General features: G+C 69.5%; 55 protein-coding genes (1 of these 55 cut by a window edge). 34 read left to right on the forward strand and 21 right to left on the reverse strand.

The window, feature by feature from the left end:
* Positions 1–566 (reverse strand): transposase (locus ABGA98_RS44220; RefSeq protein WP_347624484.1); only part of this gene is annotated, 566 nt, incomplete at its 3' end.
* A gap of 480 nt (positions 567–1,046) precedes the next feature.
* On the opposite strand from ABGA98_RS44220, the gene ABGA98_RS44225 reads away from it, so the two are divergent.
* From ABGA98_RS44225 to ABGA98_RS44240, 4 genes are all read left to right on the forward strand, one after another.
* The gene (locus ABGA98_RS44225) at positions 1,047–1,481 is read left to right on the forward strand and encodes a transposase (RefSeq protein WP_347624485.1); all 435 of its coding nucleotides are present in this window, start codon (positions 1,047–1,049) and stop codon (positions 1,479–1,481) included.
* Between the two features lie 546 nt (positions 1,482–2,027).
* The gene (locus ABGA98_RS44230; RefSeq protein ID WP_347624486.1) at positions 2,028–3,587 is read left to right on the forward strand and encodes a hypothetical protein; all 1,560 of its coding nucleotides are present in this window, start codon (positions 2,028–2,030) and stop codon (positions 3,585–3,587) included.
* A 434-nt stretch (positions 3,588–4,021) separates the two neighbouring features.
* Complete coding sequence (locus tag ABGA98_RS44235; protein WP_347624487.1) at positions 4,022–5,584, forward strand: hypothetical protein; 1,563 nt, start codon at positions 4,022–4,024, stop codon at positions 5,582–5,584.
* A 174-nt stretch (positions 5,585–5,758) separates the two neighbouring features.
* The gene (locus ABGA98_RS44240) at positions 5,759–7,258 is read left to right on the forward strand and encodes a hypothetical protein (protein WP_347624488.1); all 1,500 of its coding nucleotides are present in this window, start codon (positions 5,759–5,761) and stop codon (positions 7,256–7,258) included.
* 85 nt (positions 7,259–7,343) lie between these two features.
* On the opposite strand, the gene ABGA98_RS44245 is transcribed toward ABGA98_RS44240, so the two are convergent.
* Both ABGA98_RS44245 and ABGA98_RS44250 read right to left on the reverse strand, forming a co-directional pair.
* Positions 7,344–8,696, reverse strand: coding sequence for a hypothetical protein (locus ABGA98_RS44245; protein ID WP_347624489.1), 1,353 nt, complete (start codon positions 8,694–8,696; stop codon positions 7,344–7,346).
* Between the two features lie 237 nt (positions 8,697–8,933).
* On the reverse strand, positions 8,934–10,127 hold the full coding sequence (locus ABGA98_RS44250; RefSeq protein WP_347624490.1) for an NADP-dependent malic enzyme: 1,194 nt from the start codon (positions 10,125–10,127) through the stop codon (positions 8,934–8,936).
* 274 nt (positions 10,128–10,401) lie between these two features.
* On the opposite strand from ABGA98_RS44250, the gene ABGA98_RS44255 reads away from it, so the two are divergent.
* The 4 genes from ABGA98_RS44255 (at position 10,402) to ABGA98_RS44270 (ending at position 13,320) form a co-directional block, all read left to right on the forward strand.
* On the forward strand, positions 10,402–11,256 hold the full coding sequence (locus ABGA98_RS44255; RefSeq protein WP_347624491.1) for an ABC transporter substrate-binding protein: 855 nt from the start codon (positions 10,402–10,404) through the stop codon (positions 11,254–11,256).
* Between the two features lie 3 nt (positions 11,257–11,259).
* The gene (locus tag ABGA98_RS44260) at positions 11,260–12,087 is read left to right on the forward strand and encodes an amino acid ABC transporter permease (RefSeq protein ID WP_347624492.1); all 828 of its coding nucleotides are present in this window, start codon (positions 11,260–11,262) and stop codon (positions 12,085–12,087) included.
* Positions 12,084–12,827: an amino acid ABC transporter ATP-binding protein gene (locus ABGA98_RS44265; protein WP_347624493.1), complete on the forward strand. Its 744-nt coding sequence runs from the start codon at positions 12,084–12,086 to the stop codon at positions 12,825–12,827. The genes ABGA98_RS44260 and ABGA98_RS44265 overlap by 4 nt, the downstream gene beginning before the upstream one ends.
* Positions 12,828–12,894: 67 nt before the next feature.
* Positions 12,895–13,320, forward strand: coding sequence for a CGNR zinc finger domain-containing protein (locus ABGA98_RS44270; RefSeq protein WP_347624494.1), 426 nt, complete (start codon positions 12,895–12,897; stop codon positions 13,318–13,320).
* Position 13,321: 1 nt separating this feature from the next.
* Here the strand turns inward: ABGA98_RS44270 and ABGA98_RS44275 are convergent, their stop codons facing one another.
* A complete protein-coding gene (locus ABGA98_RS44275; protein WP_347624495.1) occupies positions 13,322–13,756 on the reverse strand; it encodes a S24 family peptidase in 435 nt (144 codons plus the stop codon).
* Here ABGA98_RS44275 and sodN point away from each other — a divergent pair.
* The 3 genes from sodN to ABGA98_RS44290 all read left to right on the forward strand — a co-directional run bounded on the left by sodN (position 13,720) and on the right by ABGA98_RS44290 (position 15,538).
* Entirely contained in the window at positions 13,720–14,121 is a 402-nt protein-coding gene (gene sodN / locus ABGA98_RS44280; RefSeq protein ID WP_132331356.1) for a superoxide dismutase, Ni, read from the forward strand. The two genes, ABGA98_RS44275 and sodN, sit on opposite strands and share 37 nt — an antisense overlap.
* Before the next feature lie 173 nt (positions 14,122–14,294).
* Positions 14,295–14,741, forward strand: coding sequence for an anti-sigma factor (locus ABGA98_RS44285; RefSeq protein ID WP_347624496.1), 447 nt, complete (start codon positions 14,295–14,297; stop codon positions 14,739–14,741).
* 17 nt (positions 14,742–14,758) lie between these two features.
* Positions 14,759–15,538 (forward strand): RNA polymerase sigma factor SigF, encoded by a 780-nt coding sequence (locus tag ABGA98_RS44290; RefSeq protein ID WP_171055307.1) that lies wholly within the window; start codon positions 14,759–14,761, stop codon positions 15,536–15,538.
* Here ABGA98_RS44290 and ABGA98_RS44295 read toward each other — a convergent pair.
* A complete protein-coding gene (locus ABGA98_RS44295) occupies positions 15,535–15,918 on the reverse strand; it encodes a hypothetical protein (RefSeq protein WP_347624497.1) in 384 nt (127 codons plus the stop codon). The two genes, ABGA98_RS44290 and ABGA98_RS44295, sit on opposite strands and share 4 nt — an antisense overlap.
* 89 nt (positions 15,919–16,007) lie before the next feature.
* On the opposite strand from ABGA98_RS44295, the gene ABGA98_RS44300 reads away from it, so the two are divergent.
* Complete coding sequence (locus tag ABGA98_RS44300; RefSeq protein WP_347624498.1) at positions 16,008–16,967, forward strand: diacylglycerol kinase family protein; 960 nt, start codon at positions 16,008–16,010, stop codon at positions 16,965–16,967.
* Between the two features lie 275 nt (positions 16,968–17,242).
* Entirely contained in the window at positions 17,243–17,497 is a 255-nt protein-coding gene (locus tag ABGA98_RS44305) for a WhiB family transcriptional regulator (protein ID WP_347624499.1), read from the forward strand.
* Positions 17,498–17,572: 75 nt separating this feature from the next.
* Here ABGA98_RS44305 and ABGA98_RS44310 read toward each other — a convergent pair whose 3' ends face one another.
* Positions 17,573–19,042, reverse strand: coding sequence for a histidine kinase N-terminal domain-containing protein (locus tag ABGA98_RS44310; protein ID WP_347624500.1), 1,470 nt, complete (start codon positions 19,040–19,042; stop codon positions 17,573–17,575).
* Positions 19,043–19,549: 507 nt separating this feature from the next.
* Between ABGA98_RS44310 and ABGA98_RS44315 the strand changes: the two genes are divergently transcribed.
* The 6 genes from ABGA98_RS44315 to ABGA98_RS44340 all read left to right on the forward strand — a co-directional run bounded on the left by ABGA98_RS44315 (position 19,550) and on the right by ABGA98_RS44340 (position 25,515).
* Positions 19,550–20,269 carry a GntR family transcriptional regulator gene (locus ABGA98_RS44315; RefSeq protein WP_347624501.1) on the forward strand — a complete coding sequence of 240 codons (720 nt, stop codon included), beginning with the start codon at positions 19,550–19,552 and terminating at the stop codon, positions 20,267–20,269.
* Positions 20,270–20,419: 150 nt separating this feature from the next.
* Positions 20,420–21,133: a dethiobiotin synthase gene (gene bioD / locus ABGA98_RS44320; protein ID WP_347624502.1), complete on the forward strand. Its 714-nt coding sequence runs from the start codon at positions 20,420–20,422 to the stop codon at positions 21,131–21,133.
* 91 nt (positions 21,134–21,224) lie between these two features.
* Positions 21,225–22,385, forward strand: coding sequence for a sensor histidine kinase (locus ABGA98_RS44325; protein WP_347624503.1), 1,161 nt, complete (start codon positions 21,225–21,227; stop codon positions 22,383–22,385).
* Complete coding sequence (locus ABGA98_RS44330) at positions 22,376–23,032, forward strand: response regulator transcription factor (protein ID WP_347624504.1); 657 nt, start codon at positions 22,376–22,378, stop codon at positions 23,030–23,032. The genes ABGA98_RS44325 and ABGA98_RS44330 overlap by 10 nt, the downstream gene beginning before the upstream one ends.
* Positions 23,029–23,805, forward strand: a complete 777-nt coding sequence (locus ABGA98_RS44335; RefSeq protein WP_347624505.1) for a hypothetical protein — start codon at positions 23,029–23,031, stop codon at positions 23,803–23,805. The genes ABGA98_RS44330 and ABGA98_RS44335 overlap by 4 nt, the downstream gene beginning before the upstream one ends.
* A gap of 63 nt (positions 23,806–23,868) precedes the next feature.
* Positions 23,869–25,515 (forward strand): acetolactate synthase, encoded by a 1,647-nt coding sequence (locus ABGA98_RS44340; protein WP_347624506.1) that lies wholly within the window; start codon positions 23,869–23,871, stop codon positions 25,513–25,515.
* A 2-nt stretch (positions 25,516–25,517) separates the two neighbouring features.
* On the opposite strand, the gene ABGA98_RS44345 is transcribed toward ABGA98_RS44340, so the two are convergent.
* Positions 25,518–27,074 carry a serine/threonine protein kinase gene (locus tag ABGA98_RS44345; RefSeq protein ID WP_347624507.1) on the reverse strand — a complete coding sequence of 519 codons (1,557 nt, stop codon included), beginning with the start codon at positions 27,072–27,074 and terminating at the stop codon, positions 25,518–25,520.
* A 235-nt stretch (positions 27,075–27,309) separates the two neighbouring features.
* Between ABGA98_RS44345 and ABGA98_RS44350 the strand changes: the two genes are divergently transcribed.
* Positions 27,310–27,699, forward strand: a complete 390-nt coding sequence (locus tag ABGA98_RS44350; RefSeq protein WP_347624508.1) for a hotdog domain-containing protein — start codon at positions 27,310–27,312, stop codon at positions 27,697–27,699.
* 6 nt (positions 27,700–27,705) lie between these two features.
* Here the strand turns inward: ABGA98_RS44350 and ABGA98_RS44355 are convergent, their stop codons facing one another.
* The 7 genes from ABGA98_RS44355 to ABGA98_RS44385 form a co-directional block, all read right to left on the reverse strand.
* Entirely contained in the window at positions 27,706–27,921 is a 216-nt protein-coding gene (locus tag ABGA98_RS44355; RefSeq protein WP_347624509.1) for a biotin/lipoyl-binding carrier protein, read from the reverse strand.
* A 40-nt stretch (positions 27,922–27,961) separates the two neighbouring features.
* Positions 27,962–29,326 carry a biotin carboxylase N-terminal domain-containing protein gene (locus tag ABGA98_RS44360; RefSeq protein ID WP_347624510.1) on the reverse strand — a complete coding sequence of 455 codons (1,365 nt, stop codon included), beginning with the start codon at positions 29,324–29,326 and terminating at the stop codon, positions 27,962–27,964.
* A gap of 132 nt (positions 29,327–29,458) precedes the next feature.
* Positions 29,459–30,754, reverse strand: a complete 1,296-nt coding sequence (locus tag ABGA98_RS44365; protein ID WP_347624511.1) for an HD domain-containing phosphohydrolase — start codon at positions 30,752–30,754, stop codon at positions 29,459–29,461.
* Complete coding sequence (locus ABGA98_RS44370; RefSeq protein WP_347624512.1) at positions 30,751–32,106, reverse strand: HD-GYP domain-containing protein; 1,356 nt, start codon at positions 32,104–32,106, stop codon at positions 30,751–30,753. Before ABGA98_RS44370 ends, ABGA98_RS44365 begins: the two co-directional genes overlap by 4 nt.
* Positions 32,107–32,341: 235 nt before the next feature.
* The gene (locus ABGA98_RS44375; RefSeq protein WP_347624513.1) at positions 32,342–33,283 is read right to left on the reverse strand and encodes an NAD-dependent epimerase/dehydratase family protein; all 942 of its coding nucleotides are present in this window, start codon (positions 33,281–33,283) and stop codon (positions 32,342–32,344) included.
* 10 nt (positions 33,284–33,293) lie between these two features.
* Complete coding sequence (gene rsrA / locus ABGA98_RS44380; RefSeq protein WP_132594015.1) at positions 33,294–33,560, reverse strand: mycothiol system anti-sigma-R factor; 267 nt, start codon at positions 33,558–33,560, stop codon at positions 33,294–33,296.
* Positions 33,557–34,162: a sigma-70 family RNA polymerase sigma factor gene (locus ABGA98_RS44385; RefSeq protein ID WP_132510087.1), complete on the reverse strand. Its 606-nt coding sequence runs from the start codon at positions 34,160–34,162 to the stop codon at positions 33,557–33,559. The genes rsrA and ABGA98_RS44385 overlap by 4 nt, the downstream gene beginning before the upstream one ends.
* Before the next feature lie 234 nt (positions 34,163–34,396).
* Here ABGA98_RS44385 and ABGA98_RS44390 point away from each other — a divergent pair, with 234 nt between their 5' ends.
* A complete protein-coding gene (locus ABGA98_RS44390; protein ID WP_132336385.1) occupies positions 34,397–35,137 on the forward strand; it encodes a methyltransferase domain-containing protein in 741 nt (246 codons plus the stop codon).
* A gap of 67 nt (positions 35,138–35,204) precedes the next feature.
* Here ABGA98_RS44390 and ABGA98_RS44395 read toward each other — a convergent pair whose 3' ends face one another.
* Positions 35,205–35,537, reverse strand: coding sequence for a TraR/DksA C4-type zinc finger protein (locus tag ABGA98_RS44395; RefSeq protein ID WP_347624514.1), 333 nt, complete (start codon positions 35,535–35,537; stop codon positions 35,205–35,207).
* Positions 35,538–35,694: 157 nt separating this feature from the next.
* The gene (locus tag ABGA98_RS44400) at positions 35,695–36,438 is read right to left on the reverse strand and encodes an SOS response-associated peptidase (RefSeq protein ID WP_347624515.1); all 744 of its coding nucleotides are present in this window, start codon (positions 36,436–36,438) and stop codon (positions 35,695–35,697) included.
* A gap of 97 nt (positions 36,439–36,535) precedes the next feature.
* Here ABGA98_RS44400 and aroA point away from each other — a divergent pair, with 97 nt between their 5' ends.
* The 3 genes from aroA to hisN all read left to right on the forward strand — a co-directional run bounded on the left by aroA (position 36,536) and on the right by hisN (position 40,019).
* Positions 36,536–37,807 (forward strand): 3-phosphoshikimate 1-carboxyvinyltransferase, encoded by a 1,272-nt coding sequence (gene aroA / locus ABGA98_RS44405; protein ID WP_347624516.1) that lies wholly within the window; start codon positions 36,536–36,538, stop codon positions 37,805–37,807.
* Positions 37,808–37,981: 174 nt separating this feature from the next.
* Positions 37,982–39,019 carry a ribosome small subunit-dependent GTPase A gene (gene rsgA, locus ABGA98_RS44410; protein ID WP_347624535.1) on the forward strand — a complete coding sequence of 346 codons (1,038 nt, stop codon included), beginning with the start codon at positions 37,982–37,984 and terminating at the stop codon, positions 39,017–39,019.
* A gap of 217 nt (positions 39,020–39,236) precedes the next feature.
* Positions 39,237–40,019: a histidinol-phosphatase gene (gene hisN, locus ABGA98_RS44415; protein WP_347624517.1), complete on the forward strand. Its 783-nt coding sequence runs from the start codon at positions 39,237–39,239 to the stop codon at positions 40,017–40,019.
* Here hisN and ABGA98_RS44420 read toward each other — a convergent pair.
* Positions 40,009–41,715 carry a right-handed parallel beta-helix repeat-containing protein gene (locus ABGA98_RS44420; RefSeq protein WP_347624518.1) on the reverse strand — a complete coding sequence of 569 codons (1,707 nt, stop codon included), beginning with the start codon at positions 41,713–41,715 and terminating at the stop codon, positions 40,009–40,011. The genes hisN and ABGA98_RS44420 overlap by 11 nt on opposite strands.
* Before the next feature lie 64 nt (positions 41,716–41,779).
* Between ABGA98_RS44420 and ABGA98_RS44425 the strand changes: the two genes are divergently transcribed.
* Positions 41,780–42,622 (forward strand): TetR/AcrR family transcriptional regulator, encoded by an 843-nt coding sequence (locus ABGA98_RS44425; RefSeq protein ID WP_347624519.1) that lies wholly within the window; start codon positions 41,780–41,782, stop codon positions 42,620–42,622.
* Here ABGA98_RS44425 and ABGA98_RS44430 read toward each other — a convergent pair.
* On the reverse strand, positions 42,619–43,449 hold the full coding sequence (locus ABGA98_RS44430; protein WP_347624520.1) for a fructosamine kinase family protein: 831 nt from the start codon (positions 43,447–43,449) through the stop codon (positions 42,619–42,621). The genes ABGA98_RS44425 and ABGA98_RS44430 overlap by 4 nt on opposite strands.
* Complete coding sequence (locus tag ABGA98_RS44435; protein WP_347624521.1) at positions 43,436–43,921, reverse strand: low molecular weight protein-tyrosine-phosphatase; 486 nt, start codon at positions 43,919–43,921, stop codon at positions 43,436–43,438. Before ABGA98_RS44435 ends, ABGA98_RS44430 begins: the two co-directional genes overlap by 14 nt.
* A 119-nt stretch (positions 43,922–44,040) precedes the next feature.
* Here ABGA98_RS44435 and pstS point away from each other — a divergent pair, with 119 nt between their 5' ends.
* Genes pstS through ABGA98_RS44460 form a run of 5 tightly spaced genes read left to right on the forward strand, consistent with a single transcriptional unit; the run spans position 44,041 to position 48,514 of the window.
* Positions 44,041–45,138, forward strand: a complete 1,098-nt coding sequence (gene pstS / locus ABGA98_RS44440) for a phosphate ABC transporter substrate-binding protein PstS (protein WP_347624522.1) — start codon at positions 44,041–44,043, stop codon at positions 45,136–45,138.
* A gap of 6 nt (positions 45,139–45,144) precedes the next feature.
* Positions 45,145–46,125, forward strand: a complete 981-nt coding sequence (gene pstC, locus ABGA98_RS44445; protein WP_347624523.1) for a phosphate ABC transporter permease subunit PstC — start codon at positions 45,145–45,147, stop codon at positions 46,123–46,125.
* Entirely contained in the window at positions 46,122–46,997 is an 876-nt protein-coding gene (gene pstA / locus ABGA98_RS44450; RefSeq protein ID WP_347624524.1) for a phosphate ABC transporter permease PstA, read from the forward strand. Before pstC ends, pstA begins: the two co-directional genes overlap by 4 nt.
* Positions 46,998–47,012: 15 nt before the next feature.
* On the forward strand, positions 47,013–47,789 hold the full coding sequence (pstB, locus tag ABGA98_RS44455; protein ID WP_347624525.1) for a phosphate ABC transporter ATP-binding protein PstB: 777 nt from the start codon (positions 47,013–47,015) through the stop codon (positions 47,787–47,789).
* Positions 47,789–48,514 (forward strand): response regulator transcription factor, encoded by a 726-nt coding sequence (locus ABGA98_RS44460; RefSeq protein ID WP_347624526.1) that lies wholly within the window; start codon positions 47,789–47,791, stop codon positions 48,512–48,514. The genes pstB and ABGA98_RS44460 overlap by 1 nt, the downstream gene beginning before the upstream one ends.
* Here the strand turns inward: ABGA98_RS44460 and ABGA98_RS44465 are convergent.
* Positions 48,483–49,424, reverse strand: coding sequence for a serine hydrolase (locus tag ABGA98_RS44465; RefSeq protein WP_347624527.1), 942 nt, complete (start codon positions 49,422–49,424; stop codon positions 48,483–48,485). The two genes, ABGA98_RS44460 and ABGA98_RS44465, sit on opposite strands and share 32 nt — an antisense overlap.
* A 145-nt stretch (positions 49,425–49,569) precedes the next feature.
* Complete coding sequence (locus tag ABGA98_RS44470) at positions 49,570–50,724, reverse strand: ROK family transcriptional regulator (RefSeq protein WP_347624528.1); 1,155 nt, start codon at positions 50,722–50,724, stop codon at positions 49,570–49,572.
* A gap of 243 nt (positions 50,725–50,967) precedes the next feature.
* Between ABGA98_RS44470 and ABGA98_RS44475 the strand changes: the two genes are divergently transcribed.
* From ABGA98_RS44475 to ABGA98_RS44490, 4 genes are all read left to right on the forward strand, one after another.
* Positions 50,968–52,581, forward strand: coding sequence for a beta-N-acetylhexosaminidase (locus tag ABGA98_RS44475; RefSeq protein WP_347624529.1), 1,614 nt, complete (start codon positions 50,968–50,970; stop codon positions 52,579–52,581).
* Positions 52,578–54,500, forward strand: a complete 1,923-nt coding sequence (locus ABGA98_RS44480) for an ABC transporter permease subunit (RefSeq protein ID WP_347624530.1) — start codon at positions 52,578–52,580, stop codon at positions 54,498–54,500. The genes ABGA98_RS44475 and ABGA98_RS44480 overlap by 4 nt, the downstream gene beginning before the upstream one ends.
* A gap of 22 nt (positions 54,501–54,522) precedes the next feature.
* Complete coding sequence (locus tag ABGA98_RS44485) at positions 54,523–55,785, forward strand: extracellular solute-binding protein (RefSeq protein WP_347624531.1); 1,263 nt, start codon at positions 54,523–54,525, stop codon at positions 55,783–55,785.
* Between the two features lie 319 nt (positions 55,786–56,104).
* Positions 56,105–56,338, forward strand: partial view of a hypothetical protein gene (locus tag ABGA98_RS44490; RefSeq protein WP_347624532.1) — the start only. Its footprint extends 243 nt past the window's final position; 234 of the gene's 477 nt are visible here — the first part of the coding sequence; it begins with the start codon at positions 56,105–56,107; its stop codon lies beyond the right edge, outside the window.

Below are 56,338 nucleotides of genomic sequence, written 5' to 3' on the forward strand. Positions count from 1 at the left end.
CCGGTCCGCAGCAGCATCGCCAGGCATTCCTGGGTGTTGGCGCACCAAGCAGCCAGCGGATGGAAGCCGTACCCCTTCTTGAAGGTGGCCGAGGCGCCCTGTTTGTCGGAGTGGGCGGTGATGAGCGAGGCGTCCACGTCGATGACGATCCACCCGGTGAGCACCTTGCCGGCCACGACCAGCCAGGGGAAACCGGTCTCGGTGGCGGCGATCAGCTCCCACACGTGCCGCCGGACCCGTGCCCGTGCTCGGGCGAGCCTTTTGCGTAGCAGCCCATCAGCGCCGATGGGTTCCAGCGCCCGCCGGACGGTCGAGTCCGACGGCGGCGCGCCGAACAGCGGCTCGTGGTGGGCCAGCAGGGCGATCTGCCGCATGCTCGTCGCCCCGAGCGTGATCGCCATCGCGAGCTGCACCAGCACCACGCCCCGGTCCCACACCGGCGAGCCGCCCAGCCGGGCGAACACCCCGCCGAGTGCTCCGGTTAACCCCGTCCGGTCAGCGCATTTACGTAGGAGGACCGCTCCCGCGTGCCCGATGAGCCCCTTGCCGTCCCCCCATACAGACAAGCGGTGGTCCCATGCCGTACCGTTCACCCGGAAGGTGCGTCCGTTCTCGCGATGTGAGTGATCTAGACAGTCAGATCATCGCAGGTCGGAGGCACCTTCTTTACTTATGGATCATCAAGGCGAAATTCCGGCTGAATAGCCGAGGACAACCCAGAAGTGCTCCCCCAAAGGCGCGACAGACTCCTTCCCGATGACGCCAGGAGACAGCAGTCCGATAGAACAAGCCTCGCCTTCGTGGATAGCCGACGTGGTCACCGATCGTTGCTGCGAGGGCTCACGCGCCGTGGCGGGCGCTCACTACGCCCTCGGCCCGCCGGGCACGGCGGAACATCGGCATTCTCGACCCATGTGCGTCCTTCAGGCCAAGGATGTAGCCAAGCGCCTGCTCTGAACCCGGACGCCAGCGGTTGACCAGGGGGCATTAGGAAGATCTTCCTTGGTTCCACTGACAGAGCGTGTTTGCCTTGTCACGATGAGCGTATGCGTCGTGGTGATCTGACGAACGCCGAATGGGAACGACTGGCGCCGCTGCTGCCCCCGGAAGAGCTCCTACCCCTTGATGACAGACGCGGGCGCCCGCGGACCGGCCATCGGGCGGCGATCAACGGGATGCTCTATCAGGCCCGCACCGGGGAGCACTGGCGAGATCTGCCACAGCGGTTCGGATGCTGGGTCGCTATATATAAGCGTCACCGGCGGTGGGCGGCGGACGGGACCTGGCAACAGTTGTTGTCCGCGATCGAAGTCGTTCAGGGCACGAGCGCCCGAACGCCCAGCAATGCCTCGAGCCGTCGCCCCAAGCTGCGCGCCGTCCCGCCGCCGGCACCTCGGCGCAAGAAAGCGACCCCGAGCGACCCGGTGCTGGCGCGGCTCCGCGCCCACCTGGCGGAGGTCGTCGGCCAGAGGACCATGTAGGTCGCGTACGGCGGGTCAGGCCTCACCTCTCTATAGGGGAACGTTCTTCGGGGCCTGGGACGGCCGGCCTTCCACAGGAAGGGGGGCGGCGGCCGTGCAGCGGTCCCGCCGTCCCGAGTCGCCGCCCGAGGGGAACCCGCCTCGTTGCGCGGGCAACGAAATCCCGACAAACAGGGCCAATGAGGATGTATTGGGTCGGAACCTGAAAATCGCCTGAACGGAGGCGAGCATCTTAGACGGGGCAGGCTCCGATTCGGTTCCTGTGATCTAAGTCACGTTTTGCTGGCTACGTTATGTGTCAGGGCGCTAACGGAACTTTCGTTCCAGCAGCAACATGTCGCCCATACCCTGCAAAGACGTAACCTCTCGGTCACCATACGCGAAGATCTCTGATTGGTAACAGCCTGGTAACGGCGGTAGGGGTGCCTTCCGGATGTTCCAAACCGGGTTCCACCTGCGGAGATCACCACGCTATGTTCCTTGCTATCCCTTTACTGACGCATGGGACGCAGGTTGCGACCCACGACAGAGCAAGGAGCAGTTCCCTTGAAGCGCATTCTCATCCCCGCCGGTGGTGCCGTTCTCGCCACCGGTCTTCTGGCCGCCGGCCTCGCCGGTACGGCTCAGGCCGACAGCGACGTCGCCAAGGACAACATGGCGACCAGCGCGGCCAACGCGAAGGCCATCGCGAACTTCTGGGCGGAGAACAACGGCGCTGCCCTTAAGGCCGCCAAGCAGTCCGACGTCTGGACCAAGTCCGACGTCGCCAAGCTGCAGAGCAAGGGCGGCTACAGCTCGGACACCAAGCCGGGTTCGACCGCTCCGATCGGCCAGGAGAAGAAGTCCTCGTCGAAGACGCAGAACGTCAACTTCCCGAAGACCATCGGTAAGGTGTTCTTCGTCAACAGCAAGGGCGAGAAGAAGTGGTGCTCCGCCACTTCGATCCAGTCGAAGTACCGCAACCTGGTCGCCACGGCCGGTCACTGCGTGTACGACACCGCGACGAACTCCGCCACCATGGACAAGTGGGTCTTCGTCCCGGGTTACTACCAGGGCAAGTCCCCGTGGGGCATCTACGTCGGCAAGACCGCCTTCACCCACTACGACTTCGACGTGTACGAGGACTACGACCGCGACTACGCGTTCGTCACCGTGTACAACGGTGTCAAGCTGGACGCGAGCAAGTCCAAGAACGTGTCCAAGGAAGAGTGGGACAAGTACGAGGGCATCAAGGATGCCAAGGACGTCGAGGTCAGCAGGGAAGAGTTCCGCAAGGGCAAGCTCGACCCGAAGACCGCCGACTACTACTGGCGGAAGAAGGGCAGCCCGTCCGAGGCCACGGGTCCGGACTACCCCGGTGCCGAGGTGTCCAAGGTTGAGGTCACCCAGGCCCAGTACAAGGCCGCTCGCGTCGGCAAGGGCAACGGTCGCAAATTCGGCGAGCCCATCGTCGAGAACGTGACCTACCCCCAGGCCATCGCCTACCTCAAGAAGCAGGACCCGAACTGGGAGGTTGGCAAGCCGTTCCCGGCCCCGACCAAGGCGAACCCCGGTACCGTCAAGCTGGACCGGCGCGGCAACTCCACGATCACGCACTACTACGTGCAGGCGTGGTTCAAGCCCGGTTCCGACGCGAAGTACTACAAGACCGTCTTCTACATCATCGAGGACTTCGCCAAGGACGCGGGTCGTCTCGGTGACAACGTCGGCGGTCAGGGCTTCGCGTGGAACCAGCCCACCGGCAAGGCCGTCCGCGTGTTCGGCTACCCGGCCGCTCCTCACCCCGACGGCAACAAGAACTACACCGGCATTACGCCGAAGTGGTGCTACGGCAAGACCACGAAGAAGCTGGTCGGTTCGAAGGCCAAGAAGATCGAGGAGCACGTCGCCCTCAAGTGCGCCATGACCGAGGGCGCCGACGGTGGCCCGTGGCTGTACAAGTACAGCAACGCCAAGCGTCTCGGCTACGTGAACGGTGTCGTGAGCACCTTCAACGACCAGGACGGCAACGGCCGCGTTGACTACATCTCGTCGCCGTACTTCGACGGCGAGACCAACACCGTCTACAAGGCCGCTGCGGCCTCGTGGTCCGGCAAGGTCGTCTAAGTAACCCATAGCGACCGGCCCTAAACCGTTCGTCAGGCGTTACCAGCAAGGGGCTCGGCATCTGCCGGGCCCCTTCGCGTTTTCCGGCCCAGAAGTGAAGGCGTTTGGACGCATGGGGCCGCCAGATGGTGCCATGCATGCGTTGTGATCTGCATCACATAGGTTCGTCGGCCTCGATCCGCGTGGCCCTCGCGCCTCGCTGGTCACACTGACAACGCACTTATGTTGATCAGGGCAAACGACGACAAGGTGAGCTTCGCTCAGCTCCTGCGGTTCAGCCAGTTAAACATCACGAAACGATCACGCCCGACTTGTCGCAGCTTTTCCTACCAAAGCAGCTACCGGTCACCAAGATCGACACTGTATGTTCCTGGCTATCCCTTTACTGACGCATGGGACGCAAGAGGCGTTCCACGACAGCGCAAGGAGTCATTGTGAAGCGCATCCTCATCCCGGCTGGTGGCGTGGTTCTGGCCACCGGTCTTCTGGCTGCCGGCCTGGCCGGCACCGCTCAGGCCGCCGACCAGACCGTCGCCAGCGACGCTCTGGCGGCGAACGCCCAGAAGGCGGCCGAGACGCTCGAGTTCTGGACCAAGTCCAACAACGCTGCCCTCAAGGGTGCCGTGGCGTTCAGCCCCGACTCCCTCGAGGTCAAGAAGATCCAGAGCAGCGGCGGTTATTCCGCGGACACCAAGCCCGGTGAAACCAAGCCGATCGGCGAGGAGAGCAAGTCCTCCTCCAAGACCCAGAACGTCAACTTCCCGAAGTCCATCGGTAAGGTGTTCTTCGAGGGTCGCGACGGCAAGCTGTACTGGTGCTCGGGCACCTCGATCCAGTCGAAGTACCGCAACCTGGTCGCCACGGCCGGTCACTGCGTGTACGACATCAAGGCCAACCAGGAGACCGTGTCTCGCTGGGTCTTCGTCCCCGGTTACTACCAGGGCAAGGCTCCTTGGGGCGTCTACGTGGGTAAGCAGGCCTTCACCCACTACGACTTCGACGTGTACGAGGACTTCGACCGCGACTACGCGTTCGTCACCGTCTACGACGGCATCGGCGGCACGCTGAACAAGCCGAAGCAGGTCACCAAGGCCGAGTTCGACGCCTACAAGGGCGAGAAGGACGCCAAGGACGTCGAGGTCAGCAGGGAAGAGTTCCGCAAGGGCAAGCTCGACCCGAAGACCGCCGACTACTACTGGCGGCAGCCGGGCAGCCCGTCCGAGGCCACCGGTCCGGACTACCCCGGCGCCGAGGTGTCCAAGGTTGAGGTCACCGAGGCCGTGTACAAGGCCGCCCGCGTCGGCAAGGGCAACAATCGCAAGTTCGGCGAGCCCATCGTCGAGAACGTGACCTACCCCCAGGCCATCGCGTACCTCAAGAAGCAGGACCCGAACTGGGAGGTTGGCAAGCCGTTCCCGGCGCCGACCGAGGAGTACCCCGGTACCGTCAAGCTGGACCGTCGGGGCAACTCCACGATCACGCACTACTACGTGCAGGCGTGGTTCAAGCCCGGCTCTGACAAGAAGTTCTTCCGCACCGACTTCTTCATCATCGTTCACGAGGTGAAGAGCGTCGGCAAGCTGGGCGACAACGTTGGTGGCCAGGGCTTCGCGTGGAACCAGGCGCCCGGCCAGACGGTCCGGACGTTCGGTTACCCGCAGGGCGCGCACCCCGACGGCAACAAGGCCTACACGGGCGTTACGCCGAAGTGGTGCTACGGCAAGACCAGCAAGAACAGCTACAAGATCGCCCAGTACCGGGTCGAGGAGCAGGTGGCGCTGAAGTGCGCCGTCACCGGTGGCTACGCCGGTGGCCCGTGGCTGTCCAAGTACAGCAACGCGAAGCGCCTCGGCTACGTGAACGGTGTCACCAGCCTGATCGTCGACAGCGACGACAACAAGCGCTACGACACCATCACCTCGGCGTACTTCGACGGCGAGGCCAACACGGTCTACAAGGCCGCTGCGGCCGCGTGGTCCGGCAAGCTCATCCCGTAGTTCGCTGCGGACCCCGAACGAGGACTCGTCTTCGTTCACCAGCATGACCAGAGGGCTCGGCATCCAGCCGGGCCCTCTGCCCTTTTTCAGCGTAAAAACCGTGATTCCCCTTACAAGAGTGACTCAAGGGTCGATAGGGTTCTTACGCCCGTTTTGACAACTGTGGAGCCTCCCGTGAAGCGCCTGCTCATCCCCCTAGCCGCCGCCGGCCTGAGCGCCGTGACCCTTGCCGCGCCCGCCAGCGCCCAGCCGCACTGGGCGTCCGACGACCTCCAGCCCAAGCCCGCCGACGCGTACGGCGCCGCCTTCTTCTGGCTCGACTCCAACGGAGCCGCGCTGAAGAAGGCCACCCAGTACAACCTGGACACCAAGAGCCCGCCGAAGCTGGTGAGCTCGGGCGGCGGCAGCAGCTCGTCCGACGGCAAGCCCGGGAGCACCGCCCCGACCGGCACCACCAAGAGCTCGGCCAAGGTGTCGAACGTCAACCTGCCCAAGACCGTCGGCAAGGTCTTCTTCCTCGACAAGGCCGGCCGCTACCGCTGGTGCACGGCCACGTCCATCCAGTCCAGGAACCGCAACCTGGTCGCCACCGCCGGGCACTGCGTGTTCGAGAACGGCAAGGACGACGTCTACGACAAGTGGATCTTCGTCCCGGGTTACTACCAGGGCAAGGCCCCCTGGGGCGTCTACGTCGGCGCGTACGCCTTCACCGCGTACGACCTCGACACCTACGACGACTACGACGGCGACTACGCCTTCGTCGCCGTGCACAACGGCTTCGGCCTCGGCCCGGACAAGCGCGTCAGCGCCAAGGAGTTCAAGGCCTGGGCCGGCGACAAGTGGGTGAAGCCGCGCGAGATCAGCCGCGAGGAGTACGTCAAGTGCGTGCTGAACCTCGGCGACTGCTGGTCCGAGGGCAAGAATACGCCGGCTGACCTGGTCGGCCCCGACTACCCCGGTGCCGTCCTCGAGAAGGTCGAGGTCAGCGCGGCCAAGTACAAGGCCGCCAGGGTCGGCAAGGGCCAGGGCTTCAAGTTCGGTGAGCCCGTCGTCGAGCATGTCACGCAGCCCAAGTGGGACGCCTACAACGGCCCCGGCGACAAGGGCAAGGGCCCCGACGTCCTCGGCAACTACAAGATCACCCACTACTACGTGCAGAAGTGGGTCAAGCCCGGCACGTCCCGTAAGTACTACGAGGCGCAGTACATGATCGGCGTCGCCAGGGACATGGGCCGGCTCGGCGACACCGTCGGCGGTCAGGGCTTCGCCTGGAACCAGCCGCTGAACCAGACGGTCATGGCCTTCGGCTACCCCTCCGCCCCGCACCCCGACGGCGACAAGCCCTTCACGGGTGTGACGCCGAAGCACTGCTACGGCAAGACCGGCACCAAGAAGTATCAGGTCAACATGTTCAGGGTCGACACGCACCAGGTGCTCAAGTGCTCGATGACCCCCGGCGCCGACGGCGGCCCGTGGCTCATGAAGTACAGCAACGCCAAGCGCGTGGGCTACGTCAACGGCGTGACGAGCATGTTCCACGACACCGACAAGAACGGCCGGATCGACTACATCAGCTCGGCCGTCTTCGACAGTGAGACGGCCGACGTGTACAACAAGGCCAACTTCGCGACCACCAAGAAGATCGTCGGCCCGAACGGCGAGCTTCTCAAGTAAGAGACACAGCGCGACGGCCCGGATCGCCCGTGAGGGCGGTCCGGGCCGTTCCGTGTTCGGAGCGAGCGCCGTGACAACGGCGGGTTCAGACGGCGGTGGACAGCTCGCGCTCGCGCAGCGCCCGCACGGGCCGCTCGTTGCGGTAGGGCTTCAGGCGCCGCCGGAGGTCGTCGGCGTAGGAGCGGGACCTGGCCGACTGCAGCTCGCCCGACAACGCCAGCGCATCCGACGCGACCTGGCAGGCCTCCTCCAGCTCGCCCGACTGCAGCAGGCCGGCGGCCAGCAGCGACAGGTTGAACATCCGCCCCCGCACGTAGCGGGAGTCCATGTCGAGCGAGCGGTGCGCGTGGCGGACGACCTGCTCGCCCTCCCCCAGGTCGCGAAAGCAGTGGGCGAACTTGGCCGACAGGTAGGCCTCGTCGAAGTAGCTCAGCCACGGGGGCTCGTCGGCGGGCCTGCGGGCGTCGAAGGCGCGCTCCGCCTCGTTGAGCGAGGCGGAGCAGGAGCGGGTGTCGCCCATGCCGGCGTGAGCGTGGGCCTCCAGGACCTGCGAGGAGGCCAGCAGGGTCTTGACGCCGGCGTTGCGGGCCGCCATCTGGGCGGCCCGGGCCAGGTCGAGTGCGTGCGCCGGCTGGCCCATGTAGATGGCCTGGTGGGCCATGCCGGCCAGGATCTCGCCGCCCAGGGTCTGGTCGTCGGCGCCCCTGGCCAGGCGCAGGGCCTGGATGAGGTAGCGCTGGGCGAGGCCGTGCTGCTCCATGTCGTAGGCCATCCACCCGGCCAGCCGGGTCAGCTCGGCGGCCGCGGAGGCCAGCTGCCTGCCGGTGGCCTCGTCGTAGGAGCCGTCCTTGAGCAGCGGCGAGACGGCGTTGTCGAGGTATCTCACCACGGACGAGCGGACGCGGCCGCTGCCGAAGCGGTTGTCGAGCTCACCGAACGATCGGGTGACCTCGCGGATGGCGACGATGTCCGCGCGGCCCACCCGCCGCGCTCCCATGCCGCTCGGGCGTCCCTCGGTGGGGGACGTCAGCCAGCGTATGGCTCCTACGGAGCCGGCTCCGATCGCGAATGTCGAGTCGATCAGGAACCTTCGTCGCTCTACATCGGCACGCCATAGCGCCGTCACGGTCGCGACCCCCTCCTGCCAGGTGTGCGTGAACTCCTGTCCGAGATCGAGGGGGGAGATGGCCGGCATGCCCAGGTCGTCGGAGGTGACCCGTCTGCCCAGCCGTAGCGCGAAGATCTCGCTGAGCAGACTCGGCACGGGATCGCGCGGCTTCTGGCCGCTGATCCAGCGCAGCACGGAACTGTGGTCGTACTTGAGGCCTGGTGTCCCGCGTGCGGCTCCCAGATCGTTGAGACGTCTGGCCAGTCCCTTATGGGAGAACCCCGCCTCCGCGATGAGTTGCTGCAGCAGACGGTTAGGCTCGCGTTCCATCGCTCTCCTCGTTGCAGGAGCCGGCGCCCACAATCTTTACAGAGAGCTACAGTTATAGCACCTAGCGTAAAAAGAATATGGCAGTTCGCTGACCTCGACCAGACTCCGTCCCGCACCCGGCCCGGCGGTGACCCCCTCCTCCTGGAGAGGATCGCCACCACCCGCCGTCGCGGGAGATGGCCGCAGCAACAAGAGAGCGGGGGCCGTCGGGCCCCCGCTCTCAAGAGTTGCCGCAGGTCAGGCGCGGGCGACGCCGTCGGCGCGGGCCTGGGCGGCCACGGCGGCCGTCACGGCGGGCGCGACCCGGTCGTCGAACGGGCTCGGGATGACGTACGTCGCCGACAGGTCGTCACTGACGACGGTCGCGAGCGCGGTGGCCGCGGCCACCTTCATGTTCTCCGTGATGGTCGTGGCGCGCACGTCGAGGGCGCCGCGGAAGACGCCGGGGAAGGCCAGCACGTTGTTGATCTGGTTGGGGTGGTCGGAGCGCCCGGTGGCGACGACGGCGACGTGTTTGGCGGCCACGTCGGGCTCGACCTCGGGCGTCGGGTTGGACAGCGCGAACACGACGGCCTCGGGAGCCATGGACGCGATGGCCTGCTCCGGCACCGTCGACCCCGACAGCCCGATGAACACGTCGGCGCCCGCGAGGGCGTCCTCCGTCGACCCGGTGTGCCCGGCCCGGTTGGTCTGGCGGGCGAGCGCCTCCTTGACCGGGTTGAGGCCCTCCCGGCCCTCGTAGATCATGCCCTTGGAGTCGGCGACGGCGATGTCGCCGACACCCGCCTCCAGGAGGATCTTGGTGACCGCGACGCCGGAGGCGCCCGCGCCGGCCACCACGGCGCGCAGGTCGCCGAGCGCGCGGCCGGTCAGGCGGGCGGCGTTCTGGAGCGCGGCGAGCACCACGATGGCGGTGCCGTGCTGGTCGTCGTGGAAGACGGGGATGTCGAGCAGGTCGCGCAGCCGGTCTTCGACCTCGAAGCAGCGCGGGGCGCTGATGTCCTCCAGGTTGATGCCGCCGAACGAGGGCGCGAGCCGCACGACGGTCTCGACGAGCGCGTCGACGTCGGTGCAGTCGAGGCAGATCGGCACGGCGTCGACGCCGGCGAACTCCTTGAACAGCAGGGCCTTGCCCTCCATGACCGGCATGGCGGCCGAAGGGCCGATGTCGCCCAGGCCGAGCACGGCGGTGCCGTCGGAGACGACGGCGACCACGTTGGGGACCCAGGTGTAGTCGCCGGCCAGCGCGGGATTCTCGGCGATCGCGGTGCAGACCCGGGCGACGCCGGGCGTGTAGGCCAGCGACAGGTCATCGGCGTCACGGACGGGAACGGTGGAACGGACCTCGAGCTTGCCCCCGCGATGCAGCGCGAAAGCAGGATCGGCGTCGAGCGTGTCAAGAGAAGAAGAAGATGCGGGCGTGGCAGCCACAACGACCCCTGTGTTGATCGGTAGCGGAAGAGACCTTCGGCGGACGAGCGCGAGCGGGCTGGCCTCGGTAGCTGCCAGGATCCCCTCGTCGGTCGTCTCGGAGGGGTGTACGGGGGTGACCCGTGTGCCCATCTTGCCACATGGTGAGATGGTGTCGGCGCCGACGCCGTTCCGTTGACGCATCGTTAAATCACAGATGACGTACCTGCACAAAACCCCATTTAAACTGCACAAAACGCAAGTTTCGTGGCTTTTCACTCCTAGGAGGCCGTTCATGGCCCTCAGCCTCAAAGGCCGCCGTGGCTACGCCGCCGGCGCGCTCGCCCTGACCGCCGCTCTCGCACTGACAGCGTGCGGCAGCGAATCCGGCTCGAGCTCCGGCACCACGAGCGCCAGCGCCTCCGCGGCCGGTGGCGCCCAACTCGTCCAGCCGGGCAAACTCACCGTCTGCACCAACATCCCGTACGAACCCTTCCAGTTCAAGGACGACACCGGCAAGATCGTCGGGTTCGACGTGGACATCGTCGACCTCGCCGCGAAGAAGCTCGGCGTGACCCAGAACATCGTGGACATCGACTTCGCGGTGATCAAGAGCGGCGCCGCCATGGCCGCCAAGAAGTGCGACGTGGCCGCCGCCGGCATGACCATCACCCCGGAGCGCCAGCAGAACATCACCTTCTCCGACCCGTACTTCGACGCCACGCAGGCGCTGCTGGCCAAGAAGGGCACGGGCGCCACGTCGCTGGAGGACGTCAAGGCCAAGGGGCTCAAGCTGGGCGCGCAGGCCAGCACCACCGGCCTCGACTACGTCAAGAAGAACGGCCACAACCCGACCGAGTACGCCGACTCGTCCAAGGAACTGCTCGCCCTGCAGGCCGGCCAGGCCGACGTGATCGTCCAGGACCTGCCCGTCGTGCTCACCTGGCTGAAGAAGCCCGAGATCGCGGCCAAGTTCGAGATGATCGCCAGCCTCGACACCGGCGAGCAGTACGGCATCGGCCTGAAGAAGGACGCCGACCCGGTGCTCCTCAAGACGATCAACGAAGAGATCGCCAAGGCCAAGCAGGACGGCACGTACGAGAAGATCTTCGTGAAGTGGTTCGACAAGAAGCCGGGCGAGCTGAGCTGATCCATGGCCGACCAGCCGACGACGGCTGAGCCTGTCCGCGCCAGGCTCAGCCCCCGGAAGAAACAGCAGATCAGCCGCGGCGTCCAGTACGCCATCCTGGTCGTGGCGCTCGTCGCCGTGGCGCTGTACGCCGACTGGGGCAGCCTCGCCGAGAACTTCGCCAAGGTTCAGGTGGCCGAGCAGGCGCTGCCCGACCTCTTCACCATCGCGCTGCGCAACACGATCATCTACGCCGTCGGAGGGTTCCTCTTCGCGTTCGTGCTCGGCCTGGTGCTCGCGCTCATGCGGCTCTCCCAGGTCAAGCCCTACCGATGGATCGCGATCCTCTACATCGAGATCTTCCGCGGCCTGCCCGCGCTGCTGATCTTCCTGATGATCACCTTCCTGCCGCTGGCGCTGCCCGGGTTCGAGGTGCCGTTCGGCACCTACGGCCAGGGCATCCTGGGGCTCGGCCTGGTCGGCGCCGCCTACCAGGCGGAGGTGTTCCGTGCCGGGCTGCAGGCCGTGCCCAAGGGGCAGACCGAGGCCGCCAGGTCGCTGGGCATGTCGGCGACCAGGGCACAGGTCACGGTGGTGATCCCCCAGGCCGTGCGCATGGTCATCCCGCCGACGACCAACCAGTTCGTCTCCCTGCTCAAGGACTCGTCGCTGGTGTTGTTCCTGGGCGTCTCCGGCGAATATGTCGAGCTGGCCAAGTTCGGCAACGACCTGGCCTCCCAGTACGCCAACGCCACGCCCATCATGGTGGCGGGCGTGACGTACCTGATCGTCACGATCCCGCTGGGATACCTCGCGTCCCGGCTGGAGGGACGTAAGGGGAGGAACCGATGACGCACGCCATCGAGCTCAGGAACCTGCACAAATACTTCGGCAAGAACGAAGTGCTCAAGGGCATCGACATGACGGTCGAGCCCGGGCAGGTGGTCTGCGTGATCGGCCCTTCGGGATCGGGCAAATCCACCCTGCTGCGCTGCGTCAACCTGCTGGAGCAGCCCACCAAGGGCAAGGTGTTCGTGGAGGGCACCGAGGTCACCGACCCTGACGTCGACATCGACGCCGTACGCCGCCGCATCGGCATGGTCTTCCAGCAGTTCAACCTCTTCCCCCACATGACCGCGCTGCAGAACGTGATGATCGCCCAGCAGCGGGTGCTGAAGCGCGGCAAGCGCGAGGCCGAGGTCACCGCCAGGGAGAACCTCGCCAAGGTCGGCGTCGGCGAGAAGTGCGACTCGCTGCCCGGCCAGCTCTCGGGCGGGCAGCAGCAGCGGGTGGCCATCGCGCGGGCGCTGGCCATGGACCCCAGCCTGATGTTGTTCGACGAGCCGACCTCGGCGCTCGACCCCGAACTGGTCGGCGACGTGCTGACCGTCATGCGCAAGCTGGCCGAGGAGGGGATGACCATGCTCGTGGTCACCCACGAGATGGGCTTCGCCCGCGAGGTGGCCGACCGGGTGGTGTTCATGGACGGCGGCGTGGTCGTCGAGGACGGCCCTCCGTCGCAGGTCATCGGCGACCCGCGGCACGAGCGCACCCAGGCGTTCCTGCACCGGGTGCTGCACCCCGAGGGATAGCCGCGACCGGCGGGGCGTCTCACCGAGCCGCCCCGCCGCCCCGGCGGCCATGGTGTAATGAACCAGGATGGACCTGACCTCTTACGCCGAGTGGGCTGTCCGGCTGGCCGACGATCCCGCCCCGCCGCCCGACCTCGCCCGCCTGCGCGACGAGCTGGCCGCCGTGTTCGACGCGGCCGGCGACGACCGGCGGGTGGTCGCGCTGCTCAACACCCTGCTCGTGCGCTATCCCGTACGCCCTCAGCTCTCCGACCACGACGGCCGGCCCTGGCATCTCCACCTGGCCGACGACTACGCCGCCTGCGCCGTGATGGGCCTGGCCGCGGTCGTGGCCGAGCTGGGCGTCGACCGGCTCGGCCGGTGCCTCGACCCGCGCTGCGGCAAGGCGTTCCTCGACACCTCGTCCAACCGCTCGCGCCGCTACTGCTCGGCCCGCTGCGCCAGCCGCGCGAACGTGGCCGCCTTCCGCGCCCGCCGCAAGAACGCCTCCTGACTCACCGCACCGGCGAGCGTGCCCGGCGCCCCGGCGGCCAGTAGCGCAGCACCACCCGGCCGACGATGTCGCGAACGGGGCCGAAGTCCCAGCTGTCGCGCCGGCCACTGGCCCGCTGGTTGTCGCTCTCCAGCCACCAGCCGTCCGCCCCGTGCCACTGCGCCCGTTTCACGATGAGGCGTTCGGGGTCGCCGGGGAGCCTGGCCACCACGAGGTCCCCTGGGCGCACGGTCGCGCCGCGCCGGACGAGAAGCCAGTCTCCCGGCGCCAGCGCCGGACGCATCGAATCGCCTTCGACACGCACTCTCATGGGCTGCGACCCCCTACTCCACGGGCACTGGGACCCGAGTAAGGTCGGTTGTGGACCAAGCTGATTCAGCATCAAGGAAGGACTTTCCGATGCTCGCACGACTGCTACGACCCAAGCATGTCGCATCCGCACACTGCGACCTGCCCTGCGGGGTCTACGACCCCGCCCAGGCCCGCATCGAGGCCGAGTCGGTCAAGGCGATCATGGAGAAGTACGCGGCCAACGAGGACCCGGTCTTCCGGGCCCGCGCGGTGACCATCAAGGAGGAGCGCGCGGAGCTGGTCAAGCACCACCTCTGGGTGCTCTGGACCGACTACTTCAAGCCGCCGCACCTCGAGCAGTATCCTCAGCTTCACCAGCTGTTCTGGGACGCGACAAAGCTCGCGGGCGCCGCCGGCGCCAAGGGCACGGTCGACGTCGGCAAGGCCGAGGATCTGCTGGGCAAGATCGACGAGATCTCCAAGATCTTCTGGGAGACCAAGGCCGCCTAAAACGGCGCCTAAGGCTCTGCGCGGTCAGCCGCCGCGCGGAGCCTTTTCCATTGATGGCGAGTCTGAAGCGTCCAAGCACCGCTCGGGGGCGGTAAGTTGCAGTTGGCGTCGGATACGGTGGGGCGCGGTCAGCGGCCCGCCAGGCGGCGGTTCCCACGTACGCGAGGAGGAACGTGACCGAGGAAACCGAGACCCGCGCGGAGGGCGTGGCCGGCATCCGCGACGTGGTGAGCATCAGGCTCCCCGCCGCCAGTGCCTACCTGTCCGTGCTGCGCACGGCCACCGCCGGGCTCGCGGCGCGGCTCGACTTCACGCTGGACGAGATCGAGGATCTGCGGATCGCGGTCGACGAGGCGTGCGCCATGCTGCTGAGCGAGGCGGTGCCCGGCACCGACCTGACCGCCGAGTTCGAGCTGACCGGCCAGGAGATGCAGGTCAGGGTCGAGGTGACGACCGTCGGGAGCTCCGCTCCCAAGCGCGACGACTTCGCCTGGATGGTGCTGACGGCCCTGGCCGACGACGTGGACGCCGTGGCACCCTCCCAGGGCTTCCCCGATCGCATGGCGATCGTCCTGCGTAAGCGCCGAGGCGCGGCCCAGAGAACGGCGGGGCCGGCGTGACGGAAAGGACTGGAGCCATGGCCACCAGCGAACACGCCGTGCCCGACAGGGTCCGTGCCCGCAGGCTCTTCGCCGAGCTGGCCGAGCTGGGTCCTGAGGAGCCGCGCCGCCAGCGCATCAGGGACGAGCTGGTCGAGCTCCACCTTCCTCTGGTGGAATACCTGGCGCGCCGCTTCCGCAACAGGGGCGAGTGGCTCGACGACCTCACCCAGGTCGCCACCATCGGCCTGATCAAGTCGATCGACCGGTTCGACCTCAACCGGGGCGTCGAGTTCTCCACCTACGCGACGCCCACCATCGTCGGCGAGATCAAGCGGCACTTCCGCGACAAGGGCTGGGCGGTGCGCGTGCCGCGCCGCCTGCAGGAGCTGAAACTCTCGCTCACCAAGGCCATCAGCGATCTGTCGCAGCGCGAGGGCCGGGCGCCGACGGTGTCCGAGCTGGCCTCCTACCTGAAGATGACCGAGGAGGAGGTGCTCGAGGGCCTCGAGTCGGCCAACGCCTACTCGACCGTGTCGCTCGACGCCCCCGACTCCGGCGACGACGACGCTCCCGCGGTGTCCGACTCCCTCGGCATCGTCGACGAGTCGCTTGAGGGCGTCGAATATCGCGAGTCGCTCAAACCACTGCTGGAGCGGCTGCCTCCGCGGGAAAAACGTATCCTGCTGCTGCGCTTCTTCGGCAACATGACGCAGTCGCAGATCGCCACCGAGCTGGGCATCTCGCAGATGCACGTCTCGCGCCTGCTCGCCCGCACGCTGGCCCAGCTGCGCGAGGGCCTGACCGCCGACGACTAAGCGTCTCCATAGAGAGCATGGGTGGTGGGGGGCGCCAGCAGGGTCACGAGCCCTGTCACGGCGACCACGATCAGCGGGATGCCGAGCTGCGGCTGGCCCGACCGGATGAGCGTGACGGCGATGACCAGCATGAAGATCTGCGTCAGCACGGCCGGTGACCTCCCCCACCGCTCCATCCTGAACAGACCGCCCCAGGCCACCCAGAGCAGCCCGGCGGCCACCAGCAGCGCGAACCCCGACTCCGCCAGGGCCGTCGTCACGTTGACCGGCGCTCCCGTCAGCGTCTGCACCGCGACGAGCACGCCGAGCCCAAGCGCGACGAGCCCTTCCAGGGCGACGACGGCGGCGGCGATGAGAAGGGTAAGCGGGCGACCGTTCACGCCAGTACCCTACCGCCCGGGCCGTACGGTCCGAGAAATAGGACGTTAGGCCCACAAAGCGGACGGGCTTGACCGGCTACGCTGGCGATATGCGCGCCATGCTGCTGGTCAACCCCAAGGCCACCACCACCAACGCTCGCACGCGTGACGTGCTGATCCGCGCGCTCGGCGCGGCCGTCGACCTCGCCGTCGAGGAGACCCGCTACCGCGGCCACGCGGCTTCGCTGGCGTCCACGGCGCGGGCCAAGGGCTACGACCTGGTGGCGGTGCTCGGAGGCGACGGCACGATCAACGAGACCGTCAACGGCCTGCTGAACCCGGTGGACGGCGAGCCCGCGGGGGACGACCCCAGCGCCGGCCGCCCCGGCCTGATCGTCATCCCCGGCGGCAGCGCGAACGTCTTCGCCCGCGCCCTGGGGCTGCCGAACGATCCGGTCGAGTCGACGGGCGCGGTGCTGGAGGCGCTCAGGGAGGGGCGCCGCAGGACCGTGGGGCTGGGGCAGGCCCTCTGGGAGGGGCAGAGCCGCTACTTCACCTTCTGCTCGGGCATGGGATATGACGCGGAGGTTGTACGGGCCGTGGAGGGCCTGAGAGGCGCCGGCAGAAAGGCTACCCCCACGCGGTATGTGAACACGGCTCTGAGGCACTATCTGGCCACGGACAAGCGGCATCCGGCGATGACGCTGACCGGCCCCGGCATCCCTGCCGCCGAGGGGGTGTTCATGGCGATCATCTCCAACACCTCGCCGTGGACGTACGTCGGCACGCGGCCCGTGACGCCCACCCCGTGGGCCTCCTTCGAGACCGGGCTCGATCTGCTCGGGCTGCGGCGCATGAGTCCGATGGCACTCGCGCCGGTGATCCGGCAGATTCTCACGGAGAGTGACGTCCTTCCGTCGGGCCGGCACCTCGTGCAGCTGCACGACGAGCCCGAGTTCACGCTCACCGCGGGCCGTCCGGTGGCCTTCGAGCTGGACGGCGACTACCTGGGCGAACGCGAAACCGTGACGTTCCGGTCCACGCCGAACGCGTTACAGGTTCTGGTCTAGCTGGTTACATTCGGTCATTGTGTGACGCATCCGACATCCATAACAGCCAAAACTTCGCGTCAACCCTCTTGCGTGCACTGAAAGTGACTGAAAGGCTCAACACTGACGTCGGAACGTAGGACCTTTCACCACCCCGAGGTCCTCCAGGCGTCAAGCGGGCGAACCCGGTCCTCAACAGGATCCCGGGTGATCGCTCGCGCGAGTTAGTGAAACTCTTCACAAAGTAGTAGCCGCACGGAGCCGACCTAGAGGCTCCATCTACTAAGGAGTGACGCATGGACTGGCGCCACCGAGCTGCCTGCCGTGACGTGGACCCCGAGCTGTTCTTCCCGATCGGCAACACCGGCCCCGCCCTCCTGCAGATCGAGGAGGCCAAGCAGGTCTGCCGGTCCTGCCCGGCCGTCGAGGCCTGCCTGAAGTGGGCGCTGGAGTCCGGACAGGACGCCGGCGTCTGGGGCGGACTGAGCGAGGACGAGCGCCGCGCCCTCAAGCGCCGCTCCGCCCGCGCCCGCGCCCGGCTCTCCGCCTGACCCGATCACACCCCCTGCTCCGGTGCGTCCGCACAGGATGTGCCCGCCGGCGGCTCGGACGCGGATTCGCCCGGGTCAGGCCGGCGGGAGCGGGATCGACATCACCACCTCCGTGCCGCCTTCCAGCCGCGGCTGGATCGACAGCCGGCCCGACAGCTCCCCCACCACCAGCGTGCGTACGATCTGAAGCCCCAGGCTGGTGGAGCTGTCGAGGTCGAAATCGCTGGGCAGCCCGCCCCCGTCGTCCCAGACCGTGAGGTTGAGCCGGTCGTGCCCCGGCTCCACCACCACCTCCAGCCGCTTGGGCCTCCCATGTTGCAACGCGTTCTGCAACAGCTCGGTCAGCGCCATGGCCAGCGGCGTGGCGATGAGCGACGGCAGGACGCCGAAACCTCCGACGCGCCGCGGTGTCACGGCCACCTCCGCCGCCGACACCTCACCCGCCATCGCGATCACCCGGTCGGCGATCTCATCGAAGTCGACGAACTCCTCCGGCGCATGAGAGAGCGTCTCGTGCACGATCGCGATCGACCCGACCCTGCGTACCGCCTCCTCGAGCGCCTCCCTGCCCTCCGGCACCTGCAGCCGCCTGGCCTGCAGCCGGAGCAGGGCGGCGACGGTCTGCAGGTTGTTCTTCACCCGGTGGTGGATCTCGCGGATCGTGGCGTCCTTGGTCATCAGCTCGCGCTCGCGCCGGCGCAGCTCCGTGACGTCCCTGATGAGCACCAGCGCGCCGATGCGGCCGCCGCCCACGATCAGCGGGATGGCTCTGAGCTGCACGATCGTGCCGCCGGACTCGACCTCGGTGCCCTTCGCCGCCCGCCCGCTGGCCACGATCATGAGGTCTTCGTTGATGGGCTCGTCGGAATAGCACAACTGCGCGGTGACCCGCCCCAGCTCCGCCCCCACCAGGTCGGCGTGCAGGCCCAGCCGCCGGTAGGCGGACAGGGCGTTGGGCGAGGCGTACGTGACGCGCCCCGCCCGGTCGAGCCGGAGCAGGCCGTCGCCCACGCGGGGCGAGCGGACCAGGATCGGCTCGTCGCCGGAGAACGGGAACCGGCCCTCCGCCACCATCTGCGCCAGGTCGGAGGCGCTCTGGAGGTAGGTCAGCTCCAGCCGGGAGGGCGTGCGGGCCGAGGACAGGTTGGTGGAGCGCTGGATCACCGCGAGGAAGCGGGCCTCACCGCCCTCGACGGCGCGCCGCACGGGGATCGTCTCCTCCCTGACGGGCACGCCGGTGGACCAGTCGGGATCTCCCTCGCGGCAGATGCGGCGTTCGTTCCAGGCGGTGTCGATGAGGTAGCGCTCGCCCTTGGCCGCCACGGTGCCGACGATGTCGTCGTGGTAGACGGTCGGGCCCGTCGTCGGCCGCATCTGGGCGATCGCGATCCAGCCGTTCTCCCCCAGCAGCGGCGCCCACAGGATGAGGTCGGCGAAGGACAGGTCGGCCAGCAACTGCCAGTCGGAGACCAGCGAGTGCAGCCAGTCGAGATCCGCCTCGTCCAGCGCTGTGTGGCGGGCTACGAGGTCGCTCAGTGTCGGCACGAGTGCATCATGCGTGCTTTCCCCCGCAACAGCCAAACCGGCCACCTGGCGGCGGGCCGCTGAGGTGGGCGTTTAATCGCATAGCCCTTACTCGGGCACAACTCCGTACGAGTATGGGCGTACTGCGCCATTCTCGTACAGTGCCGACGCTGTGCCCCCTGATGACCGTTTCGTGAAATCTCATATGGTGAGAAGCATCACACAGCCGCCACCGCTCAGCTGCAGGAAAAGGGCTGCGCGCCACCAGCCGGAGGTGATCCGCACGGGCGGGTGGTTCCTCCGCGACACGGCTCGCGGACCGGCCTCGGTTGCGATCGCGCACATCGCTGTGGATATCCTTCACCATCAACCTGAGCAGCCCGGATCCGTGCGTGCCAGCTGTCGTACGCGCTCGGCGCCGGTCGGCGGCTCCGGCCCGCGGTTGACCGCTCGGGCCGAAGTGAGTTCCGATGATCTCGCGGTGACCAGACACGCCCTCACCGCCGTGGCAGAAGTGAAGGTGAGAGCGTGACTGACGACAGCCCCCGCGTTCCGAAGTACTACGACGTGAAACGGAGCCTGCTCGAGCTCACCAAGAGCCTCTCGCCCGGCACCGCCCTGCCGCCCGAGCGCACGCTCGCCGTACGCTTCGAGACCTCCCGCACCACGGTCCGGCAGGCGCTGACCGAGCTGGTGGTGGAGGGCAGGCTGCTGCGCATCCAGGGCAAGGGCACGTTCGTGGCCCAGCCGAAGGTGGCCCAGGTGCTCCAGCTCACCTCCTACATCGGCGACCTGCGCACGGCCGGTCTGGAGCCGGACACCAAGATCCTGGAGATCGGCTACATCACCGCCGACGAGGCCCTGGCCCGGCGCCTGGCCATCAACCCCGGCGGGCGCGTGCTGCGCATCCACCGCCTCAGGCTGGCCAACGGTGAGCCGGTCTCCATCGACACGACCCACCTGTCCGCCCGCCGCTTCCCCCGGCTGCGGCGCGAGCTGGAGGTGCACGCGTCGCTGTACGAGACGCTGCACAACGCCTACAACGTGCGGCTCACCGACGCCGAGGAGATCATCGAGACCGTGCTGGCCACCCCCTACGACGCCAAGGCCCTGGGCGTCGACGTCGGCCTGCCGATGTTGCTGCTCACGCGCCACGCCTTCGACGCCGACGGCAACCCCGTCGAGTGGGCCCAGTCGCTCTATCGCGGCGACCGGTACAAGTTCGTCACGCGCCTGCGCCGTCCCTGAAGAACCTCATGCGTTACGGCAGGCCACCCTGCCCGGACCCGCCGACGCCGGCTCGCCTCCGTCGAGCGCCGGTCGTGAGGGCTCACGGGGCACTCGCCGTGACGAGCGCGCCGCGGGCCGTGTTCTTCGCTGACTTCTAGGCTGGCGTCCATGAGCATTCTCGTCGTCACCGGCACCGGCGCCGGGGTGGGCAAGACCGTGGTGACGGCGGCCGTGGCCGTGTTGTCGCTGGCGCGCGGGGCGGCGACCGCCGTGGTCAAGCCCGCCCAGACCGGCGTGGCCCCCGGTGAGCCGGGCGACGTCGACCACGTGATCCGGCTGTCCGGGGTGGCCACCACCTTCGAGCTGCGCCGGTTCACCGACCCGCTGTCCCCCGCCGCCGCGGCGAGGGCGGCGGGCATGCCGCCCGTGTCGCTGGCCGGGGCCGCCGAGCTGGTGCGGGAACTGGCTGAGAGCAACCGGCTGGTGATCGTGGAGGGCACCGGAGGGCTGCTGGAGCGCTTCGACGAGGACGGCGCCACCGTCGCCGACCTCGCGCGCGCCCTCAACGCTCAGGTGCTCGTCGTGGCCGGGGCCGGAGGCGCCGCGGTCAACCACACCGCGCTCACCCTGGAGGCGCTGGCCCATCGCGGGCTCGACCTGGCCGGCCTGGTCATCGGCCGGTGGCCGCGGCGGCCGGGGACGGCCGCGCGCAGCGGCGTGGCCGACCTCGAGATGCTGGCCGCGCGGCCGCTGGCCGGGGCGCTGCCCGACGGCGCGGGCGACCTGGACAGGCAGGCGTTCGCCGAGGTGGCGCGGAAAGGGCTGGGCGCCACGCTGGGCGGCACGTTCGACCCCGCGGCCTTCCGGCGGCAGGTCCTCTGACACGGGTCTCCCGATGGTGGGGCTAACCCCACCACGCACCAGCACACCAGGCCTATTTCGCGGCTCCCCCGCCGGTCAATACCGTTAAGGCATGACAGTCCCCCGTCCGTGGTCGGCACGGGCCTGGCTCGACACGGCTCACGTCATGACCGGCCTGCCGGTCGCCGTGCTGCTCGGCGGGCTGACGGTCCTGCTGGCCGTGGTCCCTCGCCTGCTGTGGCGGGCCCTGCCGTGGTTCACCCGGGTGCAGTGCTCCCGGTTCGCGGCGTTCCAGGGGGTGCGCATCCCGCCCACACCGCCCCTGGCGGGATGGCGGAGCCCCACGGCGTGGCGGCAGATCGCCTACCACCTGCTGTCGCCGTTCGTGGGCGCCGCCGCGGCGTTCCTGGTGGCCGTGGTGTGGGGCGGGTCGTTCGTGGGGCTGCTGTCGTTCCTGCCGCCGCGGCTGGAGCCCCCGCCCATGGTGTTCGAGTTCAACCTGCGCGACGAGCGCGTGCTGGGGATCTTCATGGGGGCGGGGCTCGCGCTGCTCATCCTCGCTCCCCTCCTGGCGCGCGGCATGGCGGCGCTCGACCTGCTGGTGGCGCGTACACTCCTCGGGCCCAGCCGCTCGGAGCTGGGGCAGCGGATCGAGACGCTGACCGAGAGCCGGGCCGGGGTCATCGACGCGGCCGACGCCGAGCGCCGCAGGATCGAGCGTGACCTGCACGATGGCGCGCAGCAGCGGCTGGTCTCGCTCGCCATGAACCTCGGCCTGGCCAGGGCCACCCTGACCGACCTGCCCGAGCCGGCCCGCCAGGCGATCGAGCAGGCCCACGAGGAGGCCAAGCAGGCGCTCAAGGAGCTGCGCGACTTCGTCAGAGGGCTGCACCCGGCCGTGCTCAACGACCAGGGCCTGGACGCGGCGCTGTCCGGAGTCGCCGCCCGCGCGCCCGTGCCGGTCAAACTCCGGGTCGACATCGAGCGGCGTACGAGTCCGACCATCGAGGCGGTGGCGTTCTTCATCGTGTCCGAAGCACTGACCAACATCGCCAAACACGCCTCGGCCACCAAGGCCGAGGTGACCGTGCGGCGCGAGCGCGACCGCCTGCACATGGAGGTCTACGACGACGGCTGCGGCGGCGCCAGGCTGGACGGCGGCACCGGGCTGCGCGGCCTGGCCCAGCGGATCGACGCGGTCGACGGGTCGCTCCGCTTGTCCAGCCCGCTGGGGGGCCCGACGACGATCGAGGTGGAACTGCCGTGCGAGTAGTGCTGGCCGAAGACTCCGTACTGCTGCGAGAGGGCCTGATCCGGCTTCTCGACGCCTCCGGCATGGACGTGGTGGCGGCCGTGGACGAGGCCGAGGGGCTGCTGCGGGCGGCCGAGGAACACCGGCCCGAGCTGGTCATCACCGACGTCAGGATGCCGCCCACGCACACCGACGAGGGGCTGAGGGCCGCCCTCCTGCTGCGCCGCCAGCAACCGGGCCTCGCGGTCCTCGTGCTCTCCCAGTACGTCGAGGAGCGCTACGCCGCCCAGCTGCTGGCCTCGGCCGCGACCGGCGGCGTCGGCTACCTCCTCAAGGACCGGGTGGCCGACGTGGCCGAGTTCATCGACGCGCTGCGCAGGGTGGCCTCCGGCGGCACCGCCCTCGACCCCGAGGTGGTCGCCCAGTTGCTGCTACGCGGCAACAGCGACCCGCTGGAGCGCCTGACGCCGCGCGAGCACGAGGTGCTCCAGCTGATGGCGGAAGGCCGGTCGAACGCGGGCATCGGCCAGGCGCTGGTGCTCAGCGAAGGGGCGGTCGGCAAGCACATCGGCAACATCTTCACCAAGCTCGACCTGTCACCCGCCGAGGGCGACCACCGGCGGGTGCTCGCCGTGCTGCGCTTCCTCAGGATCAGGAGCCTGCCATGAGAGCGGCCTGGCTGACCGCGGGCGCGCTGATGACCACGATGGCGCTGCTGGCGTCCACGACGGCGCTCTGGCACACGTTCGCCAAGGCCAGGACGCCGGAGGAGGTCACGGCACGGTCGATCCCGTTCACCGAGGGCAGGATCCAGATCAACGCCGCGAGGGGCGACGTCGACGTGGCCATCCTGCCTGGCAACGCCGGCGAGCTGCTCATCTCCAGGTCCCTGCGGTGGACGCGCGACCGGCCCGCCGTCACGGAGGACTGGGACGCGCGCACGAGCACCTTGCGGCTCGAGGCCGTCTGCCCCGGCGCCGACCAGCCGGACGGCCCCCTCTGCAGGGCCGACTACCTGCTCTTCGTGCCGCCCGAGACCGACATCGTGGCCGGCACGACCGGTGGCATGCTCAGCGTCGACGACGTGTACGGCGACGTGCGCCTGACCTCCGTCACCGGCGACGTGAGCGTCGACGACGTCGCCGGCTCCCTCTGGGCCAGGGTCGGCACCGGCAGCGTCCGCGCCGACACGCTCAACGCCGAGGAGGCCGATGTGGAGGTCGGGGCGGGCAACGTGAGCCTGACGTTCGCCAACCCGCCGGCGACCGTGAAGGCCGTCGTCAGGACGTCCGGCGACGTGCGGGTGCACGTGCGCGAGGGCTCGTACGACGTCTCGGTGGTCGCCCGCAACAGCACCCTGAACATCGGCAGGGACCCCGGCTCGCCGCGGAAGATCACCGCGAGGGCGCCGGACGGCACCGTCACCCTGTGCTGCCGCTGAAGATCACCCGTGTCCGGGCCTTAAGACCTGTTTACTCTTGTGACTGGTTGGTAAGTTCCCGGCATGGAGTCTGCGAAGCACGCCGGTGACGCCGCCGTCGCCGTGTCCAAGGCCTATGGCGTCGAGACCATGTTCACCCTGTCGGGAGGGCACGTCTTTCCGCTCTACGACGGCGCCGTGCACGAGGAGATGCGCATCCTCGACGTACGCCACGAGCAGAGCGCGGTCTTCGCCGCCGAAGCGACGGCCCGGCTGACCAGGAAGCCCGGGCTGGCCGTGCTGACCGCCGGCCCCGGCATCACCAACGGCGTCAGCGGCGTCGCGACCGCCCACTTCAACGGCTCTCCCGTGGTCGTCATGGGCGGCCGGGCGCCCCAGTCCCGCTGGGGCAGCGGCGCGCTACAGGAGATGGACCACCCGCCGCTGCTCGACCCGATCACCAAGCTGTCGTTCACGGCGAGCGGCGCCGAGTCGGTCGGCCACGAGGTCGAGATGGCCTTCCGCACGGCGGTCGCCTCCCATCGCGGCCCGGTGTTCCTCGACTTCTACATGGACCACCTGTTCTCGCCGTCGCCGGTGCACGACGTGCAGACGCAGACGCCCTCGCCGCTGGAGCCCGACCCCGGCGACCTGGCCGGCATCGCACGGCTGCTGGCCGAGGCCGAGCGGCCCGTGCTGGTGTACGGGTCCGACGTGTGGATGGAGCGCGCCGAGGAGGCCGCCCGCGACTTCGCCGAGACGTGGCGGCTGCCGGTCATCCCCAACGGCCAGGGCCGCGGCATCCTGCCCTCGGGGCACGAGCTGCTCGTCACCCGGGCGCGAGGGCTCGCCTTCTCCCAGGCCGACCTGGTGATCGTGGTCGGCACCCCGCTCGACTTCCGGCTCGGCTACGGCTGGTTCGGCGGCAAGGACGGCGCGCCGCTGGCCCGCGTGGTCCACATCGCCGACGCGCCGTCGCAGCTGGCCACGCACATGCAGCCGGTCGCATCCGCCGCGGGCGACCTGTCGGTGGTGTTCTGGGGCCTCGGCGCCGCCTGTGGCGACGCGGGCGTCAAACCCGACGCCTACGCCCCCTGGGTGACGAGGTTGTCCGACACGGCCGCCGCGGCCATGGCCGGCGACGCCGAGTTGCTGGCCTCCGACTCCGACCCGATCCACCCCATGCGCATCTACGGCGAGCTGGGCAAGATCCTGGCCGACGACGCCGTGGTCATCGGCGACGGCGGCGACTTCGTCTCCTACGCGGGCAAGTACGTCGAGCCCCGGCAGCCGGGCAACTGGCTCGACCCGGGCCCGTACGGCTGTCTCGGCACCGGCCTCGGCTACTCCATCGCCGCCCGCCTGGCCAGGCCGTCCTCACAGGTCGTGCTGCTGCTCGGCGACGGCGCCGCCGGGTTCTCCCTGATGGACGTCGACACCCTCGTACGCCACCGGCTGCCGGTCGTCATGGTCTGCGGCAACAACGGCATCTGGGGCCTGGAGAAGCACCCCATGCAGATGTTGTACGGCTACGACGTGGCGGCCGAGCTGCAGCCCCAGTGCCGTTACGACCAGGTCGTGACCGCGCTCGGCGGCGGCGGCGAGCTCGTCACTAAGCCGTCGGAGATCGGGCCCGCGCTGCGCAGGGCGTTCGACTCGGGCATCCCCTACATGGTGAACATCGCCACCGACCCGCAGATCGCCTACCCCCGCAACACGACGGGGGTGTGACGCTACTGCTTCGGGGTGGCCGACGGGGTGGGGCTCGGGCTGCCGCTCGTGCAGGGGCTGTCGACGACGACCAGCGTGATCTCGGCGCCTTCGTCCGCCTGGGTGCCGCCCTTGGGCGTCATGGCCTTGACGGTGCCGCAGCGCAGACCGGCGGTAGTGGTGGTCTGGTCGTCGAGGTCCACCTCGAAGCCCATCGCCAGGAGGATGTCCTGCGCCTCGAGGAACCTCTTCCCGACCACCTTGGGCACGCGCTTCTTGCCGGCGGTGGGCGTGGGAGAGCCCGACGGCGTGGTGGTGGGCGTCGGGGTGGGCGTCGGCGTGCGGGTGGGGGTCCTGGTCGGCCTGGGCTCCGGGGTCGTCGGGTCGGGCCTGGACGGCCTGGTGGTCGGCCTGGGCTCCGAGGTCGTCGGGTCGGGCCTGGACGGCCTGGTGGTCTTCGTCTCGCGGGGGGGCTGGATGGACGACGTGTCGCCCCGCGGAACAGCGGTCTCGGTGACCTGCGGCTCGCCGGGGGTCATGCCCGTCAGAGCGACCGCGCCGGCGCCCGCGCCGAGCACCACCGCGACCGCGATGCCCGTGATCAGGCCGGTCCTGCGCGGCGCCTTCGCCGCCCGCCGGCTGCCGCCGCGACGCTCGGACACGTTCGTGTCCTGGGATGCCTGCTGGTGCGCACCGGTCTGGTACGCCTCCATCGGCGGAGCAGCAGCGGGAGGCGCCTGAGCCGGCTCGGGCACGGGCGAGGGCTGCCCGCTGGCGGCCGCGCGGGCCGCCTCGCTCATGGCCTTGGCCGACGGGTAACGCCTGGCCGGGTCTTTCGACAGCGCGCACTCGACCAGCGTGCGCACCGCCGGGGGGATCTCGGCGGGCAGCGGCGGCGGGGCCTCGCGGATGTGCTTGAGCGCGATCGTGACCGCGCTGTCGCCGTCGAACGGACGCTGCCCCATCAGGCACTCGTACGCGACCACGCCGAGCGCGTAGATGTCGACCGCGGGCGTGACAGGCGCACCCTCGGCCTGCTCGGGGGCGCAGTAGGCGGCCGTGCCCAGCACCATGCCGGCGTCGGTGAGCCGGTTGGCCAGGTCGGACCTGGCGATGCCGAAGTCGGTCAGCACCAGCGTGCCGTCGCGCTGCACGAGCAGGTTGCCCGGTTTGACGTCGCGGTGCACGATGCCCTGGTCGTGCACGGCCTGCAACGCCGAGGCGGCCTGCGCGATCAGCTCCATGGCCTGCTGCGGCGCGATCCGGCCCAGCCTGGACAGTAAGCGGTCGAGCGGCTCACCGTCGACGAACTTCATCACCAGGTAGACGGTGTCGCCGCTGACGCCGTAGTCGTAGACGTCGACCACACCGCTGTGGTTGATCGTGGCCATCGCCCGCGCCTCCCCCTGGAAGCGAGCGACGAACCCCGGGTCCTCCATACGGCCTGGCAGCAGCACCTTGACGGCGACGGTGCGGGCCAGGACGATATCCTCGCCCCGCCACACCTCGCCCATGCCGCCGGCGCCGATGCGGGTATCCAATCGATACCGCCCCGCCAGCGTCGTCCCTTGTGCCACCATGACGCCCCCGTTACCCCCCTACTTCAGTAACCTCTCCCACCCCGCGAGTCTCCAACAAAGCGAACTTTCATCGCGGTAAGGTAACACAGTGGTCACGGAAGTCAGAGAGTGTACGACTCACCTGTCCCACATGCCACTCAAATGCCTCAAGCCGTACAAACTCTATCCTGCGGCCTCACGGCGGGCCTTGTCCGCGTTTCGCGGAACTCCACGGCCGCATCGCTAGGCTGATCCCATGACGCTCGCTCCTGGTCTTCGCGCCCAGTCGCTCATCGTGGTCGAGATGGACGACACCGCCAAGAGCGTGGGCAGCGGAGACGTGCCCGTGCTGGCCACGCCCCGGCTGCTCGCGCTGGCCGAGGCGGCGACCGTGCGCGCCGTCGAGCGGCACCTCGCGCCGGGCCAGACGTCCGTCGGCACCCGGGTCGAGCTGGAGCACGTGGCCGCCAGCCCGCTCGGCACGCGCGTGCAGCTCGGCGTCGAGCTGACGCGGGTCGACGGCCGTCGCCTGACCTTCGCCTTCGAGGCCCACGACGAGCACTCCGTCGTGGGCAAGGGCACGATCGAGCGCGTCCTCGTCGACCGCGCCAGATTCCTGGCCGCGAGCGAACGGCGCACGACGTGAGGGCCGCTAGTCGTCGATGACGGCGATCAGGTCGCCTTCCTGGATCACGTCGCCCTCGGCCACCTTGAGCTGGGCCACCGTGCCGTCGTCCTCGGCGAGCACCGGGATCTCCATCTTCATCGACTCGAGGATGACGAGCGTGTCACCCTCGGACACGCTGTCGCCCTCGCGGACGACGACCTTCCACACGTTGGCCACCATCTCGGCGCGTACCTCAGCCACCGCGACTCCCCTCTTTCCATGATCCGATAATGTCCACGACCTAGGCGCGCATGCGCGCGACCAGACCGGTGTCGTAGTCGCCGGCGACGAACTCCGCGTTCTCCAGCAGCTCCGCACAGAATGGCAGATTGTTCTTCGGTCCCTCTACGGTGAACGCCGCCACCGCCTTGCGGCCCTTCTCCAGCGCGTCGGCGCGGCTCTCGCCGCGGACGCAGAGCTTGGCCATCAGGGGGTCGTAGAACGGGGTGACCGTGTTGCCCATCTCATAGCCGGAGTCGACCCGCACGCCGTCGGCGACCGGCTCCTCCCACGCCGTGATCGTGCCAGGGCCGGGGAAGAACCGCTTCGGGTCCTCCGCGTAGACGCGGAACTCTATCGCGTGCCCGGCCGGCTCGGCCGGCACCTCAGGGCTCTCGCCCGCCGCGACACGCAGCTGCAGCTCGACCAGGTCGACGCCGGTGACCAGCTCGGTGACCGGGTGCTCCACCTGCAGTCTCGTATTCATCTCCAGGAACACGAAATCCTGCCGGTCGGCGTCGACCAGGCACTCGACGGTGCCCGCGCCGGCATAGCCGACGGCCTCGCCGGCCCGCACGGCGGCGGCGAGCATGCGCTCGCGCAACTCCGGCGTGATGCCGGGAGACGGCGACTCCTCGACGACCTTCTGGTGGCGGCGCTGCACCGAGCAGTCGCGCTCGCCCAGCGCCACGACCCGGCCGTCGGGCAGGCCGAAGATCTGCACCTCGACGTGGCGGGCCCGCTCGATATAGCGCTCGAGCAGCACGGCGGGCCCGTCGAGCGCGTCACCCGCACTGCCGGCGAACCTCGCCGCCGCCCTGGCCGCCTGGTCGTACGCCTTGCCCATGCCCTCGTCGTCGTAGGCCACGCTCATGCCGATGCCGCCGCCGCCGGCCGCGGTCTTGACCATGACCGGATAGCCGATGGACTCCGCGGCCCGCAGCGCCAGCGACAGGTCGGTGACCGGCTCGCGGGTGCCCGCGGCGACCGGAACGCCCGCGGCCTCCATGAGGTTCCTGGCGTTGATCTTGTCGCCCATCCTGTCGATGGCCTCGGGCGCGGGCCCGATCCACACCATCCCCGCCTCGATCACGGCCCTGGCGAACGCGGCGTTCTCGGCGAGGAACCCGTAGCCCGGGTGCACGGACCGCGCGCCCGTCGCCCGCGCCGCCTCCAGCACCTTGCCGGCGTCGAGGTAGCTCTGCGCGGGGTTGGCCGGGCCGATCAGCACCGCCTCGTCGGCCTCGCGGACGAACGGCAGGTCGGCGTCGGCCTCCGAGTGCACGGCGACGGCACGCAGGCCCATCCGTCTGACCGTGCGGATGATCCGCCGCGCGATCTCACCTCGGTTGGCGACCAGAACGGGTCCGAGCGTCTCAGTAAGCACGCCGACCACCTTATGGCCGCCACAGGCTTGACCCCTTTCCCCCGAAACCACCGAAGCGGCCAGCACGATCTGTAGGAACCCCACAATCAGGAGCGCTCCACGGGCCGGTGGCTGGGCGCGGGCGACAACAGCTTAGACGCGGCCACGGTCGATCACGCGCCCGAGCGCCTCGATCGCGTGGGGGTCGTAGGAGCCGCCAGGGGACTGCCGGATGCGCTCCAGCGCCGCCCCGGCGCGGTCGCGGTCGGTGGAGGGCCCCACCAGGTCGTCGTAGGCGTTGGCGACCTTGATGATGCGGCTCGACAGCGGCGGGTCCTCAGTGATCGGGTCGCACTGCCGTCTGACCACCTCGGCCACGCGGTCGAGCACGCCCGTCTGCCGGATCACCTCGGCGCCCAGCTCGGCGATGCGGCGGGCCTGCTCGGGCTCGGTGAGCACGGTGGCGCCGCCGGGGATCGGATCGCGCAGCGACAGCTGGCCGATGTCGTGCATCAGCGCCGCGTATTCCAGCTCCAGCAGCTCGGGCTCGGCCATGCCCAGCTCTCTGCCGATGGCCACGGCCAGCCGGCTCACCCGGCGCGAGTGCCCCGGCTCGACGTAGCCGCCGACCTCCGTCACCCGGGACAGGGCGCGCACGGTCTGCAGGTAGGTGGCGCGGATGCCGGCGTACTTCCTGAAAGCGACCTGGGTGACCAGCAGCGGAGCGGCGAAAACCAGCAGCGCCACCAGATCCATGCTGTGCGTGGCCAGGGCGAGCAGCACGCCCGACGAGCCCACGGCGGCGCCCAGCGGGAACGCCATGTTGATCTCGTCACGCACCGCCACCCGGAACGCGGTGCGCACCTGCTCCGCCCTGAGCAGCGCCGCGATCAGCACGTCGATCAGCAAGGTGATCGTGATGAGCGTGGCCATCGCCGCGAGCGCCGGCCACCACGTGCTGGTCGGCGGCTTGGTGAGCTCGTGGAGCGGGTCGGCCAGCGGCCGGAACGCGAACGCCGGCAACGCGCCGATGAGCAGCCGCCTGGCCATCGCGTCGAGTCGCGGCGGGCGGCCGACGGCCAGGTGCGGCAGCGCTCCCGCGGTCATGCCGACCGCGATCACCGCGACCACCTGCAGCGCGGGGTGGCGCAGCGGATTCTGGCTGAGGTCGAGCAGCAACGTGTAGCCGAGCGCCGCGGCGGCCCCGATGGGCGCGACCTCCCTGTTGCCCGGCATGGTGAGCCTGGCCAGCTCGCCGACCGCGATCAGCGCGCCGAACCCGACCGCGATCTCCGGGCGTTCGAGCCCGGCGGCGGCGGTGTAGCCGACCCCCGCCACCGCGACCAGCCCGGCCACGCAGATGAGCAGGAGCTGCCCCGAGTCGAGCCGGCGCAGCACCGTGCCCACGGACCGCTCGGCCCGCCGCCGGGGACGCGCTGTGGTGATCATTGACCGGTCACGACCTCGATGGGCATGGTCGGGTCGTCGTGGTCCTTGATCGGGGACTCGGCGGCCTCGGGAGGCGGCGGGTCGACGCGGCGCGGCGGCTGCCACGGCTCGCGGTCGAGCGCCCTGATGAAGGCCGCGACCATGACCGGGTCGAAATGGGTGCCGGCGCATTTGCGCAGCTCTTCCACGGCCACCGGCACCGGCCTGGCGCCGCGGTAGGAACGGTCGGAGGTCATCGAGTCGAACGCGTCGGCCACCGCGATGACCTTCGCGAACTCGGGGATCTCGTCACCGGCCAGCCCCATCGGGTAGCCGGTGCCGTCGTGGCGCTCGTGGTGGTGCATGATGCCGGCGTAGGCCTCGTCGAGGAACCCGATGCCGCGCACGATCTCCAGCCCGCGCATCGGGTGCAGCTGGATCGCGGCGAACTCCTCCTCGGTGAGCGGCCCGTCCTTCTGCAGCACCTTGGTCGGCACGCCGAGTTTGCCCACGTCGTGGAGCATGCCGGCGTAGCGGATCGCCCGCACCCGCTCGACCCCCATGCCGATCTCCTGGGCGATCATGGAGGAGGCGTGCGAGACCCGCGTGCAGTGGCCGCGCGTGTAATAGTCTTTCGTCTCCACCGCCTGGCAGAGCGCGGCGATGGTGGCGTCGTAGGAGCGCTGCTGCGCGTGATACTGGCCGAACGCCCACCGCGCCACGAAGAGCGGCACCAGCACCAGCACCGCCGAGATCGACGCCACGGTGGCCCACAACCCCGCCACCAGCAGCCCGAACGTGCCGTAGCCCAGATAGGACAGCAGGAACTGGACCATGCCGCGCATCGGCACCTCGGTGGCGCGCGACCCCGTGGCCAGCGCGATCACGGTGAGGGTGAGGACGATGTTGAGCGGCACGAAGACGGCCGTGGCCGCGACGTAGGGGCCGATCAGGTCGTCGAACGCGTTGACCTGAGGCACGCCGACCTGCCCGTCGAGCGCGACGTAGACCCACCCGGCCGCGAAGCCGCAGATGGCGAACTGGGCGCCGTTGAACAGACGTTTGATCAACGGCAGCCCCGGCCGCACGCTCACGATCGCGGTCAGCCCCACCAGCGCCGCCCCCTCGGGACCGAGCAGCACCACGGCGGCCAGCGAGGCCGAGAAGCTCACCGAGACGGCGAACTGCTCCACGTTGAGCAGCGTCGGCATCGACTCGCACACCAGGAACAGCAGCGCGAGCACGAGCAGGATGTCGAGGTCCTCCGGAGCCACGGGGGCGCCGGAGACCACGACGCCGCGAACGATGAGAGCGGCCGCCACCCCGATCACAGCGACCAGATAGGCCCTTGCGGGCCACGGCAGATCACGCATTGCGGCCCCCTACGGCGGTCAGGTCCAGGAAACCCCGGGTGGGATCGCTCCCCCGAACGCTCCCCCGAACACCATGACCATCGGAGCGGCCAGCACGGCGGCCATGAACAGCCGGGCGACCATAGCCTTCAACATACGCATGCCTCCACGGTCGACTTGAGGAGTTTCACGCTACAGAAGAGGACGTGGTCGCACCGCCCGAGTGTGAAATAGCAAGCAAAGCGTAATCAAGCCACTACGAGACGCGATGTGCGGCGGCCCACTCCACGGTCTTCTTCACGCCGGTCGACAGGCCGGTGCGCGGCTGCCAGCCGAGCCCGTCGTGGGCCGGCACCGGGTCGACCGCCATCGCCGGCAGGTCGCCCACGCGCGGCTGCGCGAACCCCGGCTTGTCCTGGGCGCCCGCCGCGTCGGCGATGAGCGAGTGCAGCCGGCGGTCGCTGGTCTGGATGCCGGTGCCGAGGTTGAACCTGCGGCCGTTGCCCTCCGCCCCGCACGCCCTGACGAAGCCGTCGACCACGTCGTCGACGTAGATGTAGTCGCGGGTCTGGGTGCCGTCGCCGTAGAGGACCGTGGGCGTGCCCGACAGCAGGGCATCGGTGAAGATGGCGACCACGCCGGCCTCGCCCTCGGGCGACTGGCGCGGGCCGTAGACGTTGGAGAGCACCAGCGTGGTGTATTCGAGACCGTAGAGGGCCCGGAACGTGGCGAGGTAGGTCTCGCCGCTCAGCTTGGACGCGGCGTAAGGGGAACGCGGGTCGGTCGGCGCGTCACCGGGCACCGGGATCACCGACGGCCTGCCGTAGACCGCCACCGACGAGGCGAACACCACCTTGCGGGTGCGCCCCTCGTGGGCCGCGGCCAGCACGGACGCCGTGCCCACGACGTTGACGTCCGCGTCGTGCACCGGGTCGGCGACGCTCCTGCGCACGCTGATCTGCGCGGCGAGGTGGCAGATCACCTCGGGTTGCAGGTCGGCGACCAGGTCGATCAGCGCGGGATCGCGCACGTCGATCTCGTGCAGCCGGAAGCGGTCGCTCCCGCTCGCCTGCTCCAGGTTGTCCCGGCGCCCTGAGGACAGATCGTCGACCACGTCGACCTCGTGCCCGTCGCCCAGCAGACGATCGACGAGATTCGAACCGATGAACCCGGCACCCCCGGTGACCAACGCGCGCATGCGGTCGATCCTAGTCGGCCAGCTCCGACCTCACTTGCGCGATGCGGGCCAGGACCTTGGATCGCAGGTCTGCGGGGACCGGGTCGCAGCCGCAGTGTTTGTGCACAAGCGCCTTGACCGCTTTGTCCAAATCATATTCCTGCAGGCACGGGCTGCACTCGTCGAGATGCACGCGGATGTCAGCGACGTCGCTTTCGGTCAGCTCGCCGTCGAGATAGGCGTAAACCTTGTCGAGCACTTCGCGACAGTCGGTGTCATGCGGGTTGCCACAGCTCATTTCGATCCCTCCGCCGGGACCAGGCCACGCTCGCGAGCATAGTCCTCAAGGAGGCCCCGCAACTGCCTGCGTCCCCTGTGCAGCCTCGACATCACGGTGCCGATCGGAGTGCCCATGATGTCGGCGATCTCCTTGTAGGGGAAGCCCTCGACGTCAGCCAGGTAGACGGCGATCCTGAACTCCTCGGGCAGAGCCGCCAGCGCCTGCTTGATGTCGCCGTCGGGCAGGTGCTCGAGCGCCTCGACCTCGGCCGACTTCAGCCCGCTCGAGGTGTGGGACTCAGCCCGCGCGAGCTGCCAGTCCTCGATCTCCTCGGCGCCCGACTGCTTCGGCTCGCGCTGCTTCTTGCGGTAACTGTTGATGAAGGTGTTGGTCAGGATCCGGTAGAGCCACGCCTTGAGGTTGGTGCCCTGCTGGAACTGGTGGAACGACGCGAACGCCTTGGCGAAGGTCTCCTGCAGCAGGTCCTCCGCGTCCGCGGGATTTCGGGTCATCCGGAGCGCCGCGGAGTAGAGCTGCTCGAGATACGGCATGACGTCGCGCTCGAATCGCTCGCTTCGCTGCTCCAGCGTCTCCGCGCCTGTCGCGGGCACCGGACCCACCCCCCTAAGATCACCGGTGGCCGACCGTGGCGGAACACCGTACTCAGGGGAGGATACCCGCTGGCCCGTGACCTCCTGGTCAGCGGGTTGGGGGCTGAGCAATGTGAGCATGCTCGTCGCAACACACCCGCGCCCTCGTCTGTTCCCGCAAGATAGAAGGTACGAAGGACCCGGTGCGGGGAACGTCATAACGTACCGGCTGGTAGCCCTTTTCCCGTCACCCAGGAGTCGCGTGTGCTGCCCATTCCGGCCGAGGAACTGAACGGCTCAGGGACGCTCGGGCCGTACTGGACCTTCTATCGCGCCGTCGCCGCCGAGCAACTGAACCGATGGCTTCCCAGCCAGCCCTCCGTGATCCTCGACCTGTCCGGCGGCCGCGGCCGGTGGTCCGGCCAGGCGGCCAGGGCCGGGCACCGGGTGATCGAGGTGCTCGACTTCCGCCGCACGGTCGACGCGCAGTCCCGATTGCGCGACGCCGACCGCGTCCGTCACGTACGCGCCGACGATCTGTCGTTCCTGCCCGACGAGAGCGTGGACGCCGTCCTCGCCGAAGAGCGCGCGATGTCGGTCGAGCTGATGGCCGAGTCGGCGATGAGCGACGTGGCCAGGGTGTTGCGCCCCGGCGGCCGGGCGCTGGTGTGCGTCGACTCGCTCGTGCTGGGCATGGCGATCCTGGCCGAGCAGGGCCAGTGGCAGCACCTGCGCCAGACCGGCGAGGTCATGCTCGTGCCGTGGCCCGACGGCAGCATCACGCGCTGCTTCAGCAGCGGGCAGCTGCGCGAGTTGCTGGCGGGCACCGGGCTGGAGGTGGAGTGGATGCGGCCGCGCACGGTGTTGTCGCCGTCCACGGTCGACCACGTGCTCTCGTCCGACGCGCGCGCCCTGTCCTATCTCGTGCGCACGGAGCTCGAGGCCCATCCCGACGACGACGACACCGTCGGCATCCACCTGGTGGCCAGCGCCCGCAAGCGCTGACCGCCTGCCGACCGGCCCCACATTCTGGCCGGGCCGCCGTTCTTCGTTGCCGGCGGCCCCGGCGAGGTCAGCGGCGGCGCTCCCGCTTCCCCTGGCACTGCACGCACCGCGCGGCCTCCGGGCGGGCCTCCAGCCGGCCTTCGGGCACGGGCTTGCCGCAGTCGACGCACCTGCCGTAGACGCCTTCGTCGATGCGCTCGATCGCCTCCACCACCGCGCTGCGCTGCGCGGTGGCCACGGTCAGCATGGCCTGCGCGCGGTCGGCGTCGGTCAGGTCGGCGCCCGCGTCGGCCGCGGAGTATTCCCGCACCGCGACGGGGTCGCCTTTGAGGACCCCGATCGAGCGGTCCAGTTCGGCGAGCATGTCTTTCAGCCGCTCACGAGCGGTCGTGACGTCCACGAATCCGCACCTCCGGGTGAATGAGGGAAGCCTGCGGCCAGGACTCCCCGGATGTCCCCGCCGGCACGATCAATGGGGGCCGATATGGCGGTGACACCGAGTGAACGGTTGCATCGCTTTCCTCACCGAATGCCCACTTACCGCGCTTCTTACACCTTTAGAACAGCGCGGGCTCCCCCGCCTCGGGGAGCGGTTTGATGAGGTCGGGGCCGTTGTTCCTGACGTTGTTCACATCCGTGGAGACCGCGTACGCCGTGAGCCGCCCCGACTCGGCGGGCACCAGCAACTCGGAGGCCCTCTCGGTGTCGGTGAGCTTGGGGTCGAGCCACTCGGCCCAGCGGTCGCGCTCGATCATCATGGGCATCCTGTCGTGGATGCGGCCCAGGTGGTCTTCGGCGTCGGTCGTGATGACGGTGCAGCTGACGAGCCATTGGAGCGGGTCGTCGTCGGCGCGCGACGGATCCTTCCAGAACTCGTACAGGCCGGCCATGGCCAGCACCCCGCCGTCCGCGGGATGGATGAAGTACGGCTGCTTCTTCTTCTCGCCTTCAACCGGCATCCACTCGAAATAGCCGTCGGCCGGGAGCAGGCATCTGCGCTTGGCGAACGCCCGGCGGTAGGACGGTTTCTCCGCCAGCGTCTCGGCCCTGGCGTTGATCAGCCGCGAGCCGATCGACGGGTCCTTCGCCCAGGCGGGGACCAGGCCCCACTTGAGGATCCTGAGCTGGCGTACCGCCCGCTCGGCCTCGTGGGGCACGCGGCTCAGGACGGCATAGACGTTCTTGGTCGGCGCCACGTTGTAGTCGGCGCCGAGCTCCCTGTCGGGCTCGCCGTCCTGCTCGACCTGGAACTCCTCGAGCAGCTCGTGCTTCTTGCGCGCCGAGGCGTATCTACCGCACATGACACCACACTGCCATGTCCTTCCCCCGCTCGCGTGTCCGCCCGGCGGCGGCGCGCGGACTTCGACCGCGTCCCACCACTCCCAGTACTCTTTGACCATGCCCGCTACGCTCTGGCCCGCACCGACGGCGACGACCCCCGTCAGCGCCACCGTCTCGCTGCCCGGCTCCAAGTCGGTGACCAACCGCGCGCTCCTGCTCGCCGCGCTCGCCGACGGCCCCGGCGTCGTGCGCGGTGCGCTGCGCAGCCGCGACGCGGACCTGATGGCCGCCGCGCTGCGGGCGCTCGGCACGACGCTGGTGGCCGGCGATGAGAGCGCCGCAGGGGTCGACTGGCACGTGACGCCGGGCCCGGTCCGCGGCGGCGCGAGCATCGACGCCGGCCTGGCGGGCACGGTCATGCGCTTCGTCCCGCCGATGGCCGCGCTGGCCGACGGCCCGGTCCACTTCGACGGCGACCCGCACGCGCGCAAGCGCCCGATGGGGCCCATCCTCGACGCACTGCGCTCGCTGAACGCGCGGGTCGACAACGACGCGCTGCCGTTCACGATCATCGGGCCCGTCACGGGCGGCGAGGTGACACTGGACGCGTCGGGTTCGTCGCAGTTCGTCTCGGGGCTGCTGCTGGCGGCCGCACGCTTCGAGAAGGGCGTCACGATTCGCCACGTGGGCCCGCCCGTGCCCTCGCAGCCGCACATCGAGATGACGGTGCAGATGCTCAGGGCGGCCGGCGTCACGGTCGACGACGGCGAGCGCGACGTGTGGCGCGTCGAGCCCGGCCCGATCGCGGCGAGAGACGTCACGGTCGAGCCCGACCTGTCCAACGCGGCCCCGTTCCTGGCCGCCGCGCTGGTCACGGGCGGCACGGTCACCATCCCGGCATGGCCCGCCGAGACCACCCAGCCCGGCGACGCCCTGCGGGGCCTGCTCACCTCCATGGGCGCCACGGTCACCCGCACGGCCGACCTGGTCGTCACGGGCACGGGCGAGATCACCGGCATCGACGCCGACCTGCACGAGGTCGGCGAGCTGACCCCGACGATCGCCGCGCTGGCCGCGCTCGCGCGCACCCCGAGCCGCATCCGGGGCGTGAGCCACCTGCGCGGCCACGAGACCGACCGCCTGGCCGCGCTGGCCACCGAGCTCAACCGCCTCGGCGGCGACGCCGAGGAGACGGACGACGGCCTGGTCATCCGCCCCCGCCCGCTACGCGGCGGCACCTTCCACAGCTACGACGACCACCGCATGGCCACCGCTGGAGCGGTGATCGGGCTCGCGGTCCCAGGAGTGCGGGTGGAGAACATCGCGACGACCGCCAAGACCCTGCCGGAGTTCGCCCAGATGTGGGCGGCGATGCTGGACGCCCGATGACGACGGTGATCCGGCCGCTGCCGGCCGCCGGTTTCAGGGGGGAAGTCCCGGGCACGTCGGAGATGGGCGAGACGTGACTGCGCGCTGCCCGCACCGACCCGCCGCACCCGGCCCGCGTCACCGAGCACCCTGTCACCGACCACAGAGGGGAAGCGAGCGTATGGGAGCGGACCGCTGAGAAAGCGGGAGTACGACGAGGACGACGTACGGGTCAGGCCGGGCAAGGGGTCACGGCCGCGCACCCGGATCCGTCCTGCGCACGAGGACGCCGTCGGAGGGTTCGTGGTCGCCGTCGACCGGGGCCGCTACACCGTCCTGGTCGAGCCCGAACGCGGGTCGGCCCAGAAACGCAGGCGGCAGCCGCAGCACCGCCTGGTGGTCGCCATGAAGGCCCGTGAGCTCGGCCGCAAGGGCATCGTCGTGGGCGACCGGGTCGCCCTGGTCGGCGACGTCTCCGGCCGTCCCGACACCCTGGCGAGGGTCGTCCGCGTGGAGCCGCGCAGCTCGATGTTGCGCCGCTCGGCCGACGACACCGATGACACCGACGGCATCGAACGACCGGTCGTCGCCAACGCCGACCAGCTCGTCATCGTGACCGCCCTGGCCGATCCGCCGCCGCGACCTCGCATGATCGACCGCATGCTGGTGGCCGCGTTCGACGCCGAGATCGAGGCTCTGCTCTGCCTCACCAAGTCGGATCTCGCCCCGCCCGACTCCCTGGTCGCCCTGTACGAACCGCTGGGCGTCTCGCACGTCGTCGTGCGCAAGGGCGGCTCGCTCGACGAGCTGCGCGACCACCTGACCGGGCGCATCAGCGTTCTGGTCGGCCACTCGGGCGTCGGCAAGTCCACCCTGGTCAACGCCCTGGTCCCCGACGCCAACCGCGCCGTCTCCCAGGTCAACGCCGTCACGGGCCGCGGCCGCCACACCTCCACCTCGGCCGTCGCCCTGGAGCTGCCGGAGGGCGGCTGGATCATCGACACCCCGGGAGTTCGCAGCTTCGGCCTGGCCCACGTGTCGGTGGAGACGGTGCTGGCGGGGTTCCCCGACCTGGTGGAGGGCACGGTCGACTGCCCGAAGGGCTGCACCCACCTGGGCGACGGTTGCGCCCTGGACGCCTGGGTGGCCGCCGGCAACGCCGACCCCGCCCGCCTGGAGTCGCTCCGTCGCCTCCTGTCCAGCCGCGAGGGCTCGCCCGACGACGTTCCCTGAGCCTTTCACGTGCCCTTACGTGCCGTCATGGCGCGCTCGTACGCACTGCCTTTCTCGCGGTCAATGGGCGGGCAAAAGGGACGGACTGCCAGGGAAGATCAGTGATATCTCTCGACATGACGTACTTACCGCTGACGGTGAAAAGGGATACCGGTTACCAGAAAAGAGACGTTGGTGACTGATGTTCGGTATACGACTCACGGTAGCGTGGGCGACCGTGCAGGGTTACAACGATGATCTTCGCCTCGCGCATGTCATGGCGGACGCCGCCGATGACCTGACCATGCGGCGGTTCAAGGCGGTCGATCTGAAGGTCGACACCAAGCCCGATCTGACGCCGGTCAGCGACGCCGACCGCGCTGTGGAGGAGGCCATCCGGGGCACGCTGCGCCGTGCCAGGCCGCGCGACGCGGTCGTGGGAGAGGAGTTCGGCAAGACCGGGTGGGGCGCCCGGTCGTGGATCATCGACCCCATCGACGGCACCAAGAACTACGTGCGCGGCGTGCCCGTGTGGGCGACCCTGATCGCGCTCATGGAGTACGGCGAGGTCGTCGTCGGCCTCGTGTCGGCCCCTGCCCTCGGCAGACGCTGGTGGGCGGCCGCCGGGGGCGGCGCGTGGACCGGCAAGAGCCTGACCAAGGCGTCCAGGATGACCGTGTCGTCGGTCTCGACCCTGGAGGACGCGTCGTTCTCCTACTCCAGCTTCGGCGGCTGGGAGAAGACGGGCCGGCTCGACAACTTCCTCGACCTCGGCCGCGCCTGCTGGCGCACGAGGGCGTACGGCGACTTCTGGTCGCACATGATGGTCGCGGAGGGTTCGGTGGACGTGTCCGCGGAGCCCGAGTTGTCGCCGTGGGACATGGCGGCGCTCACCGTGATCGTCGAGGAGGCCGGCGGCGTGTGGACCGACGTGGCGGGCGTGAAGGGCCTGGAGGGCGGCAGCCTCGTCTGCACCAACGGCACCCTCCACGACGAGGTCGTCCGCCGGCTCAACGCCTAGGACCGGCCTCGGACTGGATGTCGGCGGTTGCGGCGTTCAGCTCCCGTTCATCCTTATACGTCACATTTCCCTCATACGTGACACCGCTGGGCGGATTGTCGTGTCCCAGCGGATCCTGGTCCCAGAAGTTCCCCCGGTAGACCACGTTCTCCAGCGGCGGCCCCACCACGAGGACGGCCGTGTTGTCCGCCCGCAGGACGACGTTGCCCTCCACCGTGACCCACGAGGCCCCGTAGTCGGTGTACAGCCCGAAGTTGTACGGCGTGCGCGTGTCCTTGATGACGTTCCCCTGGACGAGCGCCTGGTTGTCCGGGGAGTCGCCCTGCGGCCCCGACAGGTAGATTCCGCCCCCGTCGGCCAGCACCTCCATGGTGTCCGCCGTGCGGTTGCGCAGGATCTGGGCGCCCTGCCCGGAACCCACGACGATCCCGCAGTGGGGCACGTGGGCCACCTCGTTGTGCGCGACCACGCAGTCACGCGTGCCCGACACGGAGATGCCCGGCGCGCCGCTGAACTCGAGCCCGGTGTGGTGCACGCGGTTGTCCTCGATCGAGGTGGCCCGGCTGCCGGAGACCTCGATGGCGGCGCCGGACAACGTGTCGAACGCGCAGCGGCGCACCACGAGACCGGCGCCGCCGGTGACGCCCAGCCCGGAGGCGCCGAGCCGGGTGAACCGGCAGCCCTCGATCTCCACGTTCTCGGTGGCGTCGAAGGTGACGCAGGCGGGGATCGTGACGGAAGCGGCGGGATACGTCACAGACGCCCCTTCCCCGATGACCGCCGTCTCGACGCCGCCGCCCTCGTAGTAGCCGGTGCCGTGGTAGTGCAGGAACCCCTCGGCCGCGCTCGGGCGCAGCCAGGTGGCCTCGGCGAACACCAGGCCCCTGAACGACACGTCGCGCGCCCCCGCGGCGCTCACCAGGCGCTCCAGGACGGGTGCGACGACCCGCGTACGGGAGGGATGCTCCCCGGCGCGGGGCAGGTACATCAGCACGTGCCGCCCCGGACGCGACCGGTCGAGCACGAAGGTGCCCGGCTCGGCCAGGAAGGCGGCGTCGTTCTCGATGCGGGTGGGCAGGCCGGGCCCGCTCGACGACTGACCCTCCCACGTCGAGTTGTAGAGCTCGCCGGCCCATCCGAAGGCGGGCTGTGCCATGGTGATCACGGTCTCGTCCCCGTCGCGGGAGACTCCCGCGACCCCGCAGCGCGCCTCCGTCCAGGGGTAGACGCCCCGGAAGACGAACTCGACGTCCGCGGGGCTGCGCCAGCCGAGCGGCTCGCCGCCGTCGGTGACGTAGCCGGTGGCGGTCGCGCGGACCTCGCCGGGCAACCCGGGGACGGCGGCCCGCTCGGCCCTGCGCCCGTCGACGTAGAGCTGGCGGGTGTCGAGGTCGCCGACCTCGGCCACCCAGACGCCGTCGCGTTCCTGCCACCCCGTGATGACCCGGCCGCCGCTGATCACGGGCTCCTCCTGCCCAGGGCTGCCGTAGCCGTACGCCTGGAAGACGATCCCCGAGTCGTCGCCGGTGAGCTCGAACGGCCGCGCGAGCGTGTGCACGCCACCTCTAAGGTGTACGACGGCGTCGCCGCCGGCCTCGCGGGCCGCGGCCCTGGCGCGGTCGAGGGTGGCGAAGGGCCGCCCTGCCGATCCGGGCCAGGAGTCGTCGCCGGAGGGCGCGACGTGGAACTGGAACATCTGAACCACCTTTGCTGTTTATGCCGTACACGTAGTAGTACACCATAAACAAGGGAGGGCGCACATGGCGAGGGGCAGGGCCGACGACCCCGACCACGGTGTCGAGCTGCTGTGGCGGGCCGGCGACCGCGAGCCGAGGCAGGGCCTCAGCCTGCCCAGAATCGTGCGCGCCGCCGTGGAACTCGCCGACGACGAAGGCCTGGCGGGCCTGTCGATGCGGAAGGTCGCCGACCGGCTCGGCTTCACGACCATGTCGCTCTACCGCCACGTGCCCGGCCGCGGCCAGCTCGTCGACCTGATGCTCGACGAGGTTCTCGGCGAGCACCCGCAGCCCATGGAGACGGGCGGCTGGCGGGCCCGCCTGGAGGCCGTGGCCAGGCACGCGTGGGACATCCGCAAGCGGCACCCGTGGCTGGCCGAGGTGCGCGGCAGCCGCCACGTCCCCGGTCCCAACGCCGTCGCCCACTACGACTACATGCTGAGCACGCTCGCCGGCACGGCGCTGCGCCCCTCGGAGGTCATCGCGGTCGTGGGCATGGTCGGCCGGTTCGTCGACGCCGAGGCCCTGGTCCTGGTCGAGACCCGGCGTGAGGAGCGGCGCAGCGGGGTGTCGGAGGAGGAGTGGTGGGGCTCGCGCGACTCGCTCTACGAACGCCTCGACCGCTATCCGACGCTCTCCCACCTGTGGACCGCGGGCGGCTGGGACCACCCCGAGGACTCCTTCGACTTCGGCCTGCGCCGGCTGCTCGACGGTGTCGAGGTCCTCATCCGGAAGCGTGACGAAATGCGTGATGAAACGTGTGCGGAATGCGGCGGCCCGCTGGATCCGGCTTCGTCCGGCCGCCCCCGCGTCTACTGCTCACGCGCCTGCCAGCAGCGCGCCTACCGCAGACGCAGGAACGGTTAGAGCGCCAGCACCCGCCGCACCGCGTCCATGAGGGCGTCCCGATAGCCGCCCCCGAACAACACCACGTGCACGAGCAGCGGATGCAGCTGGTGCAGCGGCACCCGATCCCGCCACCCCTCCGCAAGCGGCCACTCCTCCTGGTAGGCCCCCAGCACCCGATCGAGGTACGGCAGCCCGAACAGGTCGAGCATGGCCAGATCGGTCTCCCTGTGCCCGCCGTGGGCGGCCGGATCGACCAGCACCCCCGACCCGCCCGACCACAACACGTTCCCGCTCCACAGGTCACCGTGGATGCGTGCGGGTGGCGCGGCCGGCCCCGCCACCTCGGCGAACCGGTCCACCGCCCGCTCGACCAGGGAGACCTCCCGCGCCGGCAGCCGGGCCTGCCGCAGGAACGGCAGCACCCGCCGCGAGGCGTAGAACGACGGCCAGTCGGCCGCGGGGGCGTTGTCCATCGGCAACTCGGCGATGAACCCCGGCCACGGCGCGCCGAAACCGTCCGCGCCCTCGCGGTGCAGCCGGGCCAGCGCACGCCCGAACCGCTCGGCCGCCGCCGCGCTGGGCGGCTCCTGCCGTACCCACGACAACACGAGCCGGTCCGGCTCGACCTCGATCACCTCGGGCACGGCGATCGCCTCGCCCAGCCAGCGCAGCCCGGCGGCCTCGGAGGTGAACACCTCGGAGCGGCGCCGGCCGCCCTGGCCGCTCGCCACGGACGCCTCCCCGCCGCCCTGGCCGCTCTTCACGAACACCTCGCGCCCGTCGTCCAGCACGCCCCGCTGGAGCCGCCAGCCGTGCGACGAGCCGAGGTCCTCAGTCAGTCTCATCGCCGAGCTCATCGGCGATGTGTTCGGCCACACCCTCGGATGCCGACTTGACCAGCGCGAGCACCTCCTCGAACCCCTCAGTGCCCCCGTAGTACGGATCGGGCACCTCGGCCCCCTTCGGCGCGGCGGGGTCGAAGGAACGGAACAACCGCACCTCCACCTCGTACGGCGCCATCCGCCGCAAAGTGGACAGGTTGTCCCGATCCATGGCCAGAACCAGGTCATAACGGGCAAACCAGTCGCCCGCGAACTGCCGCGCCCGGTGCACCGAGCCGTCGTACCCGTGCCGCGCCAGGATGTCGAGTGCCCGCTCATCCATGGGGTCCCCCACGTGCCACTCACCGGTCCCGGCGCTGTCGACGGTGACCCGGTCCCCCAGCCCGCGGCCCGCGAGCGTCTGGCGGAGCACCGCCTCCGCCATCGGGGAACGGCAGATGTTCCCCATGCATACGAGGCATACGCGATAAGTCATAGCTCCCATCATGAGGGTGACCTGGTGCGTTCACCGAACGTTCACCCTTGCTAGGGGTCTGAGTCACCTTCGCTGCATAGCTTCATGGCGACTAAGGACCAAGTGGGAGGAACCCAACCGTGAAGTATGCAGGCCGGCTCGCCGCCGTGGCCTTCGTCGGCGCGCTCTCGCTCGCTGCGTGCGGCACAGACAACAACACCGGGGCCAGCGGCACCACCGCCGCCACCGAGGCCGCGGCTGACAGCGGTCTGAGCGGCACGATCAACGCCGCGGGCTCCTCTGCCCAGGCCAACGCGATCGACCAGTGGAAGAAGGAGTTCCAGGCCAAGAACTCCGGGGTGAGCATCAACTACCAGCCCAGCGGGTCCGGTGCGGGCATCCAGGCGTTCATCCAGGGCACGGTCGCGCTCGCGGGTTCCGACTCGGCCCTGAAGGACGACGAGCCCGCCAAGGCCGACGCCCGCTGCAAGACCGGCAAGGCCGTCAACATCCCCATGGTGACCGGCCCCGTCGCGGTCGTGTACAACCTGCCCGGCGTCGAGGGCCTGCAGCTGTCGCCCAAGACGCTCGGCGGCATCTTCAACAGCAAGATCACCAAGTGGGACGACCCGGCCATCAAGGCCGACAACCCCAATGCCACGCTCCCGTCCACGCCGATCCAGGCCTTCCACCGGGCCGACGAGTCGGGCACGAGCGACAACTTCACCAAGTTCCTCGAGGCCACCGCCGACTGGCCGTACGAGGCCGCCAAGGCCTGGCCCGCCGAGGCCAAGGGCCAGGGCGCCAAGGGCTCCGACGGCATCGCCTCCTCGGTCAAGGACACCGAGGGCGCGATCAGCTACGTCGAGATGTCGTTCGCCGACAACTCGGAACTCCAGAAGGCCAAGGTCGCCAACGGCTCCGGCGAGTTCGTCGAGCTGACCCCGGAGAGCGCGGCCAAGACCGTCGAGACCGCCGAGATCAAGGGCACCGGCAACGACCTCGCCCTGTCGATCGACTACGCCACCAAGACGCCGGGCGCCTACCCGATCGTGCTGGTGACGTACGAGATCACCTGCGAGAAGGGCCTGCCGGCCGAGGAGTCGAAGCTGGTCAAGGCGTTCCTCACCTACACCGCCAGCGACGAGGGCCAGGCGGCGCTGAAGGACCTGGGCTACGCCCCGCTGTCCGGCGAGCTGCTCACCAAGGTCCGCTCCACCGTCGAGGCGATCTCCTAAGAGCTGATGACCACCAAAACGGAAATCCGTGAAGGCGGACCGGTCACGAGCCGGTCCGCCTCGCGGCGCAGCCATGGTGAAGCGCCCTTCCGCTTCCTGTCCACCGGGGCCGGCATCCTCCTGCTGGGGATCATGGCGGCCATCGCCGTCTTCCTCATCGGCGAGGCCATCCCCGCGCTGCGGGCCAACAAGGGCAACTTCCTCACCGAGCTGACCTGGGACCCGAACAGCAGCCAGGTTTTCGGCATCGGCGCGCTGGCGTTCGGCACCGTGCTCAGCTCGGCACTCGCACTCGTCATCGCCATGCCCATCGCGGTGGGCGTGGCGCTGTTCATCTCCCACTACGCGCCGCGCCGCCTGGCCGGCCCGCTCGGTTACCTGATCGACCTGCTCGCCGCGGTGCCCAGCGTGATCTACGGCCTGTGGGGCGTGGCCTTCCTCGTACCGCTGCTCAGGGAGCCGTCGCGGTGGCTCAACGAGAACTTCGGCTGGTTCCCGCTGTTCGCCGGCGAGGGCGCGATCGGCGGCAAGACCATGCTCGCCGGCGGCATCGTGCTGGCGATCATGATCCTGCCGATCATCGCGGCCATCTCGCGCGAGGTGTTCCTGCAGGTTCCGAGGATGAACGAGGAGGCCGCGCTGGCCCTCGGCGCCACCCGCTGGGAGATGATCCGCATGGCGGTGCTGCCGTTCGGCCGCCCCGGCGTGATCAGCGCCGCGATGCTCGGCCTGGGCCGGGCCATGGGCGAGACCATCGCGGTCGCGCTGATCTTCCCGGCGACGTTCGGCATCAGCTTCCAGATCCTCACCCCGCAGGGCAACAGCATCGCCGCCAACATCGCCAACGGGTTCGGCGAGGCCGGCGACATCGGCCGTGGCGCGCTGATCGCCTCAGGCCTGGTGTTGTTCATCATCACCCTGCTCGTCAACATGGCCGCCCGCATGATCATCAACCGGCGCAAAGAGCTCATGAAGGCCGACACATGACCACCATCCAGCACATCTCGACCGGCCGCCGGCTCAAGGACCGTATCGTCCAGGGGCTGGTCTATCTGGCGTTCGCGCTGGCCGTGGTGCCGCTCGTGTCCGTGCTCTGGCTGGTGATCTCCAACGGCCTGGCTCGCTTCGACATGACGTTCCTCACCCATTCGATGCGCGGGATCGGCGCGCGCGACGTGGGCGGCGGCGCCTACCACGCCATCATCGGCACCCTGGAACAGGTCCTGCTCTCCTCGCTCATCTCCGTCCCCATCGGGTTGCTCACCGCGATCTACCTGGTCGAGTACGGCAACGGCGGCCGGCTGAGCCGGGCCATCAGTTTCTTCGTCGACGTCATGACCGGCATCCCCTCGGTGGTCGCCGGTCTGTTCGTGCTGGCGTTCTGGATCCTGTTCCTGGGCATGCCCTACTCCGGCTTCGCCGGCGCGATGGCGCTGTCGATCCTCATGATGCCGACCGTGGTCAGATCCGCCGAGGAGATGCTGCGACTGGTGCCCGACGACCTCCGTGAGGCTTCGTACGCGCTGGGCGTGGCCAAGTGGCGCACGATCCTCAAGGTCGTGCTGCCGACCGCGTTCACCGGCATCGTGACGGGCGTCATGCTGGCCGTGGCCAGGGTCGCGGGCGAGACGGCGCCGCTGCTCCTGACGGTGTTCTTCACCGACTCCATCAACAACGACCCGTTCAACGGGCCGCAGATGGGCCTGCCCCTCTACGTCTTCGACCAGGCGGCGCGTCCCAACGACACCGCCATCGACCGGGCGTGGACCGGCGCCCTCACGCTCATCCTGATCGTCATGCTGCTCAACCTGGTGGCGCGTCTGATCGCCTGGTGGCGTTCACCCGCCAGGCGCCGATAGGGGGTATCCGCAGATATGTCCAAGCAGATCCAGGTCTCGGGCCTCGACGCGTACTACGGGTCGCACAAGGCGATCGAAGACGTGTCGATGACCATCGAGCCGCGCTCGATCACCGCGTTCATCGGCCCGTCCGGGTGCGGCAAGTCGACGTTCCTGCGCACGCTCAACCGCATGCACGAAGTGATCCCCGGAGCTCGGGTCGAGGGCAAGGTGCTGCTCGACGGCGACGACCTGTACAGCAGCAACGTCGAACCCGTCTCCGTACGCCGGATGATCGGCATGGTCTTCCAGCGCCCCAACCCGTTCCCCACGATGTCGATCTACGACAACGTCGCCGCCGGCCTCCGCCTCAACGGCCGCGTCAGCAAGGCGCACCTCGACGACACCGTGGAGGAGTCGCTGAAGGGCGCCAACCTCTGGAACGAGGTCAAGGACCGCCTCGGAAAACCCGGCGCCGGCCTGTCCGGCGGGCAGCAGCAGCGGCTCTGCATCGCGCGGGCCATCGCGGTCAAACCGCAGGTTCTGCTGATGGACGAGCCGTGCTCGGCGCTCGACCCCATCTCGACGCTGGCCATCGAAGACCTCATGGCCAAGCTGAAGGACGAGTACACGATCGTCATCGTCACCCACAACATGCAGCAGGCCGCCCGGGTCAGCGACAGGACCGCCTTCTTCAACCTGGCCGAGCAGGGCAAGCCCGGCAAGGTCATCGAGATGGACGAGACGTCCCGCATGTTCACCAACCCGTCCCAGAAGGCCACCGAGGACTACATCACGGGACGCTTCGGTTGATGACCCGACAGCAGACGGCATCCACGATGAACGGGGACACGAGGACCAAACCCGTACTGCTCATCGCCGACCCTGACGGCGCCGTCGTGGACGCCCTGGCGGCCGCCCTCGAACGTGAGGGCGTAGCCGTCACGGGCGCGCCTGACGGCGCTCAGGGGCTGCTGCAGGCCGGTGCCCTGCAGCCCGACGTGGTGCTCGTCTCGGCCACGCTGCCGGTCATCGACGCTGTGGACTTCGTGCGCGCGGTACGCCTCGCGCGGGCCGTACCGGTGCTGCTCGGCGTCGGCGAGGGGCACGCCGAGCAGGCCGTACGCGCGCTCGCGGCCGGGGCGGCCGCCTGCGTGGCCAGGCCCTACCGGGTGCCCGAACTGCTGCCGTTCATCCAGGCGGCCTCCCCCGAGTCGCACAAGGTGCTGGCGGTGGGCGGGGTCGAGCTGGACGTACAGGCCTACCAGGTGCGCGTGGGCGGACGCACCGTGCACCTGCCGCTGCGGGAGTTCGAACTGCTGCAGTATCTGATGCGCAACGCCGACCGTACGGTCACCCGCGAGCAGATCATGCGTCACGTGTGGAACGCCGCGGCGACCACGTCGACCAACACGATCGCCGTGCACGTCAAACGCCTGCGTGCGCGTCTGGGCGACGAGGACGACCAGCTCATCCAGACCGTACGCGGTGTGGGCTACCGCCTCGTCACTCCGAGCATTTCCGGAAATCCCGCATGATGCGCTCGGTGATGCCTTCGACGGTCGCTATGCCGTGCCGCACCTCCGGGCTCCCCTCGGTGAGCACGGCAACGGCGTAGTCGCGGCCGTCGCCCCTGATCAGCCCCACGCTGACCGTGGCCCAGCGCTTGGTCGAAACGCGCCTGAGCCACCCGTTCTTCAGCGCCGCGCGCTCACCCTCGCATGTCGCGGCGCTGATCCCCCAGGCCTGGCCGTCGACGACCCGGCCCATGAGGTCGAGCACCTGCTCCCGGCCCTTCGCCCTGAGCGGGCTCTTGCCGGACACCAGTGCCTCCATGAGGCGGATCTGGTCCTCGACGGACGTTCTCGTGATTCCCCAGCAATACAGGTCGACGCAGTCCCCCGGCACGCCCTGTGTATGTCTCAGCCCCAGCTTCTTGCCCGCCCTGGTGAACCCGGCCGCCCCGCCGATGCGTAACCACAGACGGTCCGCGGCGTGGTTGTCGCTGTAGCGGATCATCAGGTCGGCGTCGTGCCTGGCGGCCGCGGGCAGCTTCTTCCAGGGGGTGTCGAGCAGGAGCGCCATGACGATCTGGACCTTGGCGGTGCTCGCCGTGATCAGCCGCTCGCGGGGACGGTAGCGGTAGACCCGCCCCGTCTCCAGCTCCTTGACCATGGCCGTGACCGGCCCTGGACGACCCCGCAGATAACGGTCGAGGCGTTCGGTGATCTTCCTGGCCGGGATCGGCGGCAGCGCCTCCTCGCGTGCGCTCTGCTCGATCCTTCCCTGCGCTTCCCGCCGCACCTCGGAGGACGTGGTCACGTCCAGCACGGCCGGCCGGGCAGCGTGCATCGTCGCGGGCACGGGCCGGGGCATCGGGACCATCGGCAGGAGCAGGGCGAGAATGATGACCAGTCGTGGTATCGCTCTCGCTCCAAGCGCGATCATCCGAGCATTATCACGACATTTCACAACACGCCGCTAGACCTGCTACGAGCGGTCCACACGCCGGGAACAGGACGGCACCTGAGCCCGGCTACTGGTCCGGCACGCCGAAGACTCTGCCCAGGAGGACCGTGCCGGAGATCCGTGGTCAGCGCGAGGTGGGCAGGGTGACGTCCGGGGTGAAGTGCCGGTCGTCGATGTGGGCGACGGCGTAGTCGATGGCGCCCGTGACCACGCACTCGTCCCCCAGCGTCGAGGCGCGCAGCTCCGGCGGGCGGATGCAGGCGCGCTCCAGGCGTTCGCGCAGCCGGGGCAGCAGGACGTCGGCCGAGCGGGAGAAGCCGCCGCCGAGCACGACGACCTGCGGGTCGAGCAGCAGGACCATCGCGCTGGTGCCCACGGCCAGGTCGTCCACGTACCGTTCGACCGCCGCGAGCGCCACCGGGTCGCCGGCGCGGGCGGCGGCCAGGGTGTAGCCGGCGGCGTCCGCCGGAGAGGTGTCGTCGGGGATGACCGGGCAGTTCTGCAGGTGATCCGAGGCGTCGAACAGTTGCGCCTGCGGCAGCATCGCGATCTCTCCGGCCGCGGCGCCGAAGCCGCGGTGGACCTTGCCGTCGATGATGACCGCCGCCCCCAACCGCCGGCCGACGTGCAGGAACACCACGTCGCTCGCGTCCCGCGCGGCGCCGCGCACGGCCTCGGACTTGGCGGCCAGGCGGCTGTCGTTCTCGACGAGGACCTCGCAGGGGAACATCCCGCGCAGGCGCCCGGCCAGGTCGAGCCCGGTCCAGGCGGGGATCGCGGCGCAGTAGCGGATGCGTCCCTCCGGGGTGACCACGCCGATGGTGCCCGCCGCGACGATCCAGACGTCGTCGATCGTCTTGCCGCCCAGCGCCAGGCAGTTCGCGACCGTCCGCTCGATGGCGGCCAGCCGCTCGTCCAGGGGCGTGTCCGGCTGCACGGGCTGGCGAGTCTCGGCGAGGATCTCGCCGTTCAGGTCGGACAGGGCGGCGCGGATGTTGTGGCCGCCTATGTCGAGCCCCACGAGGTGACCGCTTGTCGCGCGGAAGCGGTAGCGGCGGGCGGGCCGGCCGACCGTGCCCTGGGCGGGCGGGGTCTCCTCGACCCAGCCGAGCCGCTTGAGCTCGTCCACGACCTCCTTCGTGGAGGGGCGCGACAGGCCGGTGCGCTCGGCCAGGGCCGACAGCGTCAGGGGGCCGGCGCTACGCAGCGTCCCGATCGCGGCCAGGACGTTGAGCTGCCTGAGCCGTGACAGGTCGCCGCCGCGAAGTGTGGCTGCCATCGTCCGTCCTAACGCAGGTTTCCTGTGTAAGCCGCTTCATTATGCCAGGAGTTGAGTGCGCAAAGATGACCAAGAACGCAAGATCTGCGCAGAAATGAGCATTGACCCGTAATCTGGGCGGATGCTAATAATGAAAGGCTCCTTCGTAATTGTGAGAGAGGTAGAGCCGATGCCGTTCGTGCACGTGGGGAAGGCCGGAAGCGCCCGCGTCCCGGCGCTGGTCCGTTCCGAGGGGACCGGTCGATGATCGTCCCCAAGCCCTTGCGGTACGAGTCGCGTCCCGGCCGTTTCGTCATCGACAGGGAGACCGCGCTCACCGCCGACCCGGTGCTCGGCCCGGTCGCGGCCTGGCTGCGCGGTGAACTCGCCCCAGTGACCGGAGGCGAGCTGCTGCCGTCGGGCGGCCCGGGGCCGGCGATCCGGCTCGCCCTCGGCGACGGCCTGCCGCCGGAAGGCTACCGGCTCACCGTCACCCCTGGCGGGGTCACGCTCGACGCCGGATCGGCGGCCGGGGCCTTCTACGGGGCGCAGACCCTGCGCCAGCTCCTGCCGGCCCACGCCTTCCGCCGGTCGGGGACGGGCGAGGCGCTGGAGCTGCCCGCCGTGCACGTGGCCGACGAGCCCCGCTTCGCCTGGCGCGGCGCCATCCTCGACGTGGCCCGGCATTTCATGACCAAGGCAGACGTGCTGCGCTTCATCGACCTGATGGCCCTGCACAAGCTGAACGTCCTGCACCTGCACCTGACCGACGACCAGGGCTGGCGCATCGAGATCAAGCGCTACCCGCGCCTGACCGAGATCGGCTCCTGGCGCGAGGAGAGCCAGGTCGGCTGGATGGGCGAGATGGACGGCCGGCCGCACGGCGGCTTCTACACCCAGGACGACCTCAGGGAGATCGTCGCCTACGCCGCGCGCCGCCACATCTCGGTCGTGCCCGAGATCGACCTGCCCGGCCACACCCAGTCGGCCATCGCCGCCTACCCGAAGCTGGGCAACGTGGACACCCCGCTGGGCGTGGGCACCACGTGGGGGGTCGGCTCCAACGTGCTGAACGTCGAGGACGCCACGATCACGTTCTTCAAGAACGTCTTCGACGAGGTGCTGGAGCTCTTCCCCAGCCCGTACGTGTGCGTCGGCGGGGACGAGTGCCCCAAGGACCAGTGGCGGGCCAGCCCGTCGGCCCAGCGCCGGATCGCCGAGCTGGGGCTGCGCGACGAGGACGAGCTGCAGAGCTGGTTCATCCACCAGTTCGACGCCTACCTGACCGAGCGTGGCCGGCGCCTGGTCGGCTGGGACGAGATCCTGGAGGGCGGGCTCGCGCCGGGCGCGGTGGTGGCCGCCTGGCGCGCCGACGTGGGCGCGGTGGCCGCCGCCCGCGCCGGTCACGACGTCATCAACTGCTCCAACACCGCCGTCTACCTCGACTACCGGCAGAGCCCGCTGGAGGACGAGCCGCTGCCGTTCAGGACCGTGCTCACTCTTGAGGACGTCTACGCCTTCGAGCCCGTCCCCGCGGAGCTGCGCGGAGACCCGGCCGCGGGACGAGTCCTGGGCGCCCAGTGCGGGATCTGGACCGAGCTGATCGACTCCACCCGCCACGTCGACTACATGGCCTTCCCCCGGTTGGCGGCCTTCGCGGAGACCGTCTGGTCGGGTCCCGAGCGGGACCTGGCCGACTTCCGCCGCCGCCTGGAGGCGCACCTGCCGCGCCTGGACGCGATCGGCGTCGAGTACCGGCGCGAGTCCGGCCCGCTGCCCTGGCAGCGTCGGCCGGGGGTGCCCGGCAGGCCGGAGGAGCCCGCTGAGTGGCAGGCGACGCTGGACTCCTGGACCGCCAATCTCAGAAACCCCCGATGAGCATCCGGACGGCGGGCCCCCGCGCAGGCTCCGGCGCGGCCCCCGGGCTGACGGGCCGGGCCGCGGGCCTGTGGCAGCGCACCGTGCCATGGCGCTGGCTGACGCCGAGCACGGTGCTCATCGCGGGGGTGATCGGATTCCCCGCCCTCTACATGGTCTGGATGTCCTTCCTCGACATCAGCAGGATCGGGCTGGTCACCGGGATGGCAGGGCTGGACAACTACGCCCGCCTGCTCAGCGAGGACGCCCTCGGCCTCGTCGTCGGCAACACGCTGCTGTGGCTGGTGATCGTCGTTGGGCTGACCATGCTGCTCTCGCTCGCGCTGGCGCAGTTCCTGGCCAAGGACTTCTTCGGCCGCAAGTTCGTCCGGCTCGCGCTGGTGGTGCCGTGGGCGACCTCGCTGGTGATGACGGCGACCGTGTGGCGCTTCATCTACGAGGGCGGCAACGGCCTGCTCAACCGGATGCTGATGGACCTGTCGATCATCTCCGCACCCGTCGACTGGTACAAGGATCCGGCCACGGCGCTGTACTCGGTGATGGCCGTGGGCATCATCACCTCGATGCCGTTCACCACGTACGTGCTGCTGTCCGGGTTGCAGACGGTGCCGCACGACGTGCTGGAGGCCGCGCGGATCGACGGCGCGAGCGCGTGGGCGACCTGGCGGCGGGTGACGCTGCCGATCCTGCGGCCGTCGATCATGATCGCGCTCGTCCTCAACATGCTGCACGTCTTCAACGCGTTCACCGTCATCTGGGTGATCATGGGCAAGACGGCGGGCAACCACGCAGACACGACCGTGACGTGGCTGTACAAGATCGCGTTCACCGCGCAGCTCGACTCGGGTGAGGCGGCGGCGCTCGGCGTGCTCAACGTCGCCTTCCTGCTGCTGCTCATCCTGGCCTTCGTACTGGTGCTGCGGCCGCACCGCAATCCCTCGGCGAGCGGCGCGCCCCCCGCTCCGTCGCCCGCCGTCCCAGAGCCTGCGCCGGTCGCGAGCCAGGTGGGTCCGCCCGCCGGACCCTCCAGGAGCCCGGCGCCGGGGCGGCGCCGCGGACGGCCGGCGGCGCTCGCGCGGGCGGGGCGCGGGTGGCGGCGGATCCGTCCCGTCGTGCTCCCGGTGATCGGGTTCGCGGTGGCGCTGTTCTTCATCGCGCCCTACGCCGCAATGTTGTTCGGCTCGCTCAAGACCGACGCCGAGCTGTTCGCCGTGCCGGCGAACTACCTGCCCGAGACCTGGGCGTGGTCCAACTACGCGGACGTGTGGCGGCGCATCCCCCTGGCGGACTTCTTCCGCGTCAGCCTGACGATCGCGCTGGCCTCCACGGCACTGGTGCTGGTCCTGGCCGCACCGGCGGCGTACGTGCTGGCCCGCATGAGGTTCAGGGGACGCACCGCGTTCCTCAGCGTGATCCTGGTGACGCAGATGTTCCCCGCCGTGGCGCTGCTCATCGGGCTGTACCGGCAGGCGGTGTTCGTCGACGGGATCAACAGCTACGGCGTGATCATCGCCATCAACTCGGCGTTCAACCTCGCCTTCGCCGTGTGGATCCTGCACGCCCACTTCAGCGCGATCCCCGTCGAGATCGACGAGGCCGCCATGATGGACGGTCTCGGCAAGTTCCGGATCATGTTGCGCATGACCCTCCCGCTGGCCGCGCCCGGCCTCGTCACCGTGATGATCTTCACCTTCATCCAGGTGTGGAACGAGTTCGTCATCGCCCTGACGCTCTTCAACGACCCGGCCGGCGGGCGCGTGCCTCTCACGGTCGGCGTCCAGCAGTTCATCGGCCTGTACGAGACCAACTACCAGTATCTCTTCGCCGCGGCGCTGATGGCCATCGTGCCGGCGGTGATCCTGTTCGCGTTCATCGAGAAGCATCTGGTGAGCGGCCTGACCGCGGGGAGCACCAAGTGACAACGAGAAAGATCGGTGTGAGATGACCTCCAGAACCAGACCACGGCTCGGCGCTCTGGTCGCGCTCGCAGGTCTCGTGCTCGCGCTGGCCGCGTGCGGCGGCGGGCCGGGCGGCGCGGACGGCGGCTCCGGCGGCCAGAACTCCATCAAGCTGGTCGTCGCCCAGTACACCGAGGGCACCCGCCCCTACTGGGACAAGCTGATCGCCTCCTTCGAGGCGGCGCACCCAGGCAAGAACGTCGACCTGCAAGTGATCGACTGGGGAAACCTGCAGAGCCAGGTGAACACCATGGTGCAGACGAAGCAGTTCCCCGACATCCTGAACATCAACGTCTTCGCCGACTACGCGGAGGCCGGGCTGCTGTACCGCGCCGAGGAGGTGGTCTCCAAAGAGGTCCTGTCGGACTTCCTGCCGTCCTTCGCCGAGAACGCCTCCTTCGACGGCGCCCAGTACGGCCTGCCGTTCGTCGCGACCGTCAACGGCCTGTACTACAACAAGACGATCCTCAAGGAAGCCGGTCTCGACGAGCCCCCGGCCACGTGGGAGGAGTTCCGCGCGGCAGTCAAAGCGATTAAGGCGCTACCCGGCGGCTACGTGCCGTACGCGATGGCACTCGGCGCCGAGGCCGGCGACTACGAGTTCGGCACCTGGATGCGGGCCAACGGCGGCGACTGGCGTACCGGTGACCGGTGGACCGTCAACGACGAGCGGGCCGTCGAGACCCTGCAGTTCCTCAAGTCGCTGACCCAGGACGGCTACACCCAGCCGAACCCCGGCCAGACCAACCGCCCCGACGGCACCTGGCCGCTGTTCGCCCAGGGCAAGGCGGCCATGGTGTACGCCTCCTTCGGCACCCGTGCCTTCCTCGACCAGGTGGAGAAGTCGGGCGTCGACTACGGTACCGCGACGCACCCCACCAACCACGGCGCCGAACCGGCCACCCACGGCATCCAGGACTACCTGATGGCCTTCAAGAAGGACGGCAACCAGCAGCTCGTCCGCGAGTTCCTCGACTACTTCTACCAGGCCGCCAACTACGCCGAATACCTGAAGGTCGAGGGCCTGCTGCCGACCACGTCGTCCGCCTCGGCGATCATCCGTGAGGACCCGAAGGTCAGCCCCATCGTCGACATGGTGGCCAAGGCGCGCTTCGACCCGACCTCGCAGCCGGTGTGGGCCGAGCTGCGCGGCACGGTGGCAGCCGAACTGGGCACCGCCGTCGGCCCCAGCGGCGACCCTCGAGCGGTGCTCGACAAGTTCCAGCAGATCGTCGAGCCCTCATGAGCCGTATCGCCCGCTGATGAGAGGTCGCGCCGGTTCGAGAACACACTCGATATCCGTGCCGCCAGGGCTGGACGCTGCACCAGGGCCCCGCTCGGGCCCGTGCCTGGTGAGCCCGCCTCTTCGACTGCCGTCCCTTTGCGTGGTCGTCATGTGGACCGCTCGTAGCAGGTCTGCCAAGGCCCCGTACCGCTCGGGGACGTCCCGACCCGCCCACACGACCGATGAGTTCCGCCTCGCCGCATCGTCTGCCTGTAGTAGGGAACGTCCCCATCCGCGCCTGCGGGAGGCCGGGGACGAGACGGCAAGGAGCGTGCACACCATGGACCAGGAGAACGTCAGCGCCACCCTGACCATCGCCATGCCCGCCGCGAGAGTGTTCGCGGCGCTGGCGGACCCGACGACCCATGCCGCGATCGACGGCACCGGCTGGGTTCACGAAGCTGTCAACCAGGCACCACTCACCGAGGTGGGGCAGCTTTTCCGGATGGACATGTATCACGCCGGCCATCCGAACGGTGACTACCAGGTGGTCAACAAGGTCCAGGTGCTCGAC

Origin of the sequence: Nonomuraea sp. B1E8, from assembly GCF_039871515.1 — a bacterium.
Lineage (GTDB): Bacteria > Actinomycetota > Actinomycetes > Streptosporangiales > Streptosporangiaceae > Nonomuraea.

Bases quoted from the DNA above. Each gene is read 5' to 3' on its own strand.
- ABGA98_RS44225 (WP_347624485.1), top strand. From the start codon at position 1,047: ATGCGTCGTGGTGATCTGACGAACGCCGAATGGGAACGACTGGCGCCG.
- ABGA98_RS44245 (WP_347624489.1), bottom strand. From the start codon at position 8,696: ATGGAACGCGAGCCTAACCGTCTGCTGCAGCAACTCATCGCGGAGGCG.
- ABGA98_RS44255 (WP_347624491.1), top strand. From the start codon at position 10,402: ATGGCCCTCAGCCTCAAAGGCCGCCGTGGCTACGCCGCCGGCGCGCTC.
- ABGA98_RS44260 (WP_347624492.1), top strand. From the start codon at position 11,260: ATGGCCGACCAGCCGACGACGGCTGAGCCTGTCCGCGCCAGGCTCAGC.
- ABGA98_RS44265 (WP_347624493.1), top strand. From the start codon at position 12,084: ATGACGCACGCCATCGAGCTCAGGAACCTGCACAAATACTTCGGCAAG.
- ABGA98_RS44270 (WP_347624494.1), top strand. From the start codon at position 12,895: ATGGACCTGACCTCTTACGCCGAGTGGGCTGTCCGGCTGGCCGACGAT.
- sodN (WP_132331356.1), top strand. From the start codon at position 13,720: ATGCTCGCACGACTGCTACGACCCAAGCATGTCGCATCCGCACACTGC.
- ABGA98_RS44275 (WP_347624495.1), bottom strand. From the start codon at position 13,756: ATGCGACATGCTTGGGTCGTAGCAGTCGTGCGAGCATCGGAAAGTCCT.
- ABGA98_RS44290 (WP_171055307.1), top strand. From the start codon at position 14,759: ATGGCCACCAGCGAACACGCCGTGCCCGACAGGGTCCGTGCCCGCAGG.
- ABGA98_RS44300 (WP_347624498.1), top strand. From the start codon at position 16,008: ATGCGCGCCATGCTGCTGGTCAACCCCAAGGCCACCACCACCAACGCT.
- ABGA98_RS44305 (WP_347624499.1), top strand. From the start codon at position 17,243: ATGGACTGGCGCCACCGAGCTGCCTGCCGTGACGTGGACCCCGAGCTG.
- bioD (WP_347624502.1), top strand. From the start codon at position 20,420: ATGAGCATTCTCGTCGTCACCGGCACCGGCGCCGGGGTGGGCAAGACC.
- ABGA98_RS44325 (WP_347624503.1), top strand. From the start codon at position 21,225: ATGACAGTCCCCCGTCCGTGGTCGGCACGGGCCTGGCTCGACACGGCT.
- ABGA98_RS44335 (WP_347624505.1), top strand. From the start codon at position 23,029: ATGAGAGCGGCCTGGCTGACCGCGGGCGCGCTGATGACCACGATGGCG.
- ABGA98_RS44340 (WP_347624506.1), top strand. From the start codon at position 23,869: ATGGAGTCTGCGAAGCACGCCGGTGACGCCGCCGTCGCCGTGTCCAAG.
- ABGA98_RS44345 (WP_347624507.1), bottom strand. From the start codon at position 27,074: ATGGTGGCACAAGGGACGACGCTGGCGGGGCGGTATCGATTGGATACC.
- ABGA98_RS44350 (WP_347624508.1), top strand. From the start codon at position 27,310: ATGACGCTCGCTCCTGGTCTTCGCGCCCAGTCGCTCATCGTGGTCGAG.
- ABGA98_RS44365 (WP_347624511.1), bottom strand. From the start codon at position 30,754: ATGATCACCACAGCGCGTCCCCGGCGGCGGGCCGAGCGGTCCGTGGGC.
- ABGA98_RS44370 (WP_347624512.1), bottom strand. From the start codon at position 32,106: ATGCGTGATCTGCCGTGGCCCGCAAGGGCCTATCTGGTCGCTGTGATC.
- ABGA98_RS44375 (WP_347624513.1), bottom strand. From the start codon at position 33,283: ATGCGCGCGTTGGTCACCGGGGGTGCCGGGTTCATCGGTTCGAATCTC.
- rsrA (WP_132594015.1), bottom strand. From the start codon at position 33,560: ATGAGCTGTGGCAACCCGCATGACACCGACTGTCGCGAAGTGCTCGAC.
- ABGA98_RS44400 (WP_347624515.1), bottom strand. From the start codon at position 36,438: ATGTGCGGTAGATACGCCTCGGCGCGCAAGAAGCACGAGCTGCTCGAG.
- aroA (WP_347624516.1), top strand. From the start codon at position 36,536: ATGCCCGCTACGCTCTGGCCCGCACCGACGGCGACGACCCCCGTCAGC.
- ABGA98_RS44420 (WP_347624518.1), bottom strand. From the start codon at position 41,715: ATGTTCCAGTTCCACGTCGCGCCCTCCGGCGACGACTCCTGGCCCGGA.
- ABGA98_RS44425 (WP_347624519.1), top strand. From the start codon at position 41,780: ATGGCGAGGGGCAGGGCCGACGACCCCGACCACGGTGTCGAGCTGCTG.
- ABGA98_RS44430 (WP_347624520.1), bottom strand. From the start codon at position 43,449: ATGAGACTGACTGAGGACCTCGGCTCGTCGCACGGCTGGCGGCTCCAG.
- ABGA98_RS44435 (WP_347624521.1), bottom strand. From the start codon at position 43,921: ATGACTTATCGCGTATGCCTCGTATGCATGGGGAACATCTGCCGTTCC.
- pstC (WP_347624523.1), top strand. From the start codon at position 45,145: ATGACCACCAAAACGGAAATCCGTGAAGGCGGACCGGTCACGAGCCGG.
- pstA (WP_347624524.1), top strand. From the start codon at position 46,122: ATGACCACCATCCAGCACATCTCGACCGGCCGCCGGCTCAAGGACCGT.
- pstB (WP_347624525.1), top strand. From the start codon at position 47,013: ATGTCCAAGCAGATCCAGGTCTCGGGCCTCGACGCGTACTACGGGTCG.
- ABGA98_RS44460 (WP_347624526.1), top strand. From the start codon at position 47,789: ATGACCCGACAGCAGACGGCATCCACGATGAACGGGGACACGAGGACC.
- ABGA98_RS44465 (WP_347624527.1), bottom strand. From the start codon at position 49,424: ATGATCGCGCTTGGAGCGAGAGCGATACCACGACTGGTCATCATTCTC.
- ABGA98_RS44470 (WP_347624528.1), bottom strand. From the start codon at position 50,724: ATGGCAGCCACACTTCGCGGCGGCGACCTGTCACGGCTCAGGCAGCTC.
- ABGA98_RS44475 (WP_347624529.1), top strand. From the start codon at position 50,968: ATGATCGTCCCCAAGCCCTTGCGGTACGAGTCGCGTCCCGGCCGTTTC.
- ABGA98_RS44480 (WP_347624530.1), top strand. From the start codon at position 52,578: ATGAGCATCCGGACGGCGGGCCCCCGCGCAGGCTCCGGCGCGGCCCCC.
- ABGA98_RS44485 (WP_347624531.1), top strand. From the start codon at position 54,523: ATGACCTCCAGAACCAGACCACGGCTCGGCGCTCTGGTCGCGCTCGCA.